Origin of the sequence: Pseudonocardia yunnanensis, from assembly GCF_039534065.1 — a bacterium.
GTDB classification, from domain to species: Bacteria; Actinomycetota; Actinomycetes; order Mycobacteriales; family Pseudonocardiaceae; genus Pseudonocardia; species Pseudonocardia yunnanensis.
Map to the genome: position 1 here is coordinate 1 of NZ_BAAAUS010000023.1, position 56,969 is coordinate 56,969.

General features: G+C 71.5%; 54 protein-coding genes and 1 pseudogene (1 of these 55 running past the window's edge). 30 read left to right on the top strand and 25 right to left on the bottom strand.

The window, feature by feature from the left end:
- Both ABD743_RS19780 and sucC read right to left on the bottom strand, forming a co-directional pair.
- Positions 1-513 (bottom strand): annotated as a pseudogene (locus ABD743_RS19780) (succinate--CoA ligase subunit alpha); the annotation flags it as partial.
- A 3-nt stretch (positions 514-516) separates the two neighbouring features.
- The gene (gene sucC / locus ABD743_RS19785; RefSeq protein ID WP_344723606.1) at positions 517-1,689 is read right to left on the bottom strand and encodes an ADP-forming succinate--CoA ligase subunit beta; all 1,173 of its coding nucleotides are present in this window, start codon (positions 1,687-1,689) and stop codon (positions 517-519) included.
- Positions 1,690-1,826: 137 nt separating this feature from the next.
- Between sucC and ABD743_RS19790 the strand changes: the two genes are divergently transcribed.
- Entirely contained in the window at positions 1,827-3,218 is a 1,392-nt protein-coding gene (locus ABD743_RS19790) for an OFA family MFS transporter (protein WP_344723607.1), read from the top strand.
- A 71-nt stretch (positions 3,219-3,289) separates the two neighbouring features.
- Here the strand turns inward: ABD743_RS19790 and ABD743_RS19795 are convergent, their stop codons facing one another.
- A complete protein-coding gene (locus tag ABD743_RS19795; protein ID WP_344723608.1) occupies positions 3,290-3,481 on the bottom strand; it encodes a hypothetical protein in 192 nt (63 codons plus the stop codon).
- 236 nt (positions 3,482-3,717) lie between these two features.
- Entirely contained in the window at positions 3,718-4,452 is a 735-nt protein-coding gene (locus tag ABD743_RS19800) for a GntR family transcriptional regulator (RefSeq protein WP_344723609.1), read from the bottom strand.
- Between the two features lie 201 nt (positions 4,453-4,653).
- On the opposite strand from ABD743_RS19800, the gene arfB reads away from it, so the two are divergent.
- The 3 genes from arfB to ABD743_RS19815 all read left to right on the top strand — a co-directional run bounded on the left by arfB (position 4,654) and on the right by ABD743_RS19815 (position 6,710).
- The gene (gene arfB, locus ABD743_RS19805; RefSeq protein ID WP_344723610.1) at positions 4,654-5,082 is read left to right on the top strand and encodes an alternative ribosome rescue aminoacyl-tRNA hydrolase ArfB; all 429 of its coding nucleotides are present in this window, start codon (positions 4,654-4,656) and stop codon (positions 5,080-5,082) included.
- Between the two features lie 168 nt (positions 5,083-5,250).
- Positions 5,251-5,772, top strand: coding sequence for a phage holin family protein (locus ABD743_RS19810; RefSeq protein ID WP_241041842.1), 522 nt, complete (start codon positions 5,251-5,253; stop codon positions 5,770-5,772).
- A gap of 5 nt (positions 5,773-5,777) precedes the next feature.
- The gene (locus ABD743_RS19815; RefSeq protein WP_344723611.1) at positions 5,778-6,710 is read left to right on the top strand and encodes an alpha/beta fold hydrolase; all 933 of its coding nucleotides are present in this window, start codon (positions 5,778-5,780) and stop codon (positions 6,708-6,710) included.
- 5 nt (positions 6,711-6,715) lie between these two features.
- Here ABD743_RS19815 and ABD743_RS19820 read toward each other — a convergent pair whose 3' ends face one another.
- Positions 6,716-7,819 carry a glycerophosphodiester phosphodiesterase gene (locus ABD743_RS19820; RefSeq protein WP_344723612.1) on the bottom strand — a complete coding sequence of 368 codons (1,104 nt, stop codon included), beginning with the start codon at positions 7,817-7,819 and terminating at the stop codon, positions 6,716-6,718.
- A 146-nt stretch (positions 7,820-7,965) separates the two neighbouring features.
- Between ABD743_RS19820 and purD the strand changes: the two genes are divergently transcribed.
- The 3 genes from purD to ABD743_RS19835 all read left to right on the top strand — a co-directional run bounded on the left by purD (position 7,966) and on the right by ABD743_RS19835 (position 11,671).
- Positions 7,966-9,261 (top strand): phosphoribosylamine--glycine ligase, encoded by a 1,296-nt coding sequence (gene purD, locus ABD743_RS19825; RefSeq protein ID WP_344723613.1) that lies wholly within the window; start codon positions 7,966-7,968, stop codon positions 9,259-9,261.
- A gap of 220 nt (positions 9,262-9,481) precedes the next feature.
- On the top strand, positions 9,482-10,426 hold the full coding sequence (locus ABD743_RS19830; RefSeq protein WP_344723614.1) for a hypothetical protein: 945 nt from the start codon (positions 9,482-9,484) through the stop codon (positions 10,424-10,426).
- 126 nt (positions 10,427-10,552) lie between these two features.
- A complete protein-coding gene (locus ABD743_RS19835; RefSeq protein WP_379659332.1) occupies positions 10,553-11,671 on the top strand; it encodes a pyridoxal phosphate-dependent aminotransferase in 1,119 nt (372 codons plus the stop codon).
- A gap of 8 nt (positions 11,672-11,679) precedes the next feature.
- Here ABD743_RS19835 and ABD743_RS19840 read toward each other — a convergent pair whose 3' ends face one another.
- Positions 11,680-12,819 (bottom strand): threonine aldolase family protein, encoded by a 1,140-nt coding sequence (locus ABD743_RS19840; protein ID WP_344723616.1) that lies wholly within the window; start codon positions 12,817-12,819, stop codon positions 11,680-11,682.
- A 242-nt stretch (positions 12,820-13,061) separates the two neighbouring features.
- Here ABD743_RS19840 and ABD743_RS19845 point away from each other — a divergent pair, with 242 nt between their 5' ends.
- From ABD743_RS19845 to ABD743_RS19870, 6 genes are all read left to right on the top strand, one after another.
- Positions 13,062-13,556 carry a SigE family RNA polymerase sigma factor gene (locus ABD743_RS19845; protein WP_344723938.1) on the top strand — a complete coding sequence of 165 codons (495 nt, stop codon included), beginning with the start codon at positions 13,062-13,064 and terminating at the stop codon, positions 13,554-13,556.
- A 16-nt stretch (positions 13,557-13,572) separates the two neighbouring features.
- The gene (locus tag ABD743_RS19850) at positions 13,573-14,265 is read left to right on the top strand and encodes a hypothetical protein (protein ID WP_344723617.1); all 693 of its coding nucleotides are present in this window, start codon (positions 13,573-13,575) and stop codon (positions 14,263-14,265) included.
- 186 nt (positions 14,266-14,451) lie between these two features.
- Positions 14,452-15,024: a TetR/AcrR family transcriptional regulator gene (locus ABD743_RS19855; protein WP_344723618.1), complete on the top strand. Its 573-nt coding sequence runs from the start codon at positions 14,452-14,454 to the stop codon at positions 15,022-15,024.
- Positions 15,025-15,049: 25 nt separating this feature from the next.
- The gene (purB, locus tag ABD743_RS19860) at positions 15,050-16,468 is read left to right on the top strand and encodes an adenylosuccinate lyase (RefSeq protein WP_344723619.1); all 1,419 of its coding nucleotides are present in this window, start codon (positions 15,050-15,052) and stop codon (positions 16,466-16,468) included.
- Complete coding sequence (locus tag ABD743_RS19865; RefSeq protein ID WP_344723620.1) at positions 16,465-17,295, top strand: phosphoribosylaminoimidazolesuccinocarboxamide synthase; 831 nt, start codon at positions 16,465-16,467, stop codon at positions 17,293-17,295. The genes purB and ABD743_RS19865 overlap by 4 nt, the downstream gene beginning before the upstream one ends.
- A 73-nt stretch (positions 17,296-17,368) precedes the next feature.
- Positions 17,369-18,175 carry a DUF2334 domain-containing protein gene (locus ABD743_RS19870; protein WP_344723621.1) on the top strand — a complete coding sequence of 269 codons (807 nt, stop codon included), beginning with the start codon at positions 17,369-17,371 and terminating at the stop codon, positions 18,173-18,175.
- Positions 18,176-18,182: 7 nt separating this feature from the next.
- On the opposite strand, the gene ABD743_RS19875 is transcribed toward ABD743_RS19870, so the two are convergent.
- On the bottom strand, positions 18,183-18,809 hold the full coding sequence (locus ABD743_RS19875) for an MBL fold metallo-hydrolase (RefSeq protein ID WP_344723622.1): 627 nt from the start codon (positions 18,807-18,809) through the stop codon (positions 18,183-18,185).
- Between the two features lie 52 nt (positions 18,810-18,861).
- Positions 18,862-19,854: an NAD-dependent epimerase/dehydratase family protein gene (locus ABD743_RS19880; RefSeq protein ID WP_344723623.1), complete on the bottom strand. Its 993-nt coding sequence runs from the start codon at positions 19,852-19,854 to the stop codon at positions 18,862-18,864.
- Between the two features lie 60 nt (positions 19,855-19,914).
- Here ABD743_RS19880 and purS point away from each other — a divergent pair, with 60 nt between their 5' ends.
- The 5 genes from purS (at position 19,915) to ABD743_RS19905 (ending at position 24,171) form a co-directional block, all read left to right on the top strand.
- Positions 19,915-20,148 (top strand): phosphoribosylformylglycinamidine synthase subunit PurS, encoded by a 234-nt coding sequence (purS, locus tag ABD743_RS19885; RefSeq protein WP_241041856.1) that lies wholly within the window; start codon positions 19,915-19,917, stop codon positions 20,146-20,148.
- On the top strand, positions 20,145-20,819 hold the full coding sequence (gene purQ, locus ABD743_RS19890) for a phosphoribosylformylglycinamidine synthase subunit PurQ (protein ID WP_344723624.1): 675 nt from the start codon (positions 20,145-20,147) through the stop codon (positions 20,817-20,819). The genes purS and purQ overlap by 4 nt, the downstream gene beginning before the upstream one ends.
- A gap of 96 nt (positions 20,820-20,915) precedes the next feature.
- The gene (locus ABD743_RS19895) at positions 20,916-22,154 is read left to right on the top strand and encodes a PP2C family protein-serine/threonine phosphatase (RefSeq protein ID WP_344723625.1); all 1,239 of its coding nucleotides are present in this window, start codon (positions 20,916-20,918) and stop codon (positions 22,152-22,154) included.
- A complete protein-coding gene (locus ABD743_RS19900; RefSeq protein ID WP_344723626.1) occupies positions 22,151-23,731 on the top strand; it encodes a sensor histidine kinase in 1,581 nt (526 codons plus the stop codon). Before ABD743_RS19895 ends, ABD743_RS19900 begins: the two co-directional genes overlap by 4 nt.
- On the top strand, positions 23,728-24,171 hold the full coding sequence (locus tag ABD743_RS19905) for a response regulator (RefSeq protein WP_344723627.1): 444 nt from the start codon (positions 23,728-23,730) through the stop codon (positions 24,169-24,171). The genes ABD743_RS19900 and ABD743_RS19905 overlap by 4 nt, the downstream gene beginning before the upstream one ends.
- Here ABD743_RS19905 and ABD743_RS19910 read toward each other — a convergent pair.
- Positions 24,149-25,648 carry an FAD-dependent monooxygenase gene (locus ABD743_RS19910; RefSeq protein WP_344723628.1) on the bottom strand — a complete coding sequence of 500 codons (1,500 nt, stop codon included), beginning with the start codon at positions 25,646-25,648 and terminating at the stop codon, positions 24,149-24,151. The genes ABD743_RS19905 and ABD743_RS19910 overlap by 23 nt on opposite strands.
- A gap of 83 nt (positions 25,649-25,731) precedes the next feature.
- On the opposite strand from ABD743_RS19910, the gene ABD743_RS19915 reads away from it, so the two are divergent.
- From ABD743_RS19915 to purM, 6 genes are all read left to right on the top strand, one after another.
- Entirely contained in the window at positions 25,732-26,382 is a 651-nt protein-coding gene (locus ABD743_RS19915; protein ID WP_344723629.1) for a TetR/AcrR family transcriptional regulator, read from the top strand.
- A 32-nt stretch (positions 26,383-26,414) separates the two neighbouring features.
- The gene (gene purL, locus ABD743_RS19920; RefSeq protein ID WP_344723630.1) at positions 26,415-28,706 is read left to right on the top strand and encodes a phosphoribosylformylglycinamidine synthase subunit PurL; all 2,292 of its coding nucleotides are present in this window, start codon (positions 26,415-26,417) and stop codon (positions 28,704-28,706) included.
- A gap of 100 nt (positions 28,707-28,806) precedes the next feature.
- Complete coding sequence (locus ABD743_RS19925; RefSeq protein WP_344723631.1) at positions 28,807-29,163, top strand: sterol carrier family protein; 357 nt, start codon at positions 28,807-28,809, stop codon at positions 29,161-29,163.
- 126 nt (positions 29,164-29,289) lie between these two features.
- Positions 29,290-31,596 (top strand): putative bifunctional diguanylate cyclase/phosphodiesterase, encoded by a 2,307-nt coding sequence (locus ABD743_RS19930; RefSeq protein WP_344723632.1) that lies wholly within the window; start codon positions 29,290-29,292, stop codon positions 31,594-31,596.
- 107 nt (positions 31,597-31,703) lie between these two features.
- Entirely contained in the window at positions 31,704-33,251 is a 1,548-nt protein-coding gene (gene purF, locus ABD743_RS19935) for an amidophosphoribosyltransferase (protein ID WP_344723940.1), read from the top strand.
- A gap of 71 nt (positions 33,252-33,322) precedes the next feature.
- Entirely contained in the window at positions 33,323-34,417 is a 1,095-nt protein-coding gene (purM, locus tag ABD743_RS19940) for a phosphoribosylformylglycinamidine cyclo-ligase (protein WP_344723634.1), read from the top strand.
- Here the strand turns inward: purM and ABD743_RS19945 are convergent.
- Complete coding sequence (locus ABD743_RS19945; protein ID WP_344723635.1) at positions 34,392-35,147, bottom strand: NUDIX hydrolase; 756 nt, start codon at positions 35,145-35,147, stop codon at positions 34,392-34,394. The genes purM and ABD743_RS19945 overlap by 26 nt on opposite strands.
- 433 nt (positions 35,148-35,580) lie before the next feature.
- On the opposite strand from ABD743_RS19945, the gene ABD743_RS19950 reads away from it, so the two are divergent.
- Positions 35,581-36,879, top strand: a complete 1,299-nt coding sequence (locus ABD743_RS19950) for an FUSC family protein (RefSeq protein WP_344723636.1) — start codon at positions 35,581-35,583, stop codon at positions 36,877-36,879.
- A 60-nt stretch (positions 36,880-36,939) separates the two neighbouring features.
- Here the strand turns inward: ABD743_RS19950 and ABD743_RS19955 are convergent, their stop codons facing one another.
- From ABD743_RS19955 to ABD743_RS19980, 6 genes are read right to left on the bottom strand one after another with little or no spacing between them, the layout of a single operon-like run.
- Entirely contained in the window at positions 36,940-37,941 is a 1,002-nt protein-coding gene (locus ABD743_RS19955; RefSeq protein ID WP_344723941.1) for a Gfo/Idh/MocA family protein, read from the bottom strand.
- 8 nt (positions 37,942-37,949) lie between these two features.
- Positions 37,950-38,726 carry an SDR family oxidoreductase gene (locus ABD743_RS19960; RefSeq protein ID WP_344723637.1) on the bottom strand — a complete coding sequence of 259 codons (777 nt, stop codon included), beginning with the start codon at positions 38,724-38,726 and terminating at the stop codon, positions 37,950-37,952.
- Positions 38,726-39,892 (bottom strand): phytanoyl-CoA dioxygenase family protein, encoded by a 1,167-nt coding sequence (locus tag ABD743_RS19965; protein WP_344723638.1) that lies wholly within the window; start codon positions 39,890-39,892, stop codon positions 38,726-38,728. Before ABD743_RS19965 ends, ABD743_RS19960 begins: the two co-directional genes overlap by 1 nt.
- A 39-nt stretch (positions 39,893-39,931) precedes the next feature.
- Entirely contained in the window at positions 39,932-40,927 is a 996-nt protein-coding gene (locus ABD743_RS19970; protein WP_344723639.1) for a sugar phosphate isomerase/epimerase family protein, read from the bottom strand.
- Between the two features lie 13 nt (positions 40,928-40,940).
- The gene (locus ABD743_RS19975; RefSeq protein WP_344723640.1) at positions 40,941-41,936 is read right to left on the bottom strand and encodes a PDR/VanB family oxidoreductase; all 996 of its coding nucleotides are present in this window, start codon (positions 41,934-41,936) and stop codon (positions 40,941-40,943) included.
- Positions 41,933-43,171: a cytochrome P450 gene (locus ABD743_RS19980; RefSeq protein WP_344723641.1), complete on the bottom strand. Its 1,239-nt coding sequence runs from the start codon at positions 43,169-43,171 to the stop codon at positions 41,933-41,935. The genes ABD743_RS19975 and ABD743_RS19980 overlap by 4 nt, the downstream gene beginning before the upstream one ends.
- A gap of 130 nt (positions 43,172-43,301) precedes the next feature.
- Here ABD743_RS19980 and ABD743_RS19985 point away from each other — a divergent pair, with 130 nt between their 5' ends.
- The 5 genes from ABD743_RS19985 to ABD743_RS20005 all read left to right on the top strand — a co-directional run bounded on the left by ABD743_RS19985 (position 43,302) and on the right by ABD743_RS20005 (position 49,542).
- Entirely contained in the window at positions 43,302-44,282 is a 981-nt protein-coding gene (locus tag ABD743_RS19985) for a LacI family DNA-binding transcriptional regulator (protein ID WP_344723642.1), read from the top strand.
- Positions 44,283-44,369: 87 nt separating this feature from the next.
- The gene (locus tag ABD743_RS19990; RefSeq protein WP_344723643.1) at positions 44,370-45,125 is read left to right on the top strand and encodes an ABC transporter ATP-binding protein; all 756 of its coding nucleotides are present in this window, start codon (positions 44,370-44,372) and stop codon (positions 45,123-45,125) included.
- A complete protein-coding gene (locus ABD743_RS19995; protein ID WP_344723644.1) occupies positions 45,122-47,665 on the top strand; it encodes an FtsX-like permease family protein in 2,544 nt (847 codons plus the stop codon). Before ABD743_RS19990 ends, ABD743_RS19995 begins: the two co-directional genes overlap by 4 nt.
- A 9-nt stretch (positions 47,666-47,674) precedes the next feature.
- Entirely contained in the window at positions 47,675-48,910 is a 1,236-nt protein-coding gene (locus ABD743_RS20000) for a sensor histidine kinase (protein ID WP_344723645.1), read from the top strand.
- On the top strand, positions 48,898-49,542 hold the full coding sequence (locus ABD743_RS20005; RefSeq protein WP_344723646.1) for a response regulator transcription factor: 645 nt from the start codon (positions 48,898-48,900) through the stop codon (positions 49,540-49,542). The genes ABD743_RS20000 and ABD743_RS20005 overlap by 13 nt, the downstream gene beginning before the upstream one ends.
- An 18-nt stretch (positions 49,543-49,560) precedes the next feature.
- On the opposite strand, the gene ABD743_RS20010 is transcribed toward ABD743_RS20005, so the two are convergent.
- The 9 genes from ABD743_RS20010 to ABD743_RS20050 form a co-directional block, all read right to left on the bottom strand.
- On the bottom strand, positions 49,561-49,734 hold the full coding sequence (locus tag ABD743_RS20010) for a hypothetical protein (RefSeq protein ID WP_344723647.1): 174 nt from the start codon (positions 49,732-49,734) through the stop codon (positions 49,561-49,563).
- 227 nt (positions 49,735-49,961) lie between these two features.
- Positions 49,962-50,834, bottom strand: a complete 873-nt coding sequence (locus ABD743_RS20015) for a sugar phosphate isomerase/epimerase family protein (RefSeq protein WP_344723648.1) — start codon at positions 50,832-50,834, stop codon at positions 49,962-49,964.
- Positions 50,831-51,877 carry a Gfo/Idh/MocA family oxidoreductase gene (locus tag ABD743_RS20020; RefSeq protein ID WP_344723649.1) on the bottom strand — a complete coding sequence of 349 codons (1,047 nt, stop codon included), beginning with the start codon at positions 51,875-51,877 and terminating at the stop codon, positions 50,831-50,833. Before ABD743_RS20020 ends, ABD743_RS20015 begins: the two co-directional genes overlap by 4 nt.
- Positions 51,874-52,743: a sugar phosphate isomerase/epimerase family protein gene (locus tag ABD743_RS20025; protein ID WP_344723650.1), complete on the bottom strand. Its 870-nt coding sequence runs from the start codon at positions 52,741-52,743 to the stop codon at positions 51,874-51,876. The genes ABD743_RS20020 and ABD743_RS20025 overlap by 4 nt, the downstream gene beginning before the upstream one ends.
- Positions 52,740-53,759: a Gfo/Idh/MocA family oxidoreductase gene (locus tag ABD743_RS20030; protein WP_344723651.1), complete on the bottom strand. Its 1,020-nt coding sequence runs from the start codon at positions 53,757-53,759 to the stop codon at positions 52,740-52,742. The genes ABD743_RS20025 and ABD743_RS20030 overlap by 4 nt, the downstream gene beginning before the upstream one ends.
- A 34-nt stretch (positions 53,760-53,793) precedes the next feature.
- Positions 53,794-54,609, bottom strand: a complete 816-nt coding sequence (locus ABD743_RS20035) for an ATP-binding cassette domain-containing protein (protein WP_344723652.1) — start codon at positions 54,607-54,609, stop codon at positions 53,794-53,796.
- A gap of 8 nt (positions 54,610-54,617) precedes the next feature.
- Entirely contained in the window at positions 54,618-55,604 is a 987-nt protein-coding gene (locus ABD743_RS20040) for an ABC transporter permease (RefSeq protein ID WP_344723653.1), read from the bottom strand.
- 144 nt (positions 55,605-55,748) lie between these two features.
- A complete protein-coding gene (locus tag ABD743_RS20045) occupies positions 55,749-56,738 on the bottom strand; it encodes a substrate-binding domain-containing protein (protein ID WP_344723654.1) in 990 nt (329 codons plus the stop codon).
- A 48-nt stretch (positions 56,739-56,786) separates the two neighbouring features.
- Positions 56,787-56,969: the end of a TIM barrel protein gene (locus ABD743_RS20050; protein ID WP_344723655.1), read on the bottom strand. The gene runs 741 nt beyond the window's last position; 183 of the gene's 924 nt are visible here — the last part of the coding sequence; its start codon lies beyond the right edge, outside the window — the gene reads right to left on this strand; the stop codon is at positions 56,787-56,789.

Consider the following 56,969-nt stretch of genomic DNA (forward strand, 5'->3'; position numbering starts at 1 on the left):
CAGCTCGTACATCATCTGGTAGGTCAACGTGCCCGACTTGGACACGAGCCCGATCGGGCCCTCATCCGCGATGTCGGCCGGGATGATGCCGGCGTTGGAGCGGCCGGGGCTGATGATCCCGGGGCAGTTCGGGCCGATGATCCGGGTGCGGTTGGCGTTGGCCACCGCGTGCGCCCAGAAGTAGGCCGAGTCGTGCACCGGGATGCCCTCGGTGATCACGACGGCCAGGCCGATCTCGGCGTCGATCGCCTCGATCACGGCGTCCTTGGCGAAACGCGGCGGCACGAAGACGACGCTGACATCGGCGCCGGTCTCCTTCATCGCCTCCTCGACCGTGCCGAACACGGTCAGGTCCTTCCCACCGATCGACACGCTGGTGCCGGCCTTACGGGCGTTCACCCCACCGACGATGTTCGTGCCCGCGGCCAGCATCTTCGCGGTGTGCTTCGTGCCTTCACCGCCGGTGATGCCCTGCACGATGACCTTGCTGTTCTCGTTCAGGAAAATCGACATGGCTCAGACCCCCGCAGCCGCAAGCTCGGCGGCCCGGTCGGCCGCGTTGTCCATCGTGTCCACCTGGGTGACGAGCGGGTGGTTCGCCTCGTCGAGGATCCGGCGGCCCTCGAGCACGTTGTTGCCGTCCAGCCGCACGACCAGCGGCTTCGTCGCGCTGTCGCCGAGGATCTTCAGCGCCTCGACGATGCCGTTGGCCACGGCGTCGCAGGCCGTGATGCCACCGAAGACGTTCACGAACACGCTCTTGACGTCCGGGTCGCCGAGGATGACGTCCAGCCCGTCGGCCATCACCTGCGCGGACGCGCCGCCGCCGATGTCGAGGAAGTTGGCGGGCTTCACACCGCCGTGCTTCTCACCGGCGTACGCCACGACGTCCAACGTGGACATCACCAGACCGGCACCGTTTCCGATGATCCCGACCTGGCCCTTGTCGAGCTTGACGTAGTTGAGGCCCTTGGCCTTGGCCTTCGCCTCCAGCGGGTTCTCGGTGGTCTGGTCGACGAGTGCCGCGTGGTCGGGGTGCCGGAAGTCAGCGTTCTCGTCGAGCGTGACCTTCCCGTCCAGCGCGATGACCGCGCCAGAGGCGTCGGAGATCAGCGGGTTGACCTCGACGAGTGTGGCGTCCTCCGCCACGAAGGTCTCCCACAGCTTCGCGATGACCTCGGCGGCGGCGCCCGCCACCTCCTGGGGGAACCCTGCCGCGTCGACGATCGCCCGGGCCTTCTCCACGTCGCAGCCGGTGAGCGGGTCGATGGCCACCTTCACGAGCGCGTCGGGGCGCTCCACGGCGAGCTGCTCGATCTCCATGCCGCCCTCGGCGCTCGCCATCGCGAGGAAGGTGCGGTTGGCGCGGTCGAGCAGGAACGAGACGTAGTACTCCTGCGCGATCTGGGAGGCCTCGGCCACCAGCACGCGGTGCACGGTGTGGCCCTTGATGTCCATGCCCAGGATCGCCGCGGCCTTCTCATTGGCCTCTTCCGGCGTCTTCGCGAGCTTGACGCCGCCCGCTTTGCCCCGGCCACCGGTCTTCACCTGCGCCTTGACGACAACGGCGCCCCCGATGCCGCGGGCCACGACTTCGGCCTCATGGGCCGTGGTCGCGACAGAGCCGCGGGACACCGGGACGCCATGCCCTTCGAACAAGTCCTTTGCCTGGTGCTCGTAGAGGTCCACGCTGCGGCATCTCCTGTCTGACGGCCTCGTCACGGAGTGGTCGACTGTATGCAGTATGGAACAACTTTGTCCAGGGCTCTTGTGTTCCAGCTCACGTCGTGGTCATTATTTGGCATACAGTATGGAGGGGAGTCGTCATGGGAGCACCCGAACGCACTGCCGCCTTCCAGGAGGTGCGCGACTGGTACGGCCGTCGGTACCGGGTGGGGGAGGACCCGGTGGACCTCATCGGCCGGCCTCGATCATCGGTGCTACGCATGGCGTGGGTCCCGATGGCCGCTGTGGGTGTGCTGCAGTACGGCTACGGCGCGGCCGTCCCGGCCCTGATGGCGCGCAACGGCTGGGGGCTGGTCGGCGCGTTCTGGCTGCTCGCCGTGTGGATCGTGTTCCAGGCGGGCGTCGGCTTCCCCACCGCCTACCTACGGGAGCGCAGGCGCCTCGACCCGCGCGCCGTGATGATCGCCGGTGCCGCGCTGAGCGCACTGGGCCTCGTGGCCCTGGCGCACACCACCAGCCTGGGCGCCGCTTTGCTGGGCTACTCGGTGCTCGGGGGCACGGGTGCGGGCCTCGTCTACGCGGCGTGCACGTCCACAGTGGCCAAGTGGTACCCGGAGCGCATGGCCCTGCGGGTCAGCCGCGTGACCGGGGTCTTCGCGTACGGCTCCGTGCCCTTCATCGTCGCCGCTGTGGTCGGACTCCACGCCGGCAACATCACGCTGGTCTTCGACGTGGCGGCGGTCGTGCTGTTCGTGCTGGTGGCGGGCGCCGGGATGTTCTTCCGCGACCCACCGGCCCGCTGGTGGCCCGCGGAGGTCGACCCGCGTGCGTGGGGGCTCGGCGCCACCGGCAACCCCGGGCGGCGGAAGAACCCGCCTGCGGTCCGCGAGTACTCGGCGATGCAGGCGATCCGCACGCGCGTCATGCCGGTTCTGTACGTGATCCTGCTCGCCGCCGGAGCGGTCTCGTTGTTCAACGCGGCGTTCGTCGTGGTCTTCGCCTCGGGCTTCCCCGCAGGCATCGGTGTGATCGCGCTCGCCGCGGGTGTGCTCGCCGGGGTGAACGGCGCCGGGCGGGCCGTCTCGGTGGGGATCTCCGACCGGGTCGGGCGCTGCCGGACGCTCAACGTCGTGCTGCTCGTGCAGGCAGTGGCCCAAACTCTCTTCGCGCTCGCGGCGAGCACGCAATCCAGCGTCGCGATGGTGCTGGCCGCTGTGCTGGCCGGCATCGGTGGCGGCGGCTTCTACCCGCTGTTCGCCAGCATCGCGAGGGAGTACTTCGGGGAGCAGAGCGCCTTCGAGGTGCACGGCCTCGTCTACAGCGCCAAGGCTCTCGGGGGGCTGCTGGGAGTCGGTCTGGCCGCGATCGCGGTCAGCTCGTGGGGCTTCGCCGTCACGTTCCTCGTGGCAGCGTTCGTGTCGCTCGGAGCGGCCTGGGCCACCGGCGCTCTGCAGCGTCCGGGGCTGCCCAGCACTTTGCCGTCAGCACGGGTGTCGAAGCAGAGCGCGGTGCCCTCGCGCTATGCCACCTGAGGCGACGGCTACCACCCATCCCTGAGCGGCTCCGTGCGGGGAGCCGCTCAGGGATGGCCGCTGCGCCACGATCAGGAGGCGCGGGAGAACGGAGTGTCGGCGTGCACGGGCCGCTCCGAGCCGCGGAGCGGCTGCACGTCTGCACCGGCTGCCCGCTGGGCCTTCAGTGCGGCGTCCAGCCCGAGGCCGAGCGCCCGCCCGTCGGCGTTGAAGCCGCGCGGCATCGTGGATAGGGCGTCGACGATCTTTCGGAACGTGCTCATTCGTATCACCTCTGTTACTAGGCGTTCCCATTCCGCGGCCGAGGTATGCGGCCTGGCCACGGCTGCGCCGTCGGTACGGCGAGCAGGTAGCGCGCGGCTCTGCGCGTGAAGGGGCATCCCCGTGGCCCGGCTCTGGAGCGCGGGGTGCAGTAGATCTGGACGTCGACGAACTGCTGCTGGTCGTCGACGGTGAGCCCGTCGGCGTCGACGGGAGAAGGTGTGGTGCGGGCTGCGGCCTAGGGCCGGCGGCCGGTGATCGCGGGCGATCCGGCGTCGGTGCCGGACTTCTCGAGGTTCTGCTGCTCGAGGTACGACAGGCGCGTGTGCTCGGTGTGCGCGTGCATGACCTCGCCCGCGCGATCTCCGTCGCCTGCGGCGATCGCGTCGATCAGTGCCGAGTGCTCGGTCCAGCTCTGCGCACCGCGGTGGCGGGCCACAGGCGTGTAGTACCAGCGCACCCTGCGGTCGACCTGACTCGCGAGCTCGACCAGCACGTCGTTGCGCGAGAGGCGCATGACCGTGGCGTGCAGCTCGGCGTTGAGGGCGACCATGGTGGCGACATCCTCGGCCTCGAGCGCCGCGAATCCCTGGCGGCACAACTCCCGCAGGTGCTCGACGCCTTCCTCCGTGGCGTGTTGCGCGGCCAGTCGGGCGGATTCGGTCTCCAGCAGCCTGCGTACGGCCAGGAGCTGATCCGCCTCCTCGACCGTGGGCGTGTGGACGTACGCGCCCAGGCCGGGCCGAAGGTCGACCCAACCGTCGTTCTTGAGCCACTGGAGCGCCTCACGCACCGGCTGCCGGGAGACTCCCAGCATCAGCGCGAGCTCGCTCTCGACCAGGTGCTGGCCGGGCTGGAGATTCCGGCTGACGATCATGTCCAGAATCGCGCTGTACACGCTCTCACGGAGCGGGACAGGCCGGGCGATACGTCGTGCACCGGCGGCGTCGGGCTGCGTCTCGGACAGTGACATCGTGGACTCCAGGTGGGACGGTGAGTCGGTCCGGTCCCTTGCGGGGGCACTTCTGTCCGGTCGACTGCTTACAGCATACAAAGTGCCGCGGTACTTTGTCGCACTACTGGCGGTGAAGCTCCTCACGCCATCCGCCCGATCTGTCCGTTTGATGAACAGGTCGTGCCTGCCCGGTCGTGAGCACTCAGGCATGCTAACGGTGTGGCTGACGGCGACCTGCCGGTGCGTGGATCGCTGGTGCTCCCCGAACGTGAGCTGCACTGGCGGTTCTCCCGTGCGTCCGGGCCGGGTGGCCAGGGCGTGAACACCACCGACTCGCGGGTGGAGCTGTCCTTCGATCTCGGCGGGTCCCCCTCGGTGCCTGAGCCACTCCGTGAGCGGGCGCTCGGCCGGCTCGCCGGGCGGCTCGTCGACGGGGTGATCACGGTGGTCGCGTCCGAGCAGCGCAGCCAGCTGCGCAATCGTGAGGCCGCACGTGAGCGGCTGGCAGAGATCCTGCGGAAAGCAATGGCAGCGGATCCGCCGCAGCGCAGGCCGACGCGGCCCACCGCTGGAGCGAAGCGGCGGCGGCTGGACGCGAAGACCCGGCGGGGCGCCGTCAAACGGCTACGCGGCCGACCCGAGGAGTGACGTTCGCGGCGCCGCTCCCGCGCACCTCACACCGATGTCGGTGACGGATCCGACCCGACCGGTGGAGGGCGCGGCGCGCCCGTGCTCCTGGTCGGGCGCTGACCCCGTGACCGTGGAAGGATGGCGGACCGATCACGGACATGCCGAGCAGCACGTGCAGGAGGACCGGTGGCCAGCCCGACCAGCTCCAGCGGCGCGGAGGTTCCGCCCGTGCTGCCCTCGATCCCGCTATCGCGTGAGCCGGTCAAACCGGCGTCGGAGCAGTCGATCGGCGAACTCGTCCGTGACGCCACCGCGCAGGTCTCCACGCTGGTGCGGGCCGAAGTGGAGCTCGCCCGCGCCGAGGTGACGGCCGAGGTGAAGAAGGGTGTGCAGGGCAGCGTCTTCTTCATCGTCGCGCTGACGATCCTGCTGTTCAGCCTTTTCTTCGCGTTCTTCGCCCTCGCCGAGCTGCTCGCCTTGTGGCTCAACCGCGCGGTCTCGTTCGCGATCGTCTTCGGGATCATGCTGCTCGTCGCCGGACTCTTCGGTCTCTTCGGCTACCTGCGCGTGCGGCGGATCCGCAAACCGGAACGCACGCTCTCCAGTCTGAAGGAGTCGGCTCAAGTGCTGTCGCAGCGCGGCCGGGGCGAGCCGGACGGAGCCGCGGCGCACGAGCTGAACGGCCGGCCGGCCTCCCGAGCACACTGATCGGAGTGCGCAGGGCCGGCCCGGACCCGTCGTCGGTCCGGCTGCCTGGCCCCTGGACCCACCGCGCGGTCTCGGCCAACGGCATCCGGCTTCACGTCGCCGAATGCGACGGGGGCGGCCCGCTGGTGGTGCTGCTGCACGGGTTCCCCGAGTTCTGGTGGTCCTGGCGCCACCAACTCGTCGATCTGGCTGAGCGCGGCTTCCGGGCCGTCGCGATCGACCTGCGTGGCTACGGCGACTCCGACAAGCCGCCCCGCGGATACGACCTCTGGACCCTCGCAGGCGATGTCGCCGGCCTGATCCGCGTGCTGGGGGAGTCGCGAGCCCATCTCGTCGGGCACGACTGGGGCGGGCTCATCGCCTGGACGGTCACCGCGCTGCACCCGCGGCTCGTGCGGTCGCTGGCCGTGCTCGGCGCCCCGCACCCCCTGGCGGTGCGTGCCTCGGTGCTGCGTGACCTCCGCGGCCAGGGCAGGGCGACTGCGAGCTACGCGCTGGGTTTTCAGCTGCCCCGCTGGCCCGAGCGCTCCCTGCGGGCCGACGACGGCGCTCGGGTGGTCCGGATCATGCGCGCCTGGGCAGGCCCGGAGTGGGCGGCCTCGGACGACTTCGCGGCCGCAACTGCGTGCTACCGGCGCGCGATCCAGGTGCCCGGGGTCGTGCACTGCGCGATGGAGTACTACCGCTGGGCCGCGCGCTCGCAGCTGCGGGCCGAGGGACCGCGGTTCGCCGCCGCTGTGGCCCGGCCGACCGCGGTGCCGGTGCTGCAGGTGCACGGCGCGCTGGACCCGTGCCTGCTCGTCCGCACCGCAGCGGCGTCGCGGCGGTGGACCGGCGGCGGGCACGAGATGCGCGTCCAGCCGGTCACCGGCCACTTCCCCCATCAGGAACGGCCGTCGGAGACGACGGCCCTTCTCGCCCGTTTCCTGGCGTCCTGAGACTGTTACAGGGCGGAGCGGGCCACCAGCGCGGTGTCGGGGTTGTCGGCGAAGACGCCATCGACGCCTGCGGCGAAGAACGCTTCGTACTCGGCGAACGCGTTGCCGTAGTCGGCGGCGGACCCGGCGCTGCGCAGGTTGGCCGGGAGGAACTCGTTCTCGTTGCGGAACGTGTAGACGTGCACCAGCAGGCCCGCCGCATGCGCGTCCGCGACGAGTGACGTGGGGGCGCCGAGCGTGCCGTCCGGGTGGCGGGCCACGACCATGTCCTTGGCCGGTCCGATGGCGTCGGCGTAGGACGCGATCTCGGCGAGTCCCGCGGGGGTCACGAGGTCCGGAAAGGTACGCGGGTCGCCGACGGCCACGAGGTCGACCGGCGAGCCGGCGGCCCCCAGCAGCTGAACCAGCGGCACGTGCAGCTCGGCCCTCAACTGCCGCAGGTTCGTGGTCTCGAAGGACTGCACGAACACCGGCGCGTCCTTCGTGTTGAGCCCGGCGTTCTCCAGTGCGGTGACGAGCGGGGGCTCGAGAGCGCGGCCGATGGAGGAGAAATAGGTGGGGTGCTTGGTCTCGGGGTAGACCCCGATCACCCGGCCGAGCTGGGCGGACAGGCGCTCGCGGAGTTGGAGCACCTCGTCGAACGTCGGGATCTCGAACCGGCCGTCGTAGATCGTGTTCTCCTGGCGGACGGCGGGGAGACGTTCCTTCGCGCGCAGCGTCTTGAGCTCGGCGAGTGTGAAGTCCTCGGTGAACCAGCCGGTCCGCGTGTCGCCGTCGATCGTCCTGGTCACCTTGCGCTGGGCGAACTCGGGATGGTCGGCGACGTCGGTGGTGTCGCCGATCTCCGACTCGTGACGGGCGACGAGCACGCCGTCGGCGGTGCTGACGAGGTCGGGCTCGATGTAGTCGGCCCCCATCCGCGCAGCGAGCTCGTACGAGGCGAGGGTGTGCTCAGGGCGGTAGCCCGACGCGCCGCGGTGCGCGATGACGAGCACCGCGGTCTCTGCACTGCGGGGGGCAACCTCGGCGACCGGGGCGCCGATGCGGGTGGTTGTCAGGGTCGCAGCGGGGGGAGCGGCCGCGGCAGCGCCGCGGACGGACGATGACATGGGCGCCCACGATGCCCTGTTCGGGCTATGCCGCTGCCACCGTGAGGTGACCGGCGCCGGTCGGGTCGGTGAACGGCACATTCAATGCTGCAGGGTGACCGGCGTCCGCGGGATGGGTGTCTCGGCGCGCGTTACGATTTGAAGCCGTGCGCGTCCTGGTAGTGGGGTCCGGTGCTCGTGAGCACGCCATCGTCCTCGCCATGGCGCAGGACCCGGAAGTCACGGCGCTCGCGTGTGCCCCTGGCAACGCGGGCACTGCTGCCGTGGCCGAGCAGCGCGGGCTCGATGTGCAGGATCCGGCCGCGGCCGCTGCGCTCGCGCTCGACTGGCAGGCCGATCTGGTCGTCATCGGGCCGGAGATGCCGCTCGTCGCCGGCATTGCCGACGTCGTGCGCGCCGCGGGCATCGCGTGCTTCGGCCCGAGCGCTGCCGCCGCCCGCATCGAGGGCTCCAAGAGCTTCGCGAAGGACGTCATGGCGGCGGCCGGCGTGCGCACGGCCACGTCCGAGATCGTGGATACCCCGGCGCATCTCGACGCCGCGCTCGCCCGGTTCACCCCGCCGTACGTCGTGAAGGACGACGGCTTGGCGGCAGGCAAGGGTGTGGTGGTCAGCGCCGACTTCGACGTGGCGCGCGCGCACGCGAGCACGCTGCTCGACAACGGGCACCCCGTGCTGCTCGAGTCGTACCTGGACGGCCCCGAGGTCTCCCTGTTCTGCCTGGTCGACGGGGAGACGGTGGTGCCCATGCTCCCCGCGCAGGATTTCAAGCGCGTCGGCGACGACGACACCGGCCCGAACACCGGGGGCATGGGTGCGTACGCCCCGCTGCCATGGGCGCCGCCAGAACTGGTCGCGGAGCTCGTCTCCACGATCGTCTCGCCGGTGGCTGCCGAGATGGTGCGCCGGGGCGTTCCCTTCAGCGGCTTGCTCTACGCGGGGCTCGCCCTGACCTCGGCGGGCCCGGCGGTGATCGAGTTCAACTGCCGCTTCGGCGACCCGGAGACGCAGGTGGTGCTGCCGCTGTTGCGCACCCCGCTGGCACGGCTGCTGTACGCAACGGCCACCGGTGGGCTCGCGTCCCAGCCTCCTTTGCAATGGGTCGACGGTGCGGCGGTCACGGTGGTGGTGGCGGCTGAGGGCTATCCGGGCGTCCCGCGCGCCGGTGACGTGGTCGGGGGAGCAGACGCCGACGGTGTGCTGCACGGCGGTACGCGCCGCCGGGACGACGGGGCCGTGGTGTCGTCGGGCGGCCGGGTGCTGTCCGTCGTGGGTACCGGAACGGATCTTGTGCTGGCCCGCGAGGATGCCTACCGTCGGCTCGAGGGCGTGCACCTCGCCGGCTCCCATCACCGCACCGACATCGCGCTTCGCGCCTCGCGCGGCGACGTCGAGGTTCCTCGCCACGCCGAGGTTGTCACTCGATCGGGTGATGTTGGGTAGCGCTTCTCACGGCGCTGTTCCACCTAAAGTGCGTGCTCGGCGGCCGATCGGGGGGCTCCGTACACGTTCGGTCGCCGTAAAGTGGAGCTTGCGTCCGAACGGGTGGCGGTAGAAAGTTCCGCTGCCCGCCAGATTCACATCGTCGTCGCTCCCCGTGATGGCCGAGGTCGTTGGGTCTGCTCCGGGTCATCGTTCGCTCCCCCGAGAACTGAGGACTCGCATGACGAAGAACGCACGTCCGCGACACACCGCTCAGAGCCGCGTGTCGCGCATCGCCGGCCGGGCCGCGATCGGTGTCCTGGGCGCACCGATGGCCCTGCTCGCGATCGCCGGGCCGGCGGGTGCTGCGGAGGCCCACCTGGCCGACGCGGACGACGACACCGCGGACAGCACGGACGCGGGCTTCGGCGGCTTCGCGGCCCTCCCCGGCATCGCCACGCCGGACCTCACCGCGCTGCCCACCGACGGGCTGCCCACCGACGGCCTGGAGCTGCAGGGGATCGACCAGGGCCTGCTCGACCTCGCCAGCGGGGGCGCAGGCGTCGCGGACCTCCCCGCGTTGGGTGCACCGGACCTCAGCGCCCTCCAGCTGAACCTGCCGGCGGCGTACGCCCTGCCGAGCGTCGACGCACTGGGGTCGCTGCCCGCGCTGCCGAGCACGGACGCCCTGCCCGCGCTGCCGGGCACCGACCTGCTTGGCGCGCTGCCTGCGCTCCCGGCGCTGCCCGCGCTGCCGAGCACGGACGCGCTTGCGCTTCCGGTCGAGCTGCCGGCCCTCCCGGTCGAGCTGCCCGCGCTCCCGACGAGCACCGACGACGTGGTCGACACCGTCGCCGGCGTGGCGGGCGACGTGACCGGCCTCGCCGACGACGTCACCGCCTCCCTGCCGCTCGACCTCCCGGTCGACCTGCCGGAGCTCTCGGAGCTGCCGATCTCCGTCGACCTGCCGGTCAACGTCGACCTGCCGGCGCTGCCCATCCTGGGGGCGCCGAGCGCCGACGACGAGGCGTCGTCCGACGACGAGGCGACGGACGAGGACTCCGACCAGGCGGACGTGGACGACGCGGACGACGAGTCCGACGACGCGGACGAGGTCGACGTGCCCGACGCCAGCGCGGTCAGCGACGTGTTCTCGGCCGCGGACCTGGTGTCCAGCCTGATCTGAGCCGTGCTCGACGGCCGTCCTCCCACGGGAGGACGGCCGTCGGCCGCTTAGGCTCGGAGAGTGACCAACCCAGCTACATCAGAGATCCCGATCGCGACGCGTGCCGCTATCCCGGCGTTCCACGTCATGGACGTGCTCGCCGCCGCTGCTGAGCGCCGCCGCACCCACGGCGACGTGGTGGATCTCTCCGCAGGACAGCCCTCCACCCCTGCTCCCCCCGCCGTGCGGGCAGCCGCCGCGGCCGCGCTGTCCGGCGATGTGCTCGGCTACACCGTCACCCTCGGTATCCCGGAGCTGCGCTCCGCGATCGCAGGTCACTACGCCCGCCGCTACGACCTCGACGTCCCGCAGGAGCAGGTGGTGGTCACCACCGGTTCCTCGGGCGGCTTCCTGCTCGCGTTCCTCTCCGCGTTCGACGCAGGTGACCGCGTGGCCATGGCCCGGCCCGGCTACCCCTGTTACCGCAACATCCTGACGGCGCTGGGTTGCGACGTCGTCGAACTGCCCTGCGGTCCGGAGACCCGCTACCAGCCGACCGTCGCCATGCTCGAGGAGCTGGACGACCCGGTGCGGGGGCTCGTGGTGGCGAGCCCGGCCAACCCCACGGGCACCGTGCTGGAGCCTGGCGAGCTCGCTGCGCTGGCGGCCTACTGCGAGAGCAACGGGATCCAGCTGGTCAGCGACGAGATCTACCACGGCATCTCCTACGCGGGCGCCCCGGCGACCTCCTCGGCGTGGAGCACGTCGCGCGAGGCGATCGTCGTCAACTCCTTCTCGAAGTACTTCTCCATGACGGGGTGGCGGCTGGGCTGGCTGCTCGTGCCCCCGCGGCTGCTGCGCCCCGCCGATCGGCTGGCCGGCAACTTCACCGTCTGCCCGCCGGCACTCGCGCAGCGGGCTGCCCTGGGCGCGTTCGACCCCACCAGCTATGCCGAGTCCGACTCGCACGTGGCCCGCTATGCGGTGAACCGGGGCCTGCTGCTCGACGGCCTGCCGCGGCTCGGCCTCACGCGCCTCGCGCCTGCCGACGGCGCCTTCTACGTCTACGCGGACGTCTCACATCTGACGGCCGACTCCATGGACCTCACCTACCGCCTGCTGGCCGCGACCGGGGTCGCGGTCGCACCGGGTATCGACTTCGACCCGGTCGACGGCGGGAAGTGGATCCGGCTGTCGTTCGCGGGAGCCACCGACGACATCGCGGAAGCGCTGAGGCGAATGGCGGGGTGGCTCGGCCAGGCCTGATCCGGCTCTCAGTTTCCCGCTTGGCCGAGCACCGCGCGTCCGGGGCGGGGCCCCGCGCCGCGTCCCGACGCGGCCGGCGCGCTGCCCGCCGCCCGTGACGGCTCGACCGGCCCGATCCGCTCCAGCGCCGCGGTGATGTCGGCGTCGGTCAGGTCGGCGTGCGTCATCAGCCGAACCTGCCCCGACATCGTGGACGCGCGCACGCCCGCCTCCTCGAAACGGCGGATGGTGCCGTCCAGGTCGGCCACGGCCACCAGCACGATGTTGGTCTGGGGCTCGGCGACGAGCCACCCGCGCTCGCGCAGCCCGGTGGCCAGCCGCTTCGCGCGCTCGTGGTCCTCTGCGAGGCGGTCGATCCGGTCGAGGGCTACCAGCCCCGCCGCGGCGAGCACCCCGCCCTGCCGGACGCCGCCGCCGAGCATCTTGCGCAGCCGCCTGGCCTCGGCGATGAACTCGACGGACCCGGCCACCACCGAGCCGACCGGCGCCCCGAGGCCCTTGCTCAGGCAGACCTGCACGCTGTCGACGCCGACGGTGAGCGTTCCCGGGGGTACGCCGAGCGCCACCGCGGCGTGCCAGAGCCGGGCGCCGTCGAGGTGGACGCGCAGCTTCGCGCCCCGGGCAGCGGCGACCACCGCGGCGTGCTCCTCAGGTGCGGTGACCGTGCCCCCCGCGGCGTTGTGGGTGTTCTCGAGGCACAGCAGGGTGGTGCGGAGCGTGTAGTAGGGGCCGACCGAACCCGCGGCGCGACGGACGGCGGTGGGCGAGACCTTGCCTGGTCCGGCGTCGTGCTCCAGCGGGCGCGGCATGCCGCCGGCGAGCCAGGCGGCGGTGCCGAGTTCGGCGTCCAGCACGTGCGCGCCTGCGGGGGCGAGGAAGGCGTCCCCGCGGCCGAGGTGGTGCATCAGGGCGATGAGGTTGCCCATGGATCCGCTGGGGGTCCATAGCGCGTCGGCCGCACCGAGCAGGCCCGCCACGCGGACCTCGAGCTCGCGCATCGTGGGGTCACGGTCGAGGACGTCGTCACCCACCTCGGCGTCCGCCATTGCGGCCCGCATCTGCTTCGTGGGACGGGTGACCGTGTCGGAGCGGAGGTCGACAGGGCGATCGGACGCCGTTGACCGCCGGGCTCGCGATGGAGATCGCACGGCGTCCGATTCAACCAGCAGGCGGCGGGCCGGTCGCGCGTGGGTCACGAATCCATCACAACCGAGGGCTGATCGGGTGAACCGACACGCTGTCGTGCAACCTCTGGTCCCGTTCCCTACGTCTCTCCGCAGACGGCTACGCAGGGGCGCACGGCGACGCGGGAGGAGGGAACGCCCGGGTGGATGAGGCCGGTGAGCGGGAGCTCGCCAAAGAAACACCCGAGTCGGCGACATCCGAGCCGGTGACGTTCGAGGAGTACTTCCGCGCGCGCCGGGACGGGGTCCGGCGCACGGCGTACCTGCTGTGCGGCGACTGGCATCGCGCCGACGACCACGCGCAGGCTGCGTTCGTCGCGCTGCACCGCCACTGGCGCCGGATCCGCGACCACAGCGCCCTCGACGCGTGGATGCGCCGCACGCTCGTACGTGCCGTGGTCGACGAGTCGCGGCGGCCGTGGCGCCGGGAGCGCTCCACCGCCGAGCCCGCCGACACGGGCGTGCCGTCCGACTCCGACGCCGTGGCCACCCGGCACGTGCTGGTGGACGCCCTGAGGTCGGTTCCGGCGCGCCAACGCGCCGTACTCGTGCTGCGGTTCCTCGACGGTCTGGATGTCGCGGCCACCGCTGCGGCGCTGGGATGTTCGGAGGGCACGGTCAAGAGCCAGACCGCCCACGGGCTCGAGGCCCTGCGCGCGGTGCTCGGCGACTCGCTCGACGACCTGCGGGCGACGGGGTAGGGGGAGAGGTGACGGGATGAGCGACATCGACGACCAGGAGCTGGGTGCACTGTTCCGTGCCGCGGCCTCCGACTCCGGTGCACCACCGCCGGCGTTCGACCACGACTCGGTGCTGCGTGCCTCCCGGCGTGTGACAACCCGCCGACGCCTGCTCATGGCGGGCGGCGCGATCGCCGTGTTCGCGCTGGCCGGAGTCGGGGTGGCAGTGGCCCTGCCCGGTTCCCCCGGCAACGGCACCACGGTCGCGGCTCCGATGTCGGCGGGCGACCGGGCCCCGCGGCCCGCCACCCCACAGGACGCGGCCGGAGCCGCCGGTAGAGCGGCGGAAGGGGCCGTGCCGCTGAGCCCGCCGCTGGGGCCGGGCAACACCGAGTGCGCCGACCGGCAGGACCCGGCGGTGCGGGCGCTCGTCGACCAGGTGCTTCCCGAGGTGGCAGGCGCTCCGGAGGCGGCCACCACCATGGAGTGCCGTCCCGGTGGGGAACGTGGCGTCGCCGTCGAGGCGAGCGAGGGTGGAGCCACCGGGCTGCTGAGCGTGCGCTACCTGCCCCCGGGTGTGGAGGCGGAGCTTCCCCCCGGCGCGGTAAGCGAGCCCACCGCCTCGGGCGGCACGGTGATCGTGAGTTCGAGCTCCTCCGAGGTGGGCACGCCTGCCCCGTTCACGGGCCGGCTCGCGTCCGTGGCGCAGTACCTGGCGCCACGTCTTTAGTGCCGAGGAAACGAGGTCGTCTCACCCGCCTCCGGCGCCCAGACGGCGCCTCGCGGCGTTGTCGTCGGCGCCGATACAACAGCGGTATCGGCGCCTCCTCCGCCTTGCGATGCATCCGCCTGGACACCGGATCCGGGCAAGGAACCTCGTTTCCGCGACACTGACCCGGAGCGAGAGACTGGCGCGATGGGCACCGCCAAGGGTGAGCGGCGGCGGCAGGAGCTGGTGACGGCGGCCGCGGCACTTTTGCGCTCCGGTGGCTTCGACGCCGTGCGGCACCGCGCGGTGGCCGAGCGTGCGGGGCTGCCGTTGGCGTCCACCACCTACTACTTCGCCTCGCTGGACGACCTCGTCACCGCGGCCGTCGACCGCACCAGCCGTGACGAGCTCGCGGAGGGCAGGCAGCAGCTCGACGCGCTCGCCGCCGAGCCCGTCGACACGCCTGCACTCGTCGAGCTGGTGCTGGACCAGCTGCTCGGCCCGGAGTCGCGCGACGGGGGCCTCGATGCCGTGCTCCTGCGCTACGAGCGGCTGGTCGGTGCGGGCAGGCGCCCGTTCCTGGCGCCGCTCATGCGCGAGCTGCGTGGCGACCTGGACGCGTTGCTCGCCGAGATCCTGCTCCGGTCCGGTCACCCGCTCGACAGCGTGGCGCTGCGCGACCTCGTCTCGCTCGTCGACGGTGCTGTGATCAGCGCTCTGATCGAGGCCGACCCCGACCCGCGGGCGGCCGCCCGCGAGGTGCTGATGCGCGCGCTCTGACGTGGAGCGCCTATCGTTTCTGCACGTGATCCCCAACGTGCTGGCCACTCGTTACGCGAGCCCCGAGCTCGTGCGGCTGTGGTCGCCCGAATACAAGATCGTGCTCGAACGGCGGCTCTGGCTCGCCGTGCTCACCGCGCAGCGCGACCTCGGCGTCGACGTCCCCGAGTCCGCGCTCGCCGACTACGAGCGTGTGGTCGAGCAGGTGGACCTGGAGTCGATCGCCGCACGCGAGCGCGTGACACGTCACGACGTGAAGGCGCGGATCGAGGAGTTCGACGCCCTCGCCGGCCACGAGCACGTGCACAAGGGCCTGACCAGCCGGGATCTCACCGAGAACGTCGAGCAGCTGCAGATCCGGCTCTCGCTCGAACACGTCCGCGACCGCACGGTCGCCGTGCTGTCCCGGCTCGCCCGCCGGGCTGCCGAGTACGACGAGCTGGTGATCGCGGGACGCAGCCACAACGTCGCCGCGCAGGCCACCACGCTCGGCAAGCGGTTCGCGTCCGCGGCGGACGAGCTCCTCGTCGCGTATGCGCGGCTCGAGGACCTGCGTGCGCGCTACCCGCTCCGTGGCATCAAGGGGCCGATGGGTACCGCCCAGGACATGCTCGACCTCCTGGACGGGGACGCGGCCAAGCTCGCATCGCTGGAGGAGCGGGTGGCGACCCACCTCGGCTTCTCCGCCGTGCTCACCAGCGTGGGCCAGGTCTACCCGCGCTCGCTCGACTTCGACGTGCTCAGTGCCCTGCTCCAGCTCGCGGCCGCACCGTCGTCGCTGGCCACCACGATCCGGCTGATGGCGGGCGCCGAGCTCGCCACCGAGGGCTTCCAGCCTGGCCAGGTGGGGTCGTCGGCGATGCCGCACAAGATGAACAGCCGCTCCGCCGAGCGGATCAACGGGATGATGGTGCTGCTGCGCGGCTACGCAGGAATGGCAGGTGAGCTGGCCGGGGCGCAGTGGAACGAGGGGGACGTGTCCGACTCGGTCGTGCGCCGCGTCGCCCTGCCCGACGCGTTCTTCGCCATCGACGGGCTGTTCGAGACCACCCTCACCGTGCTCGACGAGTTCGGTGCCTACCCGGCTGTCATCGCCCGCGAGCTGGACCGCTACCTGCCGTTCCTCGCGACCACGGCGGTGCTGATGGCCGCTGTCCGCGCGGGAGTCGGGCGGGAGACCGCCCACGAGGTGATCAAGGAGCACGCCGTCGGCGTCGCGCTCGCGATGCGGGAGAAGGGCCAGACCGACAACGACCTCGTCGCGCGGCTGTCCGCCGACGAGCGGCTCGGCCTGCCCGCCGGGGCGCTCGACGGCCTCCTCGCCGACCCCCTGCGGTTCACCGGTGCTGCCACCGCGCAGGTGCAAGCCGTGGTCGACCGCGTCGCGCAGGTCGTCGACGCCCATCCCGAAGCGGCCGCCTACGTCCCCGGAGCGATCCTGTGAACCTCGTGCACAGCGGCAAGGTCCGGGACGTCTACGCCGACGGTGACGACCTGATCCTCGTGGCGTCCGACCGGCTCTCGATCTACGACGTCGTGCTCCCGACGCCCGTCCCGGACAAGGGCGTGCTGCTCACCCAGCTGTCGCTGTGGTGGTTCGACCGCCTCACCGACATCACGCCGAACCACGTCATCTCGGCGTCGGACGTGCCCCCGGAGTTCGTCGGCCGGGCCATGCGCTGCCGCAGGCTCTCGATGCTGCCCGTCGAGTGCATCGCGCGCGGCTACCTCGCGGGCCTCGGCCTGCAGGAGTACCAGAAGCACGGAAGCGTCTCCGGGGTGCCGCTGCCGCCCGGGCTGGTCGAGGGCTCGAAGCTGCCGGAACCGATCTTCACGCCCACCACGAAGGCGCCGGTCGGCGAGCACGACGAGTTCATGACGTTCGAGGACGTCGTCGCCGCCCTCGGAGCGGACACCGCCGCGCGCCTGCGTGACCTGACGCTCGCGGTGTACGCGCGAGGGGCCGACATCGCCGGGCAGAACGGGATCATCGTCGCCGACACGAAGCTGGAGTTCGGGCTGGATGCGGCGGGGGAGATCGTCCTCGCCGACGAGGTGCTCACGCCCGACTCGTCCCGGTTCTGGCCGGCCGATGCGTGGGAGCCGGGCCGCCCGCAGTTCTCGTTCGACAAGCAATACGTGCGCGAGTGGTCGTCGTCGCTGGACTGGGACCGCACCCCACCCGGGCCCGAGGTCCCCACCGAGGTCGTCGCCGCCACGCGCGCCCGCTACGTCGAGGTCTACGAACGGATCACCGGCGACGACTGGTGATGGGCGCCGGAGCACCATCCGCCCCACACGGCACAGTCAACCGCTGTTCACACCGGCGTGCGTTCATAGCTCCGTGGCAACGCAGACCGCACCTCGTCCGGTCGTGTCGTCCCGCCTGGTCGTCTCGCTGTCCGGGCTGACGCACGAGGCTCCCGAGTCCTTGACCCGTGGCGTCGAGTTCGCCGCGGAGCTCGACGCGCGCGGCGTGCCGTTGTCCCAGCTGTTCCGGCCGCGCTCGGCGTCCGGAACACCGGGGGCGGACTCGCCGCTGGTGCGCTGGATGCACGAGCGGCGCGCATCCGGAGACGCCATCGTGTTGCACGGCTACGACCACACCGCCGAACCGATCGGCTCGTGGCAGTCCTCGGCCCTGCCGCGGGTGCGCCGCCGCGCCGAGTTCGCCGCGCTGCCCCGCCATGAGGCCGGTCTCCGCCTGACGGCTGCCCGTCGGGCGCTCACGGCGCTCGGTCTGCGCACCGACCTGTTCGTCCCGCCGCGCTGGCTGGCGTCGCCCGGCACGGTCGAGGCCCTGCACGAGCAGGGGTTCGGGGTGCTCGCCGACGAGAACGGCGTGCGCTTCCTGCAGAGTGCGGCCGCCGACGCCGTGGTGCGGGCCAAGGTGCTCGGGTTTCGGGCCTCGGGGGAGCGCCACCCGCTTGCCGACGACCGGAAGGCCGCGGAGGCGTGGCGCTGCCGGGTGCTCGGCGCGGAGGTCGCGCGGACCGTGCGGCGCGGCGGGCTGGTGCGGATCAACATCCGCGCCAAGGACCTCAAGCGCGAAGCGCGGCGCACAGCCGTGCTGGCGGCGGTCGACGCAGCTCTGGAGATGGGCGCCGTCCCCGCCACCTACCGCCTGACGGCGGAGGCACTCGCCGCCTGAGGCACGGTCAGACCGTGGTCGGCCTCTCCCGGTCGAGGACCGTGATCGTGGTCTTCTCGGGGCCGAGCTGCTCGAACAGCCGGTAGTGCAGCCCGGGGCGCGCGAGCACGGCCTCGTGGATCGGCACCGCGGTGCGCGGCGCCACGGCCCGCAGGTAGTCCACGGCCTCGGATACCTTGAGCCAGGGCGCCCCGGTGGGCAGGAACAGCACGTCGACCGGTGCCGACGGTGGGACGAAGGCGTCGCCGGGGTGCAGGTGCGTGCCGTCGATCAGGTAGGCGTTGTTGGCGATCACCGGGATGTCCGGGTGGATCACCGCGTGATCGCCGCCGAGCACCTCGACCCGGGCCCCGCCGACCTCGAACGACGCTCCCGGCTCCACCACCTCGTGCTCGAACCCGGCGAGCTGCCCGGCCGTGCCGGAGTCGACGATCAGGCGGGCATCGGGGTTTGCGGACAGCAGTGCTCCGAGCCGGTCGGGATCGAGGTGGTCGAAGTGCTGGTGCGTGACGAGCACGGCGTCGAGTCCGCCCACCGTCTCGAACCCCGACGAGAACGTCCCGGGGTCGAGGAGCAGTCGCGCGGCGCCGGTGTCGAGCAGGACGCACGAATGGCCGTAATGGGTTGTCTGCACGGCCTCCAGTGTCCCCACCCGTAGCCCGGAGTGCATGGTTCGCCTGCCGGGGTCAGCTGAATCGGCGCAGGATCTCCGACTCCTCGGCAGGGGTGACTCCGGCGCGGCGCGGGCGGTCCGGGCCGAGAGTCCGCTCGTGCGCGAGTGCCGCTCGGGCGGTGTCGGCGATCGGACGGCAGTGCAGGCCGGCCGCCGCGGCCGGCGCGGTGTCGCGCGCCAGCATCCCGGCATGCGACGCGGGCAGCCACAGCGGCAGCGACCGCGGCCCGGCCCACGGCTGCACCCCGGCCGCCGTGAGCGCTTCGGGTGCGGCCGGGACGCGCTCCAGATCAGCGGCCCCGACGGCGTCGGCGACCTCGTCGAGCACCGCGCCCAGTGTGGAGCGGGGCCCGCTCGCGTCGAAGGTCCCGCCGAGGTGCTCCTCCCCGGACCGCACGATCCAGTCGGCGAGGTCGCGCACGTCGACGATCTGGGCGGGCTGCCCTGGATCGCCCGGGGTGAGTGCCCGGCCGCCCCGCGCGAACCGGTTCGGCCAGTAACCGAACCGATCGGTGAGGTCGTCCGGGCCGCAGATGAGGCCGGCGCGCACGATCAGCGCCCGCTCTCCCGCGACCTCCCGCACGGCGGTCTCGGACGCCACCTTGACCGGGCCGTACGCGGCTTCGTCGTCGGTGATGGTCTCCTCCGTGCGCGGCTCGACGAGCGTGTCACCGACGCCGTGACCGGGCGTGGAGCTGTCGGCGTACACGCTGATGCTGGAGACGAAGGTCCAGTGCGCCGTGTTCGCTCCCACGGCTACGAGCGCCGAGCGCACCCACGGCAGCGCCATCCTGGCGACGTCCACGACCGCATCGAACGCCTCGTCACGCAGGGGTTCGAGCGCGCCGGGAGCGTCGCGGTCGACGACCAGGAGCTTCGCGCCGTCGGGTACGGCACCCGAGGTCCCGCGGGCCGCGCACACCACCTCGTGGCCTCTGGCCACGGCCGTGGCCGCCACAGCCCGGGAGAGGAACCGCGTGCCGCCCAGTACCAGCCATCGACCCATGCGAGGAGCCTCACGGACGGCGGCGCGGGGCGGCAACGGTGTTCGCCGTACGCTGATGAAGTGGCAAAGGTCGTGGTGGACGTGATGCCCAAGCCGGAGATCCTCGACCCGCAGGGCCAGGCCGTCGCGGGTGCGCTCGCGCGGATGGGCGTGGCCGGGGTGGGGGACGTGCGGCAGGGCAAGCACTTCGAGCTCGAGGTGGATGACTCCATCGACGACGAGACGCTGCACCGCGTGGCGGGCAGCCTGCTGGCCAACCCCGTGATCGAGGACTGGGTGGTGACCAGGGCATGAGGATCGGGGTCATCACCTTCCCCGGCACGCTCGACGACGTCGACGCGGCGCGCGCCGTGCGCTACGCGGGGGCCGAGCCCGTCGCGCTGTGGCACGCCGACCGCGACCTGCAGGGTGTCGACGCGGTGATCGTCCCGGGTGGCTTCTCCTACGGCGACTACCTGCGTGCCGGTGCCATCGCCAGCATGGCCCCGATCATGACCGAGGTCGTGGCCGCGGCCGGACGCGGCACGCCGGTGCTCGGCATCTGCAACGGGTTCCAGATCCTCTGCGAGGCCGGGCTGCTGCCCGGGGCGCTCACCCGGAACTCGGGTCTGCACTTCGTCTGCCGCGATCAGCGGCTGCGGGTCGAGTCCACCGCCACCGCCTGGACGGGCGCCCTCTCCGCGGGCCAGGAGATCCTCGTTCCGCTCAAGTCCGGCGAAGGCCGCTTCGTGGCCGACGCCGCCACGCTGGAGCGGCTCGAGGGCGACGGCCGGGTGGTCTTCCGGTATGCCGGTGCGAACCCCAACGGGGCGATGTCGGCGATCGCCGGCATCAGCTCGGCCGACGGTCGTGTCGTCGGCCTGATGCCTCACCCGGAGCACGCGATCGACGCGCTGACCGGTCCGTCACAGGACGGGTTGGCGCTGTTCAGGTCGGTGCTGCAGGGTGCGGCGTCCGCCGCGTGACAGCCCCGGTGGCACCCATCACGAGCGGCGCGATCTAGGCTTTCGGGTCCCGTCAACGCACCACGCTGTTGGGGTCCGCAAGGAGGAGCGCTCGGCATGATCCGAACCGTTCCGGCCGCTCCGCGCCATGTGTTGCTCGTGGAGGACGACCCCGGAGACGTGTTCCTCGTGCAGGAGCTGCTCGCCGAGGTGGATCCCGGGCTCGGGGTGACGGTCGCGGAGTCCGTGTCCGAGGTGATCGAGCGTGGCCTGCTCGGGCGCTGCGACTGCGTGCTGCTCGACCTCAACCTCCCCGGCTCCGACGGTCTGGACGGGCTGCGCCGGATCCTGCGGACCGACGGCGCCCCGGCCGTCTGCGTCCTCACCGGCCTCGACGACGAACACCTCGGCATCGCGGCCGTCGCGGCCGGCGCCCAGGACTACCTCGTCAAGGGCAAGGTCGACGGGCAGGTGCTGATCCGGGCCGTCCGTTACGCCGTGGAACGGCGCCGGGCGGAGGCGAGTCTGCTGCGGCTGCGAGAGGAACAGCTCGCTGCAGCGGAGTCGGCTCGCCTCGAGCGCGGGCTGCTTCCGTCGCCGCTGCTGGCGGGCAGCCCCGTGCGGGCGCGGTCGTTCTACCGGGCAGGCCGCACGCGCTCGTTGATCGGCGGCGACTTCTTCGACGCCGTTCTCGGGCCCACCGGCACGGTGCACGCGATCGTCGGCGACGTCTGCGGCCACGGCCCGGACGAGGCAGCGCTGGGCGCGTTGCTGCGGGTGTCGTGGCGGGCGCTCGTGCTGGCAGGCGTGGACGAGCCGCAGGTACTGCCGAAGCTCCAGCAGTTGCTGGTCAGCGAGCGACACGACCGGTCGCTGTTCACCACGGTGTGCACCGTCGCGTTCCGCACCGAGGTGAGTCCCGCCGACGGGCGGCCGCAGACCGACGTGCTCGTGCGCCTGGCAGGGCACCCGGCGCCGATCTCCCTGATCCCGGAGCCACGGTCGGCGGCCGCGCCGGTCGGTCTGCCTCTGGGGGTGGCCGCCGATGCGACGTGGGAGCCTGGGTGCGTCGCGCTCGGCACCGAATGGGCGCTGCTGCTGCACACCGACGGCCTGATCGAGGGAAGGGGACCCATCCCCGGCGAGCCACTGTGGGAGGAGGGGTTGCTCGAGATGCTGGAGCAGGAGCGTGACACCGATCTGGAACAGCTGCCTGCGCGGCTCGTCGAGCGTGCGCACGAGCTGAACGGCGGCCCGCTCTCCGACGACGTCGCGATCCTGCTGCTCTCGTCGGACACCGCACCGCAGGACGCCCCCCAGGCCGATGCGGCACCGTCCGGTTCGGCGGTGCGATGACCGCCCTCGACCTGACGCCGCCGGAGCAACGCGGAGAGGTGCGCCTGGCGCGGCTGGAGGAGGGCAACCGTCACTGGCCGCTGGGGCGGATCTTCGCCCTCGGTGCCTCGCTGGCGGCGCTCTTCGCGGTGACCGTCGTGATCCTCGGCGGCGTCGCGCTGTGGCGGCTCGCCGACACCAGGGTCGCACTGCTCGACTCGGCGGGCCCCGCGTTGATCGCCGCGCAGCAGCTGTCGGGATCGCTGCTCAACCAGGAGACCGGGGTACGGGGCTACGACCTGGGCCGCCGGCCCGAGTTCCTGCAGCCCTACCAGGACGGGCGCGTCGGCGAGGAAGCGATGATCGCGGAGCTGCGCCGCCTCGCAGCAGGCGGCCGCCTTCCCGGCCTCGACGCCCAGATCGACGCCGTGGAGCAGGCCGCGGAGAACTGGCGCACCCAGTACGCCGGGGCCGTTCTCACCGGTCCGCCCGGGGCGTCCAACCCGGAGCAGGGACGCGATCTGTTCGATCAGGTCAGGACGAGGGTCCAGGCGCTGCTCGCCGACGTGCAGGCGAAGCGGGAGGCGGCCCGGCACGGTATCGAGAGCGCCTCGACGTTCCTGCTCGTGGTCGGGGTGGCGATCGCGGCGCTGCTGGCCTCGTTCCTCATCGTCGCGGCCATCGGGTTGCGGCGGGGGATCATCCGACCGATCTCGGAGCTCGCGAGGCAGGTGCGCGAGGTCGTGTCCGAGGACGCCACCCGGTCGGTCCACGCCGGTGGCCCGCGCGAGATCGTCGGGCTCGGGGCGGACGTCGAGGCGATGCGCCAGCACATCCTGCGTGACCTCGACGAGGCCCAGGCGGCCAACCGTCGTCTCGACGAGCAGTCCCAGGAGCTGGAGCGGTCCAACCGCGACCTCGAGCAGTTCGCCTACGTGGCGAGCCACGACCTCCAGGAGCCACTGCGCAAGGTCTCGAGCTTCTGTCAGCTGCTGCAGCGCCGCTACGGCGGCAAACTCGACGAGCGCGCCGACCAGTACATCGAGTTCGCCGTCGACGGTGCCTCCAGGATGCAGAGGCTGATCAACGACCTGCTGACGTTCTCCCGGGTGGGCCGTACAACCGAGAACTTCGTCTCCGTCGACCTCGGGGAGCTGGCTGCCGCAGCGGCCGCCCAGCTCGAGTCCACCCGCGAGGAGGCGGCAGGCGAGATCGTCATCGGCGAGCTGCCGGTGGTCTCCGGCGACCGGGCCCTGCTGCAGGCCCTGCTGGTGAACCTGCTGGGCAACGGGCTGAAGTTCCACCGCGCCGACGTGCCACCGGTCGTCCGCCTGGAGTGCAGGCGGGACGGCGACTTCTGGGAGATCACCGTCAGCGACAACGGCATCGGCATCGAACCCGAGTACTCCGACAAGGTGTTCGTGATCTTCCAGCGGCTGCACGGCCGTGACGTCTATCCAGGAACCGGCATAGGGCTGGCGCTCGCGAAGAAGATCGTCGAGTTCCACGGCGGCCGGATCGGTCTCGTCGAGACCCCCGGCCCCGGCGCCACCGTCCGGTTCACCCTTCCCGTGCCTCCTGAGGAGACCCACGAGTGACCGACCCCCAACCCCGGATCATCAACGTGCTGCTGGTCGAGGACGACCCCGGCGACGTGCTGATGACCCGCGAGGCCTTCGAGGAGTACCTGCACAACCGGCTCGACGTGGTGACGGACGGCGCGGCGGCGCTGGCCTACCTGCGACGCGAGGAGCCCTACACCGACGCGCCCCGCCCGGACCTGGTCCTGCTCGACCTGAACCTGCCCCGCCGCGACGGGCGTGAGGTGCTGCAGGAGGTGAAGGCGGACGAGGACCTGCGCCACATCCCGGTGATCGTGCTGACCACCTCCCAGGCGGAGGAGGACGTACTGCGCAGCTACCAGCTCCACGCCAACGCCTACGTCACCAAACCGGTCGACTTCGACGGCTTCATCGAGGCCATCAAGCAGATCGACCACTTCTTCGTGAGCGTGGTCAAGCTCCCGACGGGGAGCTGACGAGAGAGCGCGTGATCGACCCGACGTAACCGTCGGGGCGGACCAGCACCGCGGTGCCGTCCGCCACGTCGTACGCGCTGAACGCGTGCCCCTCGGCGTCCACCACCGCCGGGCCGGTCGCGTGTTCGCCGGGGCGGAGCACGGGGTGCACCGGCACCCCGGGCTCCGCCACCGTCGTATCGGTCGCGGTGCGGCCGAAGGCGAGCACTGTCGCGTGCGGGCCTCGGAACAGGTCGAACAGCCGGATCGCCCGGCCGTCCGCGTCGACCACCGGTGCGTCGGGAGCCCGGTCGCCCGCCCTCAGCCGGCCGGTCGCGGTACGCGTGTCGCGAGACAGCGGGCTGTCCCGGTACCCGACGTCGAACTGGTGGGTCTCGGCGCCACGACGGTGCGCGTCGGCGTCGCCCGCGACGTGCTTGCGCAGCAACGCGGTGCTGATGCCCAGCACTCTGGCCGCGACGGGCAGACGCTCGGCTTCGTAGGAGTCGAGCAGCGCGACGGCCTCCGCCTCGGGACCGGTGAGCGCCGCGGCCAGCTTCCAACCGAGGTTGTAGGCGTCCTGGACACCTGTGTTGAGGCCCTGCCCGCCGGTGGGCGGGTGCGCGTGGGCAGCGTCGCCTGCGAGGAACACCCTGCCGTCCCGGAACCGGCGCGCCAGCCGCACGTTCGGCCGCCACACGGTGGTCCAGGCCGGCTCCCGCAGCTGCGGGGCCGAGCCCGGGCAGTACCGGTCGAGCACGGCCTGCAGCGTGGCGAGTGACGGTTCGGTGTCGGACGCGTCGAGCGGGCAGGCGAACTGGAAGAAGTCACCACTCGGCAGCGGGGTGAGCGCGACGCCGCGCCGCATGTCGTCCTCGGCGGCGAACCAGTAGCCACTGTCATGGTCGAGACCATCGGCCCGGACGTCACCGAGCAGCATGCGGATCGACTCGTCGGTGCTGCCCTCGAACGGGATGCCCAGCGTCCTGCGGACGGTGCTCGCTCCGCCGTCGGCCCCCACCAGGTAGCCGGCCCGCGCGGTCTCCTGCGCGCCGTGCCGCCGGAGGGTGGCCGTCACGCCGCTCTCGTCCTGGGTGAACGTGACGAGTTCGGTGGCGAGTTCGACGCGCACGCCCAGCCCGGCGAGCCGGTCGCGGAGGATGGCCTCGGTGCGGTCCTGCCCGAGCATCCACGGGTTCGGGTGCGGCACGTCCGGTGTGGGCTCCTGCCGATCGCTCATCCGCCTCTCGCCGAGGAAGCGCCCGCCCGCGTACGCCCGCATCGACGCCTGCGGGGACCCGGCTGCCAGCACCGCGTCGAGCACACCGAGGTCGTCGAAGACCTCAAGGGTGCGCGGCTGCAACCCGTCGCCGCGCGAGCCGACGGCTGCCGTGGCGGCCCGCTCGAGGACCCGGACGCCGACGCCGCGACGGGCCAGCTCGATGGCGAGGGTCAGACCGGTGGGTCCGGCTCCGGCGATCAGGACCTGTGTGTCCACGACATCTCCGTAAGTGAATTTGAATTCAGTGAATCTTTGTTCAGTTTGATCCGCTGCTAGCGTCCGCGTCAAGGAGGTGGGCGATGGGCCGGCCGGTGAGCACGGTCACGGGCCGCAAGGCGAAGGCGGCCGAGACGGAGGCGGCGTTGAAGGCGGCGGCCAAGCGGGTCTTCGCCGAGCGCGGCTACGTCAACACGAAGATCACCGACATCACGGCCGAGGCCGGACGCGCGGCCGGGTCGTTCTACAACCACTTCACGAGCAAGGACGAGCTGCTCGCCGCCTTGCTGAAGGACATGCTGGCCGAGGGCGACGAGGCCGCGGAGCAACCGGCGCACAACCCCGACTTCACCGACCGGGAGGCCGTGCGCTGGCACGTGGCGGCGTACTGGGCGTTCTACCGGCGGCACATCCCCGAGATGGTGGCGCTGCGGCAGGCCGCGATGGCGAACCCGGAGTTCGGCCTGCGGTTGCAGGAGATCCTCGCTACCGACGGCGCGCACATGGCCGGGCACTTCGAGCACGTGACGGCCGCAGGCATTCCGCTGCCCGGCGATCCACGGCTCGTGGTGTCGGCGTTCCAGAGCCTGCTCGACCAGTTCGCCTACACGTGGCTGGTGGCAGGCGGCGACGGCACGGGCCGGCATGTCGGCGACGACGAGGCGATCGACGTGCTGACCGACTTCATCCACCGCGGGATCGCCGGTACGCCACCCGCGAACCAGGAGCGGTGAGGCTGCCCGCCGCCCTTACGTACGCTTGAACGGTGACGTCCGCCGCCACCGCGCAGCACACCGACACCGTCCAGAACGCCGCCGACAGCCCCGACCACCCGCAGCCCTACCGTGAGCTCGGGCTGAAGGACGACGAGTACGCGCGCATCCGGGAGATCCTGGGCCGTCGGCCCACCGATGCCGAGCTGGCGATGTACGCCGTCATGTGGAGCGAGCACTGCTCCTACAAGTCCTCGAAGGTGCACCTCGCCTACTTCAGCGAGACCACCACCGACGAGATGCGCAAGCGGATGCTCGCGGGGATCGGCGAGAACGCCGGCGTGGTCGACATCGGGGACGGGTGGGCCGTCACGTTCAAGGTCGAGTCGCACAACCACCCGTCGTACGTCGAGCCCTATCAGGGGGCGGCCACGGGCGTGGGCGGGATCGTGCGCGACATCATGGCGATGGGCGCGCGCCCGGTCGCCGTCGCCGACCCGTTGCGCTTCGGTCCGGCCGACGCACCCGACACGGCCCGCGTGCTGCCCGGCGTGGTCGCGGGCGTCGGCGGCTACGGCAACTCGCTCGGCCTGCCGAACATCGGCGGCGAGGTCGTGTTCGACGAGGGCTACCTCGGCAACCCGCTCGTCAACGCGCTCTGCATCGGGGCGATGCGCACCGAGGACCTGCACCTCGCGTTCGCCTCCGGTACGGGCAACAAGATCATCCTGTTCGGCGCGCGCACGGGCCTGGACGGCATCGGCGGCGTGTCGGTGCTCGCCAGCGAGACGTTCTCCGGCGACGACGAGTCGGCGACCGGACGCAAGAAGCTCCCGTCGGTGCAGGTGGGCGACCCCTTCATGGAGAAGGTGCTCATCGAGTGCTGCCTGGAGCTCTTCCACGCCGGCCTGGTGGTCGGCATCCAGGACCTCGGTGGCGCGGGCCTCTCCTGTGCCACGTCGGAGCTGGCCAGCGCGGGTGACGGCGGGATGCACGTCGACCTGGACGCGGTGCCGCTGCGGGCCACCGGCATGACGCCCGCCGAGATCCTCTCCAGCGAGTCGCAGGAGCGCATGTGCGCCGTCGTGCGGCCGCAGGACGTCGACGCGTTCATGGCCGTGTGCCACAAGTGGGACGTGCTCGCGAGCGTCATCGGCGAGGTCACCGACGGCGACCGGCTCGTGATCGACTGGCACGGCGAGACCGTGGTGGACGTGCCGCCGCGCACCGTGGCCCACGACGGACCGGTCTACCGGCGTCCGGTGCAGCGCTCGACCGTCCAGGACGCACTCGTCGCCGACGCCCCGGACCGGCTGCGCCGGCCGACCTCGCCTGACGAGCTGCGCGCGGAGATCCTTCGGATGGCGGCGAGCCCCAACCTGTGCAGCCGCGGATGGGTCACCGACCAGTACGACCGCTACGTGCGCGGCAACACCGCCTCCGCCCAGCCTGCCGACGCCGGGATGGTGCGCATCGACGAGGAGACCGGGCGTGGGGTGGCCGTCGCCACCGACTGCAACGCGCGGTTCGTCGCGCTGGATCCGTACGCCGGTGCCCAGCTCGCGCTGGCCGAGGCGTACCGCAACGTGGCGACGAGCGGTGCTGTGCCGCTGGCCGTCACGAACTGCCTGAACTTCGGCTCGCCGGAAGACCCGCACGTGATGTGGCAGTTCCAGCAGGCCGTGCGCGGGCTCGCCGACGGTTGCGTCGCGCTGGGCCTGCCGGTCACCGGTGGCAACGTCAGCTTCTACAACCAGACCGGCGAGCGGGCGATTCTGCCCACCCCGGTGGTCGGCGTTCTCGGAGTGATCGACGACGTGGCCCGCCGCGTCCGGTCGGGGTTCACGCGCGAGGGCGACACGGTGCTGCTGCTCGGCGACACCCGCGACGAGCTCGGCGGCAGCGAGTGGGCCAACGTCGTGCACGGTCATCTGGGCGGGCGTCCCCCGGCAGTCGACCTCGCGGCCGAGCAGCGCCTCGCGGGACTGCTTGCAGGCGCAGCGGACGAAGGGCTGCTCAGCGGTGCGCACGACCTCTCCGACGGTGGTCTCGCCCAGGCCCTCGTCGAGGCGTGCCTCGCCGGGGACCAGGGTGCCGCCGTCGAGCTGCCGTCGACCCTCGACCCGTTCGTCGCGCTCTTCTCGGAGTCGGCGGGTCGGGTGCTCGTGACCGCCGCTCCCGAGCAGGTTGACCGGATCCGGACGCTGGCGGCCGATGCCGGTGTGCCGGTCACCACACTGGGCGCCACGGGCGGTACCGCGCTGGCCGTTGCCGGCCTTCCTGACCTGGCCCTGTCCGAGCTGCGCACGGCCTGGGAGGCGACCCTGCCGGGTCTCTTCGGCTGACCGGGGACCTGCCCGCATCACAGGACGGCCACGTTGCGGCAATGTCATTGCGTAAAAGTGACTTTGCTGCAAGGGGCATTCGGCGGGATAGGTTCGCGGCATGCCGGAGGAGATCGACGACGGCGCGCTCCGAGCCGTGCTGGATTGGCTCGACGGGGGTGCACCACCGGAGCGGGCCGTGCTGCGTGCTGCGGTGAAGGAGAGCCTCACCGCGGTCGCTACCGCGGCGCCCGGGCGTAGCGTGGAGGTCCGCGTACCGCCACTCGGAGCAGTGCAGTGCATCGCCGGGCCCAGACATGGACGAGGCAACCCGCCCAACGTCGTCGAGACCGATCCCCGCACTTGGCTGTCGCTCGTGACCGGGAGGCTGACGTGGGAGCAGGCTCTGCAATCCGGAACTCTGCACGCGTCCGGGTCCAGGAGCAGCGAGATCGCATGTTTGCTCCCCCTCTCCTGACCGGGTGTAACACCGCCCTCCCGCTGGGTGAATGCCAACACATGGTGGTGGCGCAAACACAGCCTGATACGGAGAATTGTCCGATCACGGCCAGTGCGGACCGAATGGGCGACGGGAGGTGGCCGCGTGGTGGCACCGCGCAGCCTTCCTGACGCAACCGCTCCCCAGTTCGGCCAGGGTGCGCGAACGGACGCCTACGACCGCGGCCGGATAGACCAGCTCGCCGCCCAGTGGGCGGAGCTCGGGCCGGCTGGTGACCCCGGGGTGGCCGCTCATCTGGCCACGCTGCTGCGCAGGCTGGCGGCCACATTGCGCGCTGAGCCGTTCTGGCCGCTTGCCGCCAGGGAGATCGGGGCGGAGCTGCTCACCACCGGGCTCTGTGGTGCGCCGGACCGGCCGGTCTACGTCGAGGACGTGGTGGCCCCCAGCCTCCGTCTGCTGCGGGAGAAGGCGGCAGCGGCGATCGGCGTGCCCGGGGCCGAGGGTGAACGGCGTCTCGTCGACGTGCTCGACGAACTCCTCGCCGGAGTCATCGGCTCTCTGCAGGAACGTGCCGGCGTCGTCCGCAACGGCGCCCACCGGAACGGCAGCGAGATCAACGGCACCGGGGTCAACGGCACCGGGGTCAACGGCAGCGAGGTCAACGGCACCGAGATCAACGGTGCGGGCAGAAACGGTTCGGCGACGGTCGGTATCCACGCCGACGAGGAGACGAACCCGGAGCACAGCTCCACATCGGCCCGGATCGCGGCCGTCACGGCCCGGCACGTCCACGCGGTGTACGAACAGTCGGCGTTCGGCATGGCGATCATCGGGCTGGACGGTCTCGTCCTCGACATGAACGCGGCCCTGTTCCGCATGTACGGGCAGGACGGGCCGCTGGACCAGCCGCGGCCGGTGTCCGACTTCGTCCATCCCGACGACGTGCTCGACGTCGTCGAGCGCTTCCAGCGCCTCGTCAACGGCACCCCGGGCGCCGTGCGGATGGAGATGCGGCTCGTTCGTCCCGATTCCGAGGTGGTCTGGGTCCACGTCACCGCCTCGCCCATCCTCGACGACGCCGGGAGCCCGTCGCATCTGGTGGCCGTGGTCGAGGACGTCTCCGACCGGCACCGGCTGCGCTCCTGGCTCCAGGACGTCTCCTACCAGGACCAGCTCACCCGGCTGCCGAACCGCACCGTCACCGAGCAATGGCTGAACCGCGCCTTCGCCGAAGACGGTCCCGAGCGGGTGGGGATCTGCGTCCTGCTCATCGACGACTTCCACACGGTCGGCGACGACCTGGGCGAGCAGACCGGTGACCGGCTCCTTCTCGCCGTGGCCGGCCGGTTGCAGCTGGCCGCCGACTGCCATCTCGTCACGAGGATCGGGGCGGACGAGTTCGCCGTGCTGGTGGCCGGTCCGGAGAACTGCGCCGACGTCGGACGGCTCGCCGATCGGCTGCAGGCCGCACTGGCGATCCCGTTCAACATCGACGGGCACACCCTGGTGGTCTCGGCCAGCATCGGAGTGGCCGAGTCGCCGACCGAGGGCGGATCTGCCGCAGAGCTCCTCCGCGGCGCCGACGTCGCCCGCTCGTGGGCGAAGGCGCTCGGGGGCGGGCGCAGGGTGGTGTTCGACCCGGAGCGAGACGCCACCGAGTCGGCCCGGTTCGCGCTCCTGTCCGGGCTCCGTGGCGCGATCGAGCGGGGGGAGTTCCGGCTGGCGTTCCAGCCGCTCGTCCAACTAGCCGACGGCCGGGTGCGCGGGGCGGAGGCACTGGTCCGTTGGCAGCATCCCGAGCAGGGCCTCATCGGGCCCAACCGGTTCATCGAGCTGGCCGAGCACAGCGGCGCCATCGTCCCGCTCGGCCGATGGGTGCTCGAGGAGGCGTGCGGTCAGGCGGCGAGCTGGTGGCGTGACCTCGGCCCCGACGCGCCGTTCGTGAGCGTCAACGTCTCGCCGCTGCAGCTGGCCGAGCCAGGGTGGGTCCACGCCGTCACCAGCGCGCTCCACTCCAGCGGCCTGCCTCCTGGGCTGTTGCAGCTGGAGATCACCGAGCAGGCCGTGCTGGGGGACGAGGACGTCGCCCTCGATGCGCTCAACGCGCTGCGGGCGGCGGGCGTCCGGCTGGCGCTCGACGACTTCGGCACCGGCTACTCGAGCCTCGCCTGGCTCCGCAGGCTCCCGGTCCACGCGCTCAAGATCGACGGCTCGTTCATCGACGGGCTGCGCAACCCGTCGGCCGATCCCACCGACTCCTCGATCGTTCGTGCCTTGGTCGAAATGGCCCACGCACTGGGCCTTGAGGTGACCGCCGAGTGGGTCGAGACGGCGGTGCAGGCCGAACGGCTCGCCGAGCTCGGCTGCGATATCGGGCAGGGCAGATGGTTCGGTGATGCCGGTCCCGGAGTGTGGGTGCCTGAGCTCCTTCGGCGTAGCATCGGGCATTGAGTCGTCGTCTGCGCAAGGAGCGTGTTGTGCCGAGTTCCCCCCGGAACGAGCACCCGACCGAACGCAATCCTCACCCCACCCAGGCCGACGGCGCTGCCCCCGACGCCATCGCGCTCGACCCCCCTCCCCGCGAGGAGTGCGGCGTCTTCGGTGTGTGGGCGCCCGGTGAGGATGTCGCCAACCTGACCTACTACGGCCTCTACGCGCTGCAGCACCGTGGCCAGGAGGCCGCCGGCATCGCCGTGTCCGACGGCCATCGCATGGTCGTGTTCAAGGACCTCGGGCTCGTCAGCCAGGTGTTCGACGAGCAGGTGCTGTCGTCGCTCAAGGGGCACCTGGCGGTCGGCCACTGCCGTTACTCCACCACCGGCTCCACCACCTGGGAGAACGCCCAGCCCACCTTCCGCACCACCGCCACCGGCAGCGGCATCGCCCTGGGGCACAACGGCAACCTCGTCAACACCGCCGAGCTGCGCGACGAGGTGGCCGCGTTGCGTGACTCCGCTGCCAAGCCGGACCGCACGGGCATCCGGTCCAGCACCGACTCGGACATCATGACCGAGCTGCTCGCCGCCACCGCCGCTGACACGGGTGTCGAGGAAGCTGCCATGCGGCTCCTGCCTCGGGTCCGGGGCGCCTTCTCCGTGGTGTTCGCCGACGAGCAGACGCTCTACGCCGCCCGCGACCCCCACGGCGTCCGCCCGCTGGTGCTCGGCCGCCTGGAGCGCGGCTGGGTGGTGGCCAGCGAGACCGCGGCACTGGACATCGTCGGTGCATCGATCGTGCGCGAGGTCGAGCCGGGCGAGCTGCTGGCCATCGACGCCGACGGGATGCGCAGCTCCCGGTTCGCGGCCCCCGAGCCCAAGGGCTGCGTGTTCGAGTACGTCTACCTGGCCCGGCCCGACACCACGATCTCCGGCCGTTCCGTGCACGCGGCCCGGGTGGAGATCGGCCGGCGTCTCGCAGCCGAGCATCCCGTCGATGCCGATCTGGTGATCCCCGTACCGGAGTCGGGCACCCCGGCCGCGATCGGCTACGCGCAGGGCTCGGGCATCCCGTACGGGCAGGGCCTGGTGAAGAACGCCTACGTGGGGCGCACCTTCATCCAGCCCAGCCAGACCATCCGTCAGCTCGGCATCCGGCTCAAGCTCAACCCGCTGCGCGACGTCATCCGGGGCAAGCGGCTCGTGGTCGTCGACGACTCGATCGTGCGCGGCAACACCCAGCGTGCGCTGGTGCGCATGCTGCGCGAGGCGGGCGCGCTCGAGGTTCACGTGCGGATCGCCTCACCGCCGGTGCGCTGGCCGTGCTTCTACGGCATCGACTTCGCCACCAGGGCCGAACTGGTGGCGGGTGCGCTGGACACCGAGGGTGTCCGCCGCTCGATCGGCTCCGACAGCTTGGGCTACGTCTCGCTGGAGGGCCTGATCGCCGCCAGCGAGCAGCCGCGCACCCGGCTCTGCTCGGCCTGCTTCGACGGCGAGTACCCGATCCCGCTGCCCGAGGAGGCGCGGCTCGGCAAGCATCTGCTGGAGAAGCTGGTGCCGCCGGTGCTCGACGACGGGGTCGACGAGAAGGTGTCCGGTGTCGCTTCGGGCGATGCCGGCCCGCTGTCGGTCGGCTACGGTGCCGCCGACGCACTGCGCCGTCCCTGACCCACACCTCCATCCGACCTGTATCCGGGGCGCTTCAGCCGGCCCCCAGTCACGCCAGGAGCGTTGCGACGATGCCGCCGACCATCTCGGGAGCCGACGGACCGAGAGCCAGCTATGCCGGAGCCGGCGTCGACATCGACGCAGGTGAACGTGCGGTCGAGGCGTTGCGCCCGTTCGCCGAGAAGGCGAGCAGGCCGGAGGTCATGGGCGGTATCGGCGGCTTCGCGGGGCTGTTCGCGCTGAAGATGGGTCGCTACACCGAACCGGTGCTCGCGGCGTCCACCGACGGTGTTGGCACCAAGATCGCCATTGCGCAGGCGCTCGACAAGCACGACACGATCGGGCTCGACCTCGTGGCGATGGTGGTCGACGACCTCGTCGTGTGCGGGGCCGAACCGCTGTTCCTGCAGGACTACATCGCGGTCGGTCGCCTCGTGCCCGACCAGGTCGCCACCATCGTCAAGGGCATCGCCGAGGGGTGTCAGCAGGCAGGCTGTGCGCTGCTGGGCGGGGAGACCGCCGAGCATCCCGGGCTGATGGAGGACGGCAGCTACGACATCTCCGCCACCGGCGTCGGGATCGTCGAGGCCGACGCGATGCTGCGGCCCGACCGGGTGCGCCCGGGCGACGTGCTCCTGGCGATGGGCTCGTCCGGCCTGCACTCCAACGGCTTCTCGCTGGCCCGCCACGTGCTGCTGGAGATCGCCCGGATGCCGCTGGCCGGGCACGTCGAGGAGTTCGGGCACACCCTCGGCGAGGAGCTTCTCGTCCCCACCAGGATCTACGCCCGCGACTGCCTCGCACTGGCCGCCGAGACCGGTGTGCGCACCTTCGCCCACATCACCGGCGGAGGGCTGGCCCGCAACCTCGCGCGCGTGCTCCCGGCCGGGCTCGAAGCAGTGGTGGAGCGCGGCACCTGGACGCCGGCACCGGTGTTCAAGCTGATCGCCTCCCGCGGCCGGGTCGACCGCGCGGAGATGGAGAAGACGTTCAACATGGGCGTCGGGATGGTCGCGGTGGTGCCGGCCGACGACGTCGACCGCGCTCTGGCCGTGCTCACCGCCCGGCATGTTCCCGCGTGGGTGCTGGGTGAGGTGCGACGTGCGGGTGCCGAGGCGCCTGTCGACGGCCCGGTGCACCTCAAGGGAGACCACCCCCGCTTCTGACGCCCGCGCCGACCGGCTCGGGCCGCCGGTCCTGCGCAGGAACATGCACGCCACGAGTGGCCGCCGGGATCGGCTCGCGGAGCATCGGCGGGTGCAAGGCCGTGGCGTCTCCGCGCCGGAACAGCTGACCGGGACGGCCGCGGCCGGTGCGTACCTTCTCGCCGGTGGGCAGCAGGAAGCCCGGCGTGGAGGTGACCTTCCGCTGGAAGTTGCGCGGGTCGATCGTGGTGTCCCACACCGCCTCGTACACGCGCCGTAGCTGCGACACCGTGAACTCCGGTGGGCAGAAGGACGTGGCCAGCGTCGAGTACTCGAGCTTCGCCCGGGCCCGCTCGACGCCGTCGGCGAGGATCCGCGCGTGGTCGAACGCGAGTGGCCCGACGTCGCGGACGGCGTGCCACGCCCCGAACCCGTCCGCAGGCCCGGCTAGGCCGGGGAGGAGCGCGAGGTGACCGACGGTCAGCACCCGGCCGCGCGGGTCGCGGTCGGGGCCGGCATAGCTGCCGAGCTGCTCGAGGTGGTGGTGGTCGACGGTCAGACCGGTCTCCTCCATCAGCTCGCGGGTGGCGGCGTCGAGGAGGTCCTCGTGTGGTCGCACGAATCCACCCGGCAGCGCTGGTTCATCGAGGAACGGCGGTGCCGGACGTTGCACGAGCAGCACACAGAGCCGGTCGTCGCGCACGGTGAGCACCACCAGGTCGACCGCTACCGCGAAAAGGTTGCCACGCATCGGATCTCACCCTGACGAGGAGATGGGCAGATGATCGAACGGGCAGACGCTACAGGTGGACCCGTAGCGCACGAACGGACGACCTTGCCCTATCAAGCTGATGTATTGACAAGTGAGCTTGGACACAGACATTCGGCGCCGGCGCCTCCCTGCTGATCTGGTTCGACCCCCAGCCGGAGCGTGGGGATCGTCGTACTCATCACCACCTTGTCGATCGTCTTCGGCCGCCGGTTCGTTCCAGGAGGCGCGCCGTCGTACTCTCGGGAACTCGAGAACGACTGCCGTGTTCTCGATGTGGCCGCGCGGCGCGGGCCCCGCTCCCACGGCCTGACCAGCGCGGCCGACACCCCGGCCGCTGATCGTCACGGACGTGCGGTGCGGTGTGTGATCCGTGCGCCGACCACGTCGCCCGTGGCAGAGCGGGACGACGCCGATGACGGAGCCACGGCGCAATGCGCGATGGATCGGCGCTCCCCGGCGTCTGGTGGAGAAGGCGGTCCGCAGGGTCCGGGAGAGTGGTCGCTCAGCATTGGCGCGGGCAGCGCGCCTGACCGGCGCGGCGGTGGCGGCTTTCGTGGCCGCTCAGCTGCTGGGCATGCGGGACCCGCCGCCCCTGATCGCGGCCCTCACGGCCCTCATCGTCGTGCAGGTGACCTTGACCAGCACGCTGATCAGCAGCCTGCAACGGGTGCTCAGCGTGGTGGTCGGTGTGAGTCTGGCTCTGCTCTTCGTCTCGGTGGTCGGGCTGACGTGGTGGAGCCTCGGCGCGATCGTGTCGGTCTCGATCATCATGGGCCAGCTGCTGCGGCTGGGACCGCAGCTCATCGAGGTGCCGATCAGCGCGATGCTCGTGCTTGCGGTCGGCTACTCCGCCGGGGCCGAGAACGCCGCCGTCGACCGCACGCTGGAGACGCTCATCGGCTCGGCCGTGGGCGTCCTCGTGAACATCTGCTTCCCGCCCGCTGTGAAGGTGCGTTCGGCCGCGTCGGCCGTCCTGCGCCTCGCCGAGGAGATCGCCGGGTTGCTCGAGAGGTCGGCGGAGGAGATGACGTCCTCGCTGTCCGTCGACGTCGCCGGTCGCTGGCTGGAGGACGCTCGCCGGCTCAACCGTCACGTACATCAGGTCGATGGGGCCCTGGAGCACGTGGAGGAGAGCCGTCAGCTCAACGTGCGGGCGGCGCTGGACACCCGCCCGAGTGCCCCCGCCCTGCGCAACGGGCTGGACGTCCTGGAGCGCTGCGCAGTGACGATCCGAGGCCTGTTCCGCAGCGCCTACGACACGGCGCGCACGGTCGAGTCCGACCGGGACCGTGTGGACCCGGATCGTGTGGAAGCTGAGGCCCGCCGGCTTTACGCCGACCTGCTGCGCAAACTGGCCGGTGTCGTGCGGAGCTTCGGGAGGCTGATCTGTGCCGAGTCGACGGGCCAGGGCCCGCACCAGAAGGAGAACGAACTCGCCGCTGCGTTGCAGCGCCTGCACGAGTGCCGCAGCCGCGCGGCCGAGCGGCTCCTGGCCGAACCGGGGAAGGATCGGGTGACGTGGGAACTGACCAGCGCCTTCACGCTGGCGGTTGACCGGATGCTGGCGGAGCTCGACGTCGTCGAGCACGCGCGGCTGCGGGAGGAACGCCGCCGCCAGGCGGCCCGTCGCCGCACCGCCCGCGCGATGGGCCGCCTCCGCGAGGGCGGCCGGGCGCTGAACCGCCCTCGCGTGAGACGTCCGACGGAGTGAACCACGGAGCCGTAGTGCTCCTGAGGGACCTCACTCACACCACTACGGCTCCACAATCCGTCAGCGCCGCAATTCCGCGAGCTGGACGGGGCGGTGTTCTCGCAGCGACAGGGCGGCGGCCTCGGCGATCCAGACCACCTCCAAGGCGTCGTCGACGGTGCAGGGGGACGGGCGCTCTCCCGCCACCACCTCGGCGAATGCGGCCAGCTCGGCGCGGAACGCCGCGGCGAGCCGATCCATGAAGAAGCCGTGCGGCGGGCCGCTCGGGAACGTCACGCCGGCTTCGGTCGAACGGAGCGGGAGTCCGTCGTCCAGCCCGGCGGCGACGCTGTCGGCCGAGCCGTGCAGCTCCAGCCGCACGTCGTACCCGCGGGGGTTGTAGCGGCTGTTCGAGACCAGGGCGAGGGTGGCGTCGTCGAGGGTCAGCACGGTCGCGGCCGTGTCGACGTCCCCGGCGTCGGCGATGAACTGCTCGCCCCGGTTCGAGCCGGTCGCGTACACCTCGACGACCTCCCGGCCGGTGACCCATCGGACGGCGTCGAAGTCGTGCACGGCGCAGTCGCGGAAGATCCCGCCCGAACCGGCGATGTAGGCAGGCGGCGGAGGCGCCGGGTCGAGCGTGGTCGAGCGCACGGTGTGCAGCCACCCGAGCTCGCCGCTCACCACCGCGGCGCGGGCCGCCAGGAATCCGGGGTCGAACCGGCGCGGGTACCCGACCTGCACGGCAACGCCGGTCGCCCGTACCCGCTCTGCCACGGCGAGGGCATCGGTGGCGGCTCGGGCGAGCGGCTTCTCGCAGAACGTCGGCACTCCGGCGTCGACCGCGGCGAGGAGCAGTTCGGGGTGGGCGTCGGTGGCCGCCGCGATCAGCACGCCGTCGACGCCGGCGGCGAGCAGCTTGGCGGGCGAGTCGACCGCCTCGGCGCCCACCCGTTCGGCGACCTCGGCCGTGACGGCGGGAACGGCGTCGGTGACGACGAGCGAGCCGACCCCGGGCAGCTCGCTGAGGGTCTGTGCATGGAACGCGCCGATCCGGCCGAGCCCGATCAACCCGAGGCGCAGTGATCCGTTCAATCCAGTCCTCCGAAGACGTTCTGGTCCCAGTCGATGACGGAGCCGGTGACGACGCCGCTGCGATCGGACAGCAGGAACACGATGAAGTCGGCGATCTCGTCAACCTGTCCGAGCCGGCCCATCGGCAGCCGCTCTCCGGCGCGTTCGCGCCAGTCGTCGCCGGCGGCGTGGAAGGTGCGCTGGGTGTCGTCCTCGCCCTCGGTGTCGGTCCAGCCGATGTCCAGGCCGTTGATCCGGATGCGGTCGAAGCGGTGGGCGTGCGCAGCGTTGCGGGTGAGCCCTGCCAGCCCTGCCTTCGCGGCGACGTAGGGGGCGAGATAGGGCTGTCCGCCGAGTTCCGATGTCGAGATGACGTTGACGATCGCGCCGGGCGCCGACCGGCCGAGCATGTCGCGCACAGCGGCCTGCATGGTGAAGAACGGCCCGCGCAGGTTGACGGCCACGTGCTGGTCGAACAGCTCGGGGGTGGTGTCGACCAGGGTGCCGCGCGATGTCAGCCCGGCCGCATTGACCAGGGCGTCCACCCGTCCGAACTCCGCGATCACCGTGGCGACCGACTCCTGCGCCTGCTCGACGTCGGCGACGTCGGCCTGGACGAACAGCGCCTGGCCTCCCGTCTCCCGGAGCTCGGCCACCAGCTTCTCGCCGGGCTCGCGGCGCCTGCCGGACACGGCCACCGACGCTCCTTCGCGGATGGCGGCCCGGGCAACGCCGGCCCCGACGCCCAGCGTGCCGCCGCTGACCAGCACGACCCGCTCGTCCAGCAGCCCCATCAGGCGGTCCTCCTGCGCTCGGACCAGGCCCACAGTTCGGCCCGGAAGGTGTCGTCGTCCCAGCCCTCGGCGACCGCCCGCCGGACGAGGTCGGCCTGGCTGGGCGGGGCGAGGCCGTCGACGGGCGGGTCACGGTCCAGGTTCGTCGGGAACGCGTAGCCCTCCGCCGCCGCGGCGATCGCGTTGCCGGTGGCGTCGGCCCCACGGCTGCGCAGAGTGGGGTAGAGCGCGAGGCACATCGCTTCCCGGTCCACGCTCTCCATCGCCCGCCCGAAGGCCGACGAGACCTGCAGCAGGTTGGCCATCCGCCGGACGTCGGCGGATCGGTTGTGCCCGGCGCCGTGGATCACCGCCGGGTTGAAGAACGCGGCGTCACCGGTCCGCAGCGGGAGCTGGACGTGGTGGGCCTCGAAGAACAAGCGGAAGTCCGGCAGGTTCGTGGCGAGATAGCCCGGCTCGTACTTCTGCGAGTGCGGGAGGTACAGGGTGGGCCCGCTCTCCACCGGCATGTCGGAATGGGCGACGGCGCCCTGCAGCGTGAGCACGGGGGAGAGCCGGTGCATGTGCGCCGGGTACTGCTCGATCGTCGTGCCCGGCAGGAAGCCGAGGTGGTAGTCGCGGTGGCCCACCTGTGCCGTGCCGCCCGGGTTGACCAGGTTGATCTGAGAGGTCATCTGGTAGCCGGGGCCCAGCCAGGCCTCTGCGATCAGTGCGAGCACGTCGTTCGCGTAGTAGTCGACGAACACCTCAGGGGCGCGCAGCGCGAGCTTCTCCAGGGCGTTCCACACGCGGTCGTTCGCGCCCGGGGGTGCGAAGTGGTCCCCTGCCACCGTTCCCGCCGCCCGTTGCCCGGCGATCAGCTCCTCGAACACCGCCGTGGCGCGGTCGACGATGCCGCGGTCCGGGTAGGCACCGCGGACGACCACGATCCCGGGCCCGTCGGTGAAGGCGTCGACCAGCTCGGAGCGGATGTCCCAGCGGCCGGCCTCGGTCGCGGCGGCGGTGCGGAGGCATGCTCCGTCGTAGACGACCACACCCTGCTCGACGGCGGCGGCGTGCGGGTAGTGGTCGGGGTCGGTGGGTTCGCCGAGGACGGCGGCGAGATCCTCGATCCGGCAGTCCTCGACGGTCAGCCGGCCTCGGGTGGCGTGCGTGGTCATGGGCATCCTCGTCCTCCTCGCGGGGGCGTCGGTGGTGGAGCCGGGTCAGGCGCGATCAGAGGCGGCTAGCAGGACCCGCGCCGCGAAGCGCAGTCCGTCGAGCCGGTCGAGCTCCCGGTCCTCGTGCTCGATGTTCACGGCCATGTCCGGGTCGATCTTCTCCAGCGCGGCGAGGAAGTCGCCCCAGAAGGCGACGTCGTGGCCGCGCCCGACGGCGACGAAGTCCCACGACGAGCTCGTCGGCCAGCGGCTGAGCGTGTAGCGGCCGCCGAGCGACACGGCTCCCGGCTCGTCGGGTTGCACGCGGCCGAACCGGTCGTCGAGCACCCCGTTGATCTTCGCGTGCTCGTTGATGCGGGTGTCCTTCGCCGCCGCGTTCTGGACGAGGCCGCCGAGCGCCCCCACAGCCGCGATCGGGTCGATCCCCTGCCAGAACAGGTGGCTGGGGTCCATCTCCGCGCCGACGTGCGTTGTGCTGATCTCCTCGGCGAGCCGCACCATCGTGGCCGGGTTGTAGACCAGGTTGTGTGGGTGCATCTCGACGCAGACGATGACGTCGGCGTCGGCGGCGCGCGCCTGGACCGTGCGCCAGTACGGCACGGCCACGTCGCTCCACTGGTGGTCGCGGGCGTCGAGGTAGGCGCTGTCCCACGGCAGCACGGTCCACGACGGCAGCTGCCCCTGCGGGTCGGCCGCCGGGAGCCCCGACATCGTGACGACCCGGCGGACGCCGAGCAGCGCGGCGAGCTCGATCGCGTCGAAGACGTCCTGGCCGTGCTTGTCGCGGACTTCGTGGTCCGGATGTAGGGGGTTGCCGTTGCAGTTGAGCGCGGTCAGCTCGATCCCGGCCGCGGCGAACTGGCCGAGGTACTCCTCGCGGGCGTCGTGGCTCGATCGGACGGCGGCGATCGGGAGGTGCGGCGCGGGCAGGAAGCCGCCGGAGTTGATCTCTGCGCCGTCCAGCCCCAGATCGCGCAGCACCCCCAATGCCTCGGTCAGCGGCTTGTCGTGCAGGCAGGCGGTGTAGGCACCGAGCTTCATCGGGCGATCCCCTCTAGAGATCCAGCACGAGACGAGGGCAGCGCGACCGGGAGACGCAGATCATCATGCAGTCGTTCACCGCCTGCTCCTCGTCGGTGAGCACGGAGTCGCGGTGCTCCGGCTCGCCCGCCAGCACCGCGGTCTCGCAGGTGCCGCACGTGCCCTCGCTGCACGAGGAGAGCACGCCCACCCCGGCCTCCTCGACGACATCGAGGATCGAGCGGTTCGGGGGAATCGTCAACGCGAGGCCGCTGCGGGCCAGCTCGACCTCGAAGGATCCGGCGAGCACGGGTTCGGCCACCGGCTTCGGTGAGAAGCGCTCCACCCGCAACGACCCTTCGGGCCAGCTCGCGCAGCGCTCCTCGACGGCGGCGAGCAGCGGCTCCGGCCCGCAGCAGTAGACGAGGGTGCCCGGACGGGGCGGATCGAGCAGGTTCGCGAGGTCGAGCAGCCCGGTCTCGTCCTGCGGACGCACCGTGACGCGCGGGTCGCCGCTCAGCTCGTCGAGAAACGCCATCGACGTCTGCGTCCGGCCGCCGTAGACCAGCTCCCACTCAGCGCCTGCGGCCTGCGCCGCGGCGACCATGGTGCGGAGCGGGGTGATGCCGATGCCGCCCGCGATGAACAGGTACCTCGGCGAGGGCAGGAGCGGGAAGTGGTTGCGCGGGCCTCGCACCTGCACGCGGGAACCGGGGTGCAGAGCGTCGTGGATGTGCGCCGAGCCTCCGCGTCCGGCGGGCTCGTGGAGCACGCCGAGTTGCCACTCGTAGCGGTCGGCGGGGTCGCCGCAGAGCGAGTACTGGCGCACCAGGGTGCCGTCGGGGCCCGGAATCAGCAGGTCGACGTGCGCGCCGGGCTCCCACGGGGGCAGCGTTCCGCCGCCGGCCTCGCGCAGCGTCAGGACCACGACACCCTCGGCCGCGACGTGGCGGCCGCCGACGACCGCGTCGAGCTCGTACTCGGGCGCGTCGCCCGCGGTTCGGGGCGCGAGGGTGACGTCCGTGGTCATGTCGCCCTCCCGGTCGGCGTGAACGAGATCGGCAGGTGGTCGAGCACGCGCATGTTCGGCGTGCTCCGGTACAGGCGCATGGGTCCGGAGATCGTGTAGTTGCCCAGGCGCGGGAGCGTGACCTCCAGGGCCACGCGGGCCTCCAGCCGGGCCAGCGGGGCGCCGAGACAACCGTGCAGGCCCTCGCCGAACGACATGTGCCGCTTCTGGGGACGGGTCACGTCGAAGCGGTCCGGGTTCTCGTACTGGCGATCGTCGCGGTTGGCGGAGCCGTAGACCAGGAACACGCGCTCGCCGGCGGGGATCGCGGTGTCGTGCAGGTGTACGTCCCGGGTGGTGGTCCGGCCTGCTACCTGCAGCGGCGCGTCGAAGCGCAGCGCCTCCTCCACGGCAGCGGGGACGAGCGACGGGTCGGCCAGCAGCAAGGAGCGTTGGTCCGGATTCAGGGCGAGCTCGCGGAAGGCCGTCGACAGCAGGGCCGCGGTGCTCTCCACACCGGCCATGAACAGCACGAACGCCAATCCGACGATCTCGGAGTCGCGATCGATCACCGGTGGGGCGAACGGCACTCCGCCGTGGTCGTCGACGGACGCCGTGACGAGCGTGCTGAGCAGGTCCTCACGCGGGTTGCGGCGCCGCTCCATGAGGATCTCGGCGAGGTAGTCCTTCGTGTTGTGCAACGCGTCCCAGGCGACGGGTGTGAGCCTCGGGTCGTCGTTCTCGCGGTCCTTGAGTCCGTGCGACCAGCGTTCGAGGTCGGCGCGGTCGGAGCCGGTGGTGGGCAGTCCGAGCACGTCGAAGAACACCGCGTAGGGGATGGGCCACGAGAGGTCCTGCGCGATGTCGGCCTCGCCGGCGTCGGCGAAGCGGTCGACGAGGCCGGTGACGACCCGCCGGACGTCGTCCTCCAGCTTCGCGATCGTCCGCGGCAGGAACGTCCGCTGCACGATCCGGCGGAGCTGGTCGTGGCGCGGGTTGTCGATGTCGGGCAGGAAGCCCGGTGCGCTCATGTCCTTCGCGGTGTCGTCGATGTCGATGCCCTCGAACGACAGGAAGGTCTCGTGGTCGCGGGCCGCGGCGCGGACGTCGTCGAAGCGGGAGAGGGCGTGGAAGCCCCACTTCTCGCTGACGTAGACCGGTGCGCTGTCGCGTAGGCGGCGATAGACCGGCCACGGGTCGGCCTTGAAGGCGGCGGAGTAGGGGTCATAGACGACCGGAGGGCTGAGCGTCGTCACCGCGGTCCTCCTCAAGGCGGTTCCGCTGCTTAAAGCGCTTTAACCACGAGTACTATGCGATCTGACACCAGGAGCTGTCAAGGGAGCGGGGGTCGTCCTGAGCGTCGCGAATTCGGGTCGCAGGCCCCGGTTGGAGGACGTCGCCGCCGCCGTCGGGGTGTCCACCGCATCGGTGTCGCTCGTGCTGCGCGGTGTTCCCGGACCGAGCGCGGAGACCCGCGAGCGGGTGCTGGAGGCTGCATCACGCCTGGGCTACCGGCCCGACCGCACCGCGAGCCTGCTGGCCCGCCGGCGCACGCACCTGCTCGGCGTGCCCGTCGTGCTGCGCGACGCTTTCCGCGCGGAGCTGGCCGAAGAGGTGCAGGTCGCCGCCGACGAGCGGGGCTACTCCGTTGCGCTCGGTGCCGTCATCCGGGTGCACGACGAGGCCCGCGTGGCCGAGACCCTGCTCGACCTGCGGTGCGAGGCCCTCCTGCTGCTCTCCCCTGAGGTCGACGCCGGCGTGCTCGCCGAGCTCGGGGGGCGGATCCCGATGGTGGTCGTGGGCCGCAACATCGAGCCGGCGGGTTTCGACGTGGTGCGTGTGGCCGACGACGAGGGCGTCGGGCAAGCCGTCGACCACCTGGTCGGGCTCGGGCACCGCCACATCGTGCACCTCGATGGTGCGGACGCCTCCATGGCCGTCGACCGGCGCGCGGGTTTCCTCGCCGGTGCCCGGCGCCACAGCCTCGACGCCGCGCAGGTGCTACCGGGCGGCTACGACGAGGCGGCGGGCGCCTCGGCCGCCCACCGCCTGCTCGCCGAGCCCACGCTGCCGACCGCGGTGGTCGCGGCGAACGACCGCAGCGCGATCGGCCTCCTCGACGTCTTCATCCGGGCAGGCGTGCAGGTGCCCGGCGATGTGTCGGTGGTGGGCTACGACGACGGCGCGCTTGCGCGGCTCGCCCACGTCGACCTCACGACGGTGAGCCAGGAGGCCGGCGCGCAGGCCGTGCACGCTGTGGAGGCTGCCGTTGAACGCCTGGAAGGCGACCGGGCCGCGCCCAGGGAGGTCGTGCTCTCGCCGCGGCTCGTCGTCCGCGGGACGACGGGACCGCCGCGTTCCGACTGATCCGCTCCCTGGGTAGGGACAGCCCTGCCTCAGAGATGCAGGACGACCCGGTGGGTTCGGGCGCCCCGGACTTCGAAGATCATGGACATGATTCTGGCTCAGCAGTCGAGGAGCGCCCCACCACGAGATGCCGTGGTGCTGGCCGAGGTGTCGAAGTCCTATCCGGGCCGAGCAGCGGTACGCGCGCTGGACCGGGTGACGGTGGGCTTCACCAGCGGATCGTTCACCGCCGTGATGGGTCCCTCGGGATCGGGGAAATCGACACTGTTGCACTGCGCGGCAGGCCTGGACCGGCCGAGCGAGGGGCGCGTGTTGCTGGCGGGCCACGACATCAGCGCGTTGCGCGAGCCGAAGCTCACCGTCGTCCGGCGCGCGCACGTGGGGTTCGTCTTCCAGTCGTTCAACCTCGTCGATGCGCTGTCGGTGTGGGACAACGTGCTGCTACCGCAGCGCCTCGCAGGAGTCCGGCCCGACGAGGCGTGGGCGCGCGAGGTGCTGGCGCGGGTCGGTCTCGCGGGACGGGAGAAGGCTCGGCCGGGCGAGCTGTCGGGTGGTCAGCAGCAGCGCGTGGCGCTGGCCAGGGCGCTCGCCGGGCGCCCCGAGGTGATCTTCGGCGACGAACCGACCGGTGCCCTTGATCTCTCCACGGGCCGCGAGGTGCTGGCGCTGCTGCGACGGTTCGTGGACGAGTTCGGAGCGACGGTCGTGATGGTGACGCATGACCCGGCCGCGGCGGCCTGGGCCGACCGCGTGGTGTTCCTCGCGGACGGCAGGCTCGCCGGAGACCTGATCGCACCCACGGCCGCGATGGTGTCGGCACGCATGGTGGAGCTGACCAGATGATCATCAAGCTGGCCGCCGGAACCGTGCGGCGTCGCAAGGCTGCCTTCGCCGGAACATTCCTCACCGCGTTCCTGGCCGTTGCACTGATCGCCGGCAGCGGCCTGCTTCTGTTCTCGGTGCTCACCGCGGGGCCCGGCGCAGACAGGTTCGCTGCCACCGACGCGGTCGTCGCCGGTGACCGGGCCGTGGTGCTGACCACCGAGCAGGCCAAGGGTGACGGCGAGGTCAAGGTCAAGACCAAGAGCGAGCGGCTGACCGGCGCGCCCGCCCTGTCCGATGAGCTCGTCGACACTGTTGCGGGGACGCCCGGAGTGGCCACGGCCGTGCCGGACGCAACGTTCCCGGTCGCGGTCGACGCCGGCGGGGTCCCGGTCCAGGCGCCGGACCGTGCGGCCGTGGTCGCGCACGGGTGGGCCTCAGCTGCGCTGACCCCCTACGAGCTGACCCAGGGCGCCCCGCCCGGGCCGGGTGGAGTCGTGCTCGACGCCGCGTTGGCCGACGGGCTGCGGATCGGCGAGACCGTCCGGGTGACCACCCGGACCGGCGCGCGGGACCTGCGTCTGGTGGGCGTGGCAGCACCGGCCACGGCCGGGGGTGTTCCAGGACAGGCCGCGGTATTCGTCGCCGACGTGCAGGTCGGCGAACTGTCAGGGCTGGCCGGGCCGACGGCGGTCGGTGTGCGGATGGCACCGGACGCGGACGCCGCGGCAGTGGTCGCCGGTCTCCGGCAGCGGATCGGGGACAGCGCTGCGGTCCATACCGGTGCCGACAAGGTCACGGCGGATCTGCCGGGTGCTGTGCCGGACTACATCGGGGCGATCTCGATCTTCGGGTTCGTCCTGGGGATCACCGGGTTCGCGGCGGTGTTCGTGCTCACCGGGACGGTGTCGCTCGCGGTGCGCCAGCGCTTGCGCGAGCTGGCCCTGCTCCGCACAGCGGGGGCGACTCCGCGCCAGCTGAGCCGCATGCTGGGCTCGGAGATCGCGATCGTGACCCTCGCGGCAGCTGTGCCGGCCCTGCCGGTCGGGGTCGTGGTGGCCCACCTCATCGCAGCGCGGTTCCGCGATCTCGGCGCCGTCCCGCCGCAGTTCGCCGTGACGCTGAACGCCATGGTGCTGATCGCCGCGGTCGTCGTCGGGATGCTCGTGACCCTGCTCGCCACGGCCGTGGCTGCCCGCCGGGCGGTCCGGATAGCGCCGACACAGGCATTGCGCGAGACCGCGACCGCTTCGGGCGGTGGCTGGGTCCTCCGGGTTGTCGTCGCAGCAGTGCTGGCCTCCGGCGCGGCGGCGGTGCTCGGCCTGGTTCCGCTTGGCGGTCCGTACGGCATGGGGATGGGGTTCGTGTCCTGCGCGCTGCTGCTCTGCGCCGTCGCCGCTCTCGGGCCGCTTGCGGTTGGCGGGGTGACGGCAGTGGTGTCGCGGGTTGTCGTAGTGAGCGGTGTGCTGGGCCGGATCGCCGCGGTGATGACCCGTGCGGAAAGTCGCCGGGTCGTGGGGGTGGCGATCCCGCTGACCCTCATGTTCGCGATCAACGCCACCATGCTGATCGATGGGGAGATCCTCACCAGGGTCACCGCCGACCAGCAGGCCGCTCGGACCGCATCGGCGACCGTCCGGGTCGCCGCCACGAACGCGCCAGGACTTCCGCTCGACGTCGCCGAGCAGGTGTCCGCGCTTCCGGCGGTGACCGGGTCGGCCGCCACCATCGGTACGCGCGTCATCGTCGATCTCGGGGGCAAGCCGGAGGACTACCCGGCGCAGGGCCTGCAGGTCTCGGGCGAGCAAGCGCTCGACCTCGGCGTCACGGCGGGGAGCCTGGAGAACCTGGGCAGCGACGGTCCGGATGGCGCGGTGGCAGTGAGCCGTCCGCTCGCCGAGGAGCGGGGCTGGCGGATCGGCGACCGGCCGGACTTCTGGCTGGCTGACGGCACACGGACGCCCCTGACCGTGGTCGCCGTCTACGAGAACTGGCGTGGCTTCGGCGAGCTGGTGCTACCGGCCGAGCTCGCCGCCCGGTACGATCCGCGTGGCCTCGTCGGCGCCCTCTACCTCCGAGGCGATTCCGGGGTGGCCGAGGCGGTCCACGCCGAGTGGCCTGCGCTCGCCGCGACGGACGCCCGTGATCCGCGGGGAGGCGCCGCCGATGTGCAGAACCAGCAGGCCGCGTGGGAGCTGATGGTCGTCATCTCGCTGGGGTTCACCGCGATCGCCGTGGTCAACACGTTCGCCATCGCGACCAGCGCACGCCGTCGCGAGTTCGCCGGGCTCCGGTTGATCGGCGCGACCGCCCCGCAGCTGCACCGGCTGCTCGGCCTGGAGGCGCTGGTCACCGTGGCGGTGGCACTGGTGATGGGCTGCCTGATCACCGGAGCCGTAGTGGGCACCTTCAGCATGGCGCAGGACGGGCAGTGGCGGCTGTTCGCTGACCCGCTGCGTTACCTGGCCATGGTGGGCGGCGTGGGGCTGCTCGGTCTCGTGGCCGCAGCCATGCCGGCGCGGCTGGTCGTCCGGCGCCGGTCGCTCCCCGGCCTGGCCTAGGTTCGCCCGGTGATCGTCCGCGCGGCCAGGGAACTGGCCCACCTGCTGGCCGGCGTGCTGATCGGACCCGCCACGTTCTTGTGGGCCCTGATCACCACGCTGGCCAGCGGCCTGTTGTCGGTGACCTACCTCGGTCCGCCCGTCTTCCTCGTCCTCACGTGGGTGACCCGGCGCCTCGCCGGACTGGAGCGGTGGCGGGCCACTGCTCTGCTGGGCAGGCCGGTGGTCGCTCCCTACGAGCCGGCGACCGGGGCGAACCCGTGGGCCCGCGGCCGTGCGTTGACCCGTGAGCCTGCCACGTGGCGGGACCTCACCTGGCTGGTGCTGCTTTTCCCGCTCGGGCTCGCCACCGGGATCCCCGGTGTCGTGGTCGCGGTCGTCGATCTCGGGATGATCTGCGCGCCCCTCTGGTTGTGGGCCGTGCCCAACCCGCACCTGCCCCTCGTCGTGGACGCGCTGTTCAACACCGTCCCGGGCCGCTTCGCGCTGACGGTCCTCGGTGTCGTGCTTGCCCTTCCCGCGCGGTGGCTGGTCGGCACACTGGCGAGGACGCAAGCCGAGCTCGCGGTGAAGCTGCTGGGGCAGGGCCCTCGGCAGCGCCTCGCCGACCGGGCCGCCGAGCTCACCGTCACCCGTCGCCGGGTGGTGGACGCGCAGGCCGCCGAGCTGCAGCGGATCGAGCGTGACCTGCACGACGGTGCACAGGCACGCATCGTGGCGGCGGGGATGACGTTGGCACTGGCCGAGCGCAAAATGCGCGTGGCCGGTCCGGGTGGTGACCCGGTGCGCGACGACCTCCTGACCGCCCGCCGGCAGCTCGACGACGCGCTCGCCGAGCTGCGCAGACTGGTCCGCGGGATCTACCCGCCGATCCTCACCGACCGGGGCCTCGTCGCGGCGCTGGGCGCGCTTGCAGGCGACGCACCGCTGCCGGTCGTGGTGCGTGCCGGCGACCTCGGCGAACTGGCACCCGCGGTGCAGGCGGCCGCCTACTTCGTTGTCGCCGAGGCACTGGCGAACATCACCAAGCACGCGACAGCCGACGAGTGCCTGGTGGAGGTGGTCCGCCGCGAGGACGTGCTGTCGGTGGAGGTCCGCGACGACGGCTGCGGCGGCGCCGACCCGTCCGGATCGGGGCTGACGGGCCTGCGTCGTCGGGTCGAGGCGCTGGACGGCAGGATGGTGATCACGAGTCCATCCGGCGGCCCGACCGTCGTCCGAGCGGAGTTGCCGTGCGAATCGTGATCGCCGAGGACCTGCTCCTGCTCCGGGACGGCCTGATCCGGATCCTCACCGACACCGGGCACACCGTCGTCGCGGCGGTGGACAACGCACCCGACCTCGAGAGCGCGGTGAAGGAACACCACCCTGATCTGTCCATCGTCGACGTCCGGCTGCCACCCGGGTTCCGGGACGAGGGTCTGCGGGCCGCGCTGTCGGTGCGCAAACGAGACCCGAGGGCGCCGATCCTGATCCTGTCCCAGTACGTCGAGCGCACCTACGCGGCCGAGCTGCTCGCCGACGGTAACGGCGCGGTCGGCTACCTGCTCAAGGACCGGGTCACCGCGCTGGACGAGTTCCTCGACGCGATCGAACGGGTCGCCGGGGGCGGCACGGTGATGGATCCGGAGGTCGTCCGGCAGCTGTTCGCTCGCAACAACCGCGACCAAGGCGTCGCGGCGCTCACCCCCCGTGAGCGGGAGGTGCTCGCACTCGTCGCGCAGGGATTGTCGAACTCGGCCATCTGCACCGAACTTGTGCTCGCTCCACCGTCGGTGGAGAAGCACATCACGAACATCCTGACCAAGTTGGACCTGCCGCCGGCCGACGACACCCATCGCCGGGTGCGGGCTGTCCTCGCGTACCTCAACCAGTGACCCGGCCAGGGTCGCCGACTACTCCGCGGAGCGTGTGGGGTCGATGCGCCCGGCGTCGCGCGAGCGCTTGAGCTCGCGTAGGTGCTCGGCGATGGCCACCTCCACGGCGGCACGGACCGCGGCGGGTGAGACGTCGGGGTCGATCGCTCGGGCCGCGGCCAGCGAGCGGGCCGAGACGGAAATGTTGATCACTTCGGTAGCTTTCCCGATGGCTGTTGTAGTAACGGGCACCGGCAGGCCCCGCGCTGTAACCCCCCGGCCATCGCCTGGGCGGGCACTGATGTGCCGCCGTTGGCCTAGGCCTCCGCAACAAGGTACGCCCTCCGTTCGACCGGTTGTCGCGGGTCCCGCACCCCGGCGGAGATCTCGCCCGGTTTGTGCCGTATGCGAGGAACGCGGCGAGGTGCGAGTACCGGTGGTCAGCGGCGGAGCAGGGTGTGCAGGTGGTCCAGGCTGGCTCGGACGTCGGTCAGCGGGCCTTCGCCGCGCGGCTCCTCGGTGAGGATCGTGTCCTGCTCGAGGACGTACCAACCGTCGTAGCCGTGCCCGCGCAGATGTCCGATGATCGCCTCGACGTCGACGTCACCCTGGCCGAGTGGGCGGTACATGCCCTGACCGACGGCCTCGGTGTAGGTGCGCCTGCCCGACTGCACCTGCCCGGCCAGGCGGGCGTCCACGTCCTTGAGATGGGTGTGGGCGATCCGGTGGGGCGCCTGGCGGGTGAGCTCGGCCGGATCGGTACCGCCGATGAGCAGATGGCCCGTGTCCAGGCACAGCGCGATCGAGGAGCCGTCGAGTACCCGCTGCACCTCCTCGCCGTTCTCGACCATCGTGCCGACGTGCGGGTGCAGCACCGCGCGAACGCCGTGCTCGGCGGCGAGATCCGTGAGCCGGTCCAGGTTGGTCAGCAGGGTGAGCCAGCCGGCGTCATCGAGGGTGGGGCGGGTGTCGTACCCGTCGAGACCGGAGACGGCCGAGAGCACCAGCACGTCCGACCCGGTCGCCGCGTAGGCCTGCAGCAGCTTCTCCACCTCGGGAACGGGGTCGTGGCCGGCCACGTGCAGCAACAGCGGCGTGAACCCGCCGACGGCGTGCAAGTGGTGGCGGGAGAGAACCTCGGCCATCGCGCCGGGCTCGGTCGGGAGGAAACCGTCGGGCCCCAGCTCCGTGGCGGCCATCCCCACGTCCCGCATCTCCGCGAGCACCCGCGAGGGTGGCAGCTGGTAACCCCACCCGGGCACCTCGCACACCCCCCAGGAGATGGGCGCCCCGGCGATCCTCTGGTCAGTCACTTCTGTGGTTCCTCCAGTTCGTACAGAACACCGTGGGGCGTCCGCTGTGGCTTCACGCCGACCGGGCGGCCCGACTCCCACGACCGTCGTGCCGCCCTGGCCAGGTCGAACGCGGCGAGCGCGTCGTGGCCCGTCACCCGGGGAGTGCCGCCATCGCGTACGCAGCGGCCGAACGCGTCGAGCTCGTCGGTGTAGGCCTCCGGGTAGCGCTCCTCGAAGTCGCGCGGCAGGTCGTGGGACGCGAGCCCGGGCGTGCGCCACTCGTAGTGGCGCCGCCCCGGCGCGTCGATCCGGACGGTCGCGGCGCTGCCCATCACCTCGGTGGAGCACTCGTAGCCGTACCGGGCCGAGCGGCTGTTGTCGATCACGCCGAGGGCGCCGTTCTCGAAGCGCAGCACGACGACGGCGGTGTCAATGTCGCCGAGCGCGGCGAACGCGGGGTCGGACGCCGCCCCGTGCGCGCTGACCTCCACGACCTCGCCGACCAGCCAGCGGGCCACGTCGAGGTCGTGCACGGTGACGTCGACGAAGAAGCCGCCCGAGCCGGTGAGGTACGCGGGCGGCGGGGAGGTCATGTCTCGCAACGACGTGCGGAACAGGGTGACCGCGCCCAGCTCGCCCGCCTGGATCCGCTGCGCGGCGGCCACCCAGTCGGGGTCGGAACGGCGGTGGAACCCCACCTGGAACAGCACGCCGGCCTGCGCGACGGCGTCGATCACGGCGAGCGTGGTGTCACGGTCCAGCGAGATCGGCTTCTCGCAGAAGATGTGCTTGCCCGCCGCGGCGGCGGCCACCGCCAGCTCCGCATGCGAGCCGGTGGAGGTGGCGATCGCCACGGCCTCGACATCCTCGTCGGCCAGCAGCTCGTCGAAGCTCGCCGTCCAGGGCACCTCGAGCTGTCCGGCGAGTTGCCGGGCGACCGCGGTGTCCGCGTCGTACAGGCACGCCAGGCGGGCCGAGGCGCAGCGCGACGCGAGGTTCCGCGCGTGGATCCGTCCCATCCGCCCGAGCCCGGCGAGCCCGACGCCGACGCGGCGGCTCATGCGCCGGTCACGGCGTGTCGGCCCAGGTACTCCTGCACCTTCTCCAGGTTGAAGCGCAGCGACTCGCGCGCCCGCTCCTCCCAGGCGAAGACGCACACCGTCGCGATCCCGTCGAACCCGACCTCGGCGAGTGTGGCGAAGAACAGGTCCCAGTCGACCTCGCCCTGCCCCACATCGAGATGCTGATGGATCCGTGCCGTCGACCCCGGCGGGTTCACGATGTAGCGCAGCCCGGACGAGCCGGTGTGGTCGAACGTGTCGGCGATGTGCAGCTGGGTGAGCAGCGGCCCGGCGTACCGCATGACGCCGGCGAGGTCGCCTCCCTGGTGGAACGTGTGCGGCGCGCAGTACAGGAACGAGACGAGCTCGTTGTCGATGCCGCGGATCAGGTCGACCGCGCCCCGCCCGTCCTCCATGAAGTCGTCGGGATGGGGCTCGAGCACGAGCCGCACGCCCTCCCGTTCGAAGATCGGGAGCAGTTCCTCCAGCGAGCGCCAGAACTGCGCCTCGCTCGCCGCCGCCTGCTCGGGGCGCCCGTTGAACTCGGAGTTCATGACGCCGCAGCCGAGGTCGACGGTGATCTGGATGGCCCGGCGCCAGTAGCGCACCGCGGCCTGCCGCTCGTCCTCGTCGGGGCCGGACCACTTGTAGAGCGGCAGCACCGAGGCGATCTCCACGCCGGCGCCTGCGAGCTCCTTGCGGAATGCGGCGATCGTCGCCCGGTCGGCCCGCGGGTGCACGAAGAACGGCAGGAAATCCTCTCGCGGGGACAGCTCGATGTGCTGGTAGCCGAGCTCCGCGACCAGCGCCGGCAGCTCCAGCAGCGGTGTCTTCCGCAGCATGTAGGGGTCGACCGCAAGTTTCACGGAGCGGGCTCCTTGTAGAGGTCCGGGCGCTGACGCAGCACCACCGGCACGCGGCCGCCGGAGTGCAGCGCAGCCAGGCCCGTCTCGCACCCGACCGTGGCCGCATAGCCGTCCCACGCGCTGGGACCGGTGGTGCCCCCGGCCGTGACGGCGTCGATCCAGGCCTGGAACTCGGTGTCGAACGCGCGGACGAAGCGCTCCCGCCAGTGGGCCGGCACGGGGCCGCTGACCCGTCCGGCGGTCTTGACCAGGGCGCCCGCGCTCTCCGACAGCTCGACGGTGCCGTCCTCGCAGACCACCTCGCCGCGGATGTCGTAGCCGAAGCCCGCGTTCACCATGGCCTCGACGTCCACGACCACGCCGCCCGCCATCTCCAGCAGCACGAGCAGCGGATCGTTGAAGCCGGCCGCGGCCTTGCTGCTCACCCGTGGCTTGAGCACGGTGATGGCGGCGATCTCGTCGTCGAACATCCACCGTGCGACGTCGATGTCGTGCACGGTGCTGTCGTTGATGATCATGTCGCTGGTGTAGTGCGACGGCACCGACGGGTTGCGGTGCGCGGCGTGCATCAGCAGCGGCAGCCCGATCTCGCCGCTGGTCACCACCTGCTTCATGGCCCGGTACTGCTCGTCGTAGCGCCGCATGAAGCCGACCATGACCATCCGCCGACCCGCCGCGACCTCGGCGTCGACGATCCGGGCGCAGGCCTCCTCGGTGGTCGCGAGGGGCTTCTCGCAGAAGACCTGCTTGCCCGCCTCGATGCAGGCCAGGACGTACTCCTCGTGCGTCGGGCCCCAGGACGTGACGACCACCGCGTCAACGTCCGGATCGGCGATGAGGTCCTGCCCGCTGGCGTGCAGCGCGGCGCGCGGGAGGTCGTCCGCGACCGTCCGCGCGCGGTCGAGATCCACGTCGGTGACCGCCGCGACCCGCGCCCCGGACAGGACGTGGGTGAGCCGTCTGATGTGGTCCTGCCCGATCATGCCCACGCCGATGACGCCGACGCCTAGAGTCACGTCGCTTCCTCTCCTGATGTGTGGAATGCGCTGGTCAGCGCTCGAGCTCGTGGGAGAGCTCGGCGAGCTCCTGCCCGCCCGCCATCTCCGCGGCGAGCTCGTCGAGGGTCACCTCGGCGCGTTTCTTGTCCAAGACGCAGCGACCGAGCTTCAGGATGCAGAAGTGGTCGCCCACCATGAACGCGTGATGCGGGTTGTGGGTGATGAACACGACGCCGAGGCCGGCGTCGCGAGCCGCCGCCGTGTACTTGAGCACCACACCCGACTGCTTGACGCCGAGCGCCGCCGTCGGCTCGTCGAGGATGAGCACGCGCGCGCCGAAGTACACGGCCCGCGCGATCGCGACGCACTGGCGCTGACCGCCCGACAACGTCCCGATGGGCTGGTTGATGTCCTTGACGTGGATGCCCATCTTCCCGAGCTCGGTGTCGGCGATCTCCCGCATCCCCTTGATGTCCAGCGGGGCGAGCGGGTATTTGCCCTTGCGGATCTCCGACCCCAGGAAGAAGTTCCGCCACACCTCCATCAGCCCGACGACGGCCAGGTCCTGGTAGACGGTGGCGATGCCGTGGTCGAGCGACTCGCGCGGTGAGGAGAAATGCATCACGGTGCCGTCGACCTTGACCACGCCCTCGGTGTGCGGGTGCAGCCCGGAGATGATCTTGATCAGCGTCGACTTCCCGGCGCCGTTGTCCCCGAGGACGCAGGTCACCTCGCCGGCGTTGACCGTCAGGTTGATGTCCTCCAGCGCCCGGATGGCTCCGTACGCCTTACCCACGCCTGCCATCTCGACGAGCGGGGTGCCCGCCTTCAGGTTCGCTGCCGCGTGCTCGGCGATCGTGTCGGTCATGGCCGCCCTCACTTCCTCGTCAGCGCGTAGTTCTTGACGTACAGGTTCACCAGCACGGCGAGCAGGAGCATCGCGCCGAGGAATGTGTAGAACCAGTTCGGATCGAACCCGGCGAAGACGATGCCCTGGGTCGTCATCCCGAAGATGAAGGCGCCGACTGCCGCGCCGATCACGGAGCCGTAACCACCAGTGAGCAGTGTGCCGCCCACGACCGCGGCGATGATGTAGATGAACTCGTTTCCGATTCCCAGGCCGGACTGCACCGACGAGAAGTTGAACAACAGGTGCATTCCGAGGAACCACCCCAGAACCGCGACCGCCATGAAGAGGCCGATCTTCACCTTTGCCACCGGCACACCCACCGCGCGGGCGCTTGCCGCGTTGCCACCGGAGGCGAAGATCCAGTTGCCGACGCGCGTCCGCAGCAGTACCCACGTCCCGATGGCGACGAACAGCAACCACCAGAGCACGGTGATCTTGACCGTCATGAAGCCGAGGTTGATGTCGGACGCGAAGATCGCGTGCGCCAGGCCGAAACCGTCCAGCTCCGAGATGTTGTCGCTGGCGACCGTGCCGGTCACGGCTTTCGTCACACCGAGGTTGACACCGCGGAGCATGAAGAACGTGGACAGGGTGATCAGGAAGCTCGGGATTCCCGTTCTGATCACCAGGTAGCCGTTGACGAACCCGATGGCCAGTGCGACCAGCAGGCTGATGAGCACACCTGCCCAGACGTTCAGGCTGAGCTGGTAGGTGATGAGGGCGGCCGTCAGTGCGCACGTCACCACGGAGACACCGGCCGAAAGGTCGAACTCACCGCCGATCATCAGCAGCGCCACACCCACCGCGACGATGCCGATCGTCGAACTCGCGTACAGGACGGTCGCGAAAGACGGAAACGTCCGGAATGGCGGGGCGATCGCGAAGAAGAAGATGAAGATGGCGATCGCCGCCGCCACCGCGCCGATCTCCGGGCGGGTGAGAATGCGCGCCATGAGCGACCGGGTGGGTCGCTGCGCGCCGTCTGTACCGGGACTTCTGGGCGGCTCTTTCGTCGCCACTGGGGTCGTCGTCATGGCTGCTCCAGGAGTTGCTGGGCCCGGGGGAGCCGGTCGACCGGCTTCCCCCGGGGGACGCGGTCAGCGCGTGTTGTTCTGGGTGTAGGGCAGGATCTGGTCGATGTTGCTCTTGTCGACGAAGGACGGGCCCGTGAGCACCGGCTTGCCGCCGCCGAGGTCGTTGCCGTTGGTCAGCTCGAACCACAGCCCCTCGACAGCCATATAACCCTGAACGTACGGCTGCTGGTCGACCGAGAAGTCGATCTTGCCGTCCTGGATCGCCTTGGCGGCGTCCTGGTTGAGGTCGAACGTGACGAGCTTCGCCGTGTTGCCCGAGTCGGCCTGGGCCTGCATCGCGGCCAACGCGATCGGGGCCCCGAGCGTGACGATGTGGGTGATCGACGGGTCCTGGCTGAGCTTCGCGCCGACCGTCTGCTGCACCGACGGCAGGTCAGCCCCGTTGACCTGCAGGTTCTCCGTGTTCGGGTACGCCTTCTTCACGCCGGCGCACCGCGTCTCGAGCGCGACCGAGCCCTGGGCCTGGATGATGCAGAGGGTCTTGCCGCCGTCGCCCTCCGCGGCTATCCGCTGACCGACCGACTGCCCGGCCAGGTCCTCGTCCGACCCGAAGTACATCTTCGCGCCGGCCTGCTTGTACTGGTCCAAGCCCTGGTTGAACGCGACGACCGGGATGCCGGCGTCGGCCGCCTTCTTCGCCACCGGGATCACGGCGTCGGCGCTGGACAGCGTCACGGCGATGCCGTCGACCTTGCTGTCGATCGCGTTCTGGACGAGCGTGGCCTGCTCGGGGCCCTGCTCGTTGTTCGAGTACTTGAGATCGATGCCGTGTACCCGGGCCGCCTCCTCGGCACCTGCCCGGATCTTGTCCCAGAACGTGTCGCCCGCCTGTTCGTGCGTGATCATCGCGATGGTGTAGGTGCGGCCACCGGAAGGGCCGCCGGCCTGTTCTGCCTGGTTCCTCGCCCCGCCCTGACTGCTGCACGCCGCCAGGGCGACACCGAGCGCCGCGATCACGGCCAGTTGCCGCATGGACTTCCGGGTACTCCTCATCGAGTTTCCTTCCAGTCACAGCCGGCGCCAGCGGCGGCTGAGGGTGGGTCAGTAGGGCCACCGCCGGACCGGGCCGAGACCGCAGCCGGCGAAGTAGCCGGCCGTGCGGGCGGCGATGGGCAGCGGGACGTGCGGCTCCACCGGGTATAGGTCCTGTTCCACCACGGTGTAGAGATCGGTGTCGAGCGCGGCGAGCGCGTCGAGCAGGGGTGGCATCGCCGGTTCCCCGTA

Coding starts and splice junctions, on each gene's coding strand:
- ABD743_RS19790 (WP_344723607.1), top strand. CDS start 1,827: ATGGGAGCACCCGAACGCACTGCCGCCTTCCAGGAGGTGCGCGACTGG.
- ABD743_RS19795 (WP_344723608.1), bottom strand. CDS start 3,481: ATGAGCACGTTCCGAAAGATCGTCGACGCCCTATCCACGATGCCGCGC.
- ABD743_RS19800 (WP_344723609.1), bottom strand. CDS start 4,452: ATGTCACTGTCCGAGACGCAGCCCGACGCCGCCGGTGCACGACGTATC.
- ABD743_RS19820 (WP_344723612.1), bottom strand. CDS start 7,819: ATGTCATCGTCCGTCCGCGGCGCTGCCGCGGCCGCTCCCCCCGCTGCG.
- ABD743_RS19830 (WP_344723614.1), top strand. CDS start 9,482: ATGACGAAGAACGCACGTCCGCGACACACCGCTCAGAGCCGCGTGTCG.
- ABD743_RS19835 (WP_379659332.1), top strand. CDS start 10,553: ATGGACGTGCTCGCCGCCGCTGCTGAGCGCCGCCGCACCCACGGCGAC.
- ABD743_RS19850 (WP_344723617.1), top strand. CDS start 13,573: ATGAGCGACATCGACGACCAGGAGCTGGGTGCACTGTTCCGTGCCGCG.
- ABD743_RS19855 (WP_344723618.1), top strand. CDS start 14,452: ATGGGCACCGCCAAGGGTGAGCGGCGGCGGCAGGAGCTGGTGACGGCG.
- ABD743_RS19880 (WP_344723623.1), bottom strand. CDS start 19,854: ATGGGTCGATGGCTGGTACTGGGCGGCACGCGGTTCCTCTCCCGGGCT.
- purQ (WP_344723624.1), top strand. CDS start 20,145: ATGAGGATCGGGGTCATCACCTTCCCCGGCACGCTCGACGACGTCGAC.
- ABD743_RS19895 (WP_344723625.1), top strand. CDS start 20,916: ATGATCCGAACCGTTCCGGCCGCTCCGCGCCATGTGTTGCTCGTGGAG.
- ABD743_RS19900 (WP_344723626.1), top strand. CDS start 22,151: ATGACCGCCCTCGACCTGACGCCGCCGGAGCAACGCGGAGAGGTGCGC.
- ABD743_RS19915 (WP_344723629.1), top strand. CDS start 25,732: ATGGGCCGGCCGGTGAGCACGGTCACGGGCCGCAAGGCGAAGGCGGCC.
- ABD743_RS19925 (WP_344723631.1), top strand. CDS start 28,807: ATGCCGGAGGAGATCGACGACGGCGCGCTCCGAGCCGTGCTGGATTGG.
- purM (WP_344723634.1), top strand. CDS start 33,323: ATGCCGCCGACCATCTCGGGAGCCGACGGACCGAGAGCCAGCTATGCC.
- ABD743_RS19945 (WP_344723635.1), bottom strand. CDS start 35,147: ATGCGTGGCAACCTTTTCGCGGTAGCGGTCGACCTGGTGGTGCTCACC.
- ABD743_RS19950 (WP_344723636.1), top strand. CDS start 35,581: ATGACGGAGCCACGGCGCAATGCGCGATGGATCGGCGCTCCCCGGCGT.
- ABD743_RS19960 (WP_344723637.1), bottom strand. CDS start 38,726: ATGGGGCTGCTGGACGAGCGGGTCGTGCTGGTCAGCGGCGGCACGCTG.
- ABD743_RS19965 (WP_344723638.1), bottom strand. CDS start 39,892: ATGCCCATGACCACGCACGCCACCCGAGGCCGGCTGACCGTCGAGGAC.
- ABD743_RS19970 (WP_344723639.1), bottom strand. CDS start 40,927: ATGAAGCTCGGTGCCTACACCGCCTGCCTGCACGACAAGCCGCTGACC.
- ABD743_RS19975 (WP_344723640.1), bottom strand. CDS start 41,936: ATGACCACGGACGTCACCCTCGCGCCCCGAACCGCGGGCGACGCGCCC.
- ABD743_RS19990 (WP_344723643.1), top strand. CDS start 44,370: ATGATTCTGGCTCAGCAGTCGAGGAGCGCCCCACCACGAGATGCCGTG.
- ABD743_RS19995 (WP_344723644.1), top strand. CDS start 45,122: ATGATCATCAAGCTGGCCGCCGGAACCGTGCGGCGTCGCAAGGCTGCC.
- ABD743_RS20020 (WP_344723649.1), bottom strand. CDS start 51,877: ATGAGCCGCCGCGTCGGCGTCGGGCTCGCCGGGCTCGGGCGGATGGGA.
- ABD743_RS20035 (WP_344723652.1), bottom strand. CDS start 54,609: ATGACCGACACGATCGCCGAGCACGCGGCAGCGAACCTGAAGGCGGGC.
- ABD743_RS20040 (WP_344723653.1), bottom strand. CDS start 55,604: ATGGCGCGCATTCTCACCCGCCCGGAGATCGGCGCGGTGGCGGCGGCG.
- ABD743_RS20045 (WP_344723654.1), bottom strand. CDS start 56,738: ATGAGGAGTACCCGGAAGTCCATGCGGCAACTGGCCGTGATCGCGGCG.